Origin of the sequence: Paeniglutamicibacter antarcticus, assembly GCF_039544305.1 — a bacterium.
GTDB classification, from domain to species: domain Bacteria; phylum Actinomycetota; class Actinomycetes; order Actinomycetales; family Micrococcaceae; genus Paeniglutamicibacter; species Paeniglutamicibacter antarcticus_C.
In genome coordinates this window covers 1-57,111 of record NZ_BAABLK010000025.1, presented here as the reverse complement: position 1 = coordinate 57,111, position 57,111 = coordinate 1, and the positions used below count along the sequence as shown (strand labels likewise).

The 57,111-nt window shown below is 57.6% G+C and carries 57 protein-coding genes; 29 read left to right on the top strand and 28 right to left on the bottom strand.

Features of this window, described 5'->3' with window-relative positions; all coding sequences use genetic code 11:
• Positions 1–104 precede the first annotated feature (104 nt).
• The 4 genes from ABEA12_RS07745 (at position 105) to ABEA12_RS07730 (ending at position 6,434) form a co-directional block, all read left to right on the top strand.
• Positions 105–1,349, top strand: a complete 1,245-nt coding sequence (locus ABEA12_RS07745) for a hypothetical protein (RefSeq protein WP_345467460.1) — start codon at positions 105–107, stop codon at positions 1,347–1,349.
• Positions 1,350–1,719: 370 nt separating this feature from the next.
• Entirely contained in the window at positions 1,720–2,100 is a 381-nt protein-coding gene (locus tag ABEA12_RS07740; RefSeq protein WP_345467457.1) for a hypothetical protein, read from the top strand.
• A complete protein-coding gene (locus tag ABEA12_RS07735) occupies positions 2,097–2,867 on the top strand; it encodes an RES domain-containing protein (protein WP_345467455.1) in 771 nt (256 codons plus the stop codon). The genes ABEA12_RS07740 and ABEA12_RS07735 overlap by 4 nt, the downstream gene beginning before the upstream one ends.
• Before the next feature lie 903 nt (positions 2,868–3,770).
• Positions 3,771–6,434, top strand: a complete 2,664-nt coding sequence (locus ABEA12_RS07730; protein WP_345467452.1) for a M14 family zinc carboxypeptidase — start codon at positions 3,771–3,773, stop codon at positions 6,432–6,434.
• A 440-nt stretch (positions 6,435–6,874) separates the two neighbouring features.
• Here the strand turns inward: ABEA12_RS07730 and ABEA12_RS07725 are convergent, their stop codons facing one another.
• Positions 6,875–7,138: a hypothetical protein gene (locus ABEA12_RS07725; protein ID WP_345467449.1), complete on the bottom strand. Its 264-nt coding sequence runs from the start codon at positions 7,136–7,138 to the stop codon at positions 6,875–6,877.
• A gap of 1,276 nt (positions 7,139–8,414) precedes the next feature.
• On the opposite strand from ABEA12_RS07725, the gene ABEA12_RS07720 reads away from it, so the two are divergent.
• Complete coding sequence (locus ABEA12_RS07720; RefSeq protein WP_345467446.1) at positions 8,415–8,591, top strand: hypothetical protein; 177 nt, start codon at positions 8,415–8,417, stop codon at positions 8,589–8,591.
• 142 nt (positions 8,592–8,733) lie between these two features.
• Here the strand turns inward: ABEA12_RS07720 and ABEA12_RS07715 are convergent, their stop codons facing one another.
• On the bottom strand, positions 8,734–9,357 hold the full coding sequence (locus ABEA12_RS07715) for an RES family NAD+ phosphorylase (RefSeq protein WP_345467443.1): 624 nt from the start codon (positions 9,355–9,357) through the stop codon (positions 8,734–8,736).
• Positions 9,354–9,917 carry a hypothetical protein gene (locus tag ABEA12_RS07710; protein ID WP_345467441.1) on the bottom strand — a complete coding sequence of 188 codons (564 nt, stop codon included), beginning with the start codon at positions 9,915–9,917 and terminating at the stop codon, positions 9,354–9,356. Before ABEA12_RS07710 ends, ABEA12_RS07715 begins: the two co-directional genes overlap by 4 nt.
• Positions 9,918–10,296: 379 nt before the next feature.
• Here ABEA12_RS07710 and ABEA12_RS07705 point away from each other — a divergent pair, with 379 nt between their 5' ends.
• Both ABEA12_RS07705 and ABEA12_RS07700 read left to right on the top strand, forming a co-directional pair.
• Entirely contained in the window at positions 10,297–10,938 is a 642-nt protein-coding gene (locus ABEA12_RS07705) for a hypothetical protein (protein WP_345467438.1), read from the top strand.
• 1,188 nt (positions 10,939–12,126) lie between these two features.
• Complete coding sequence (locus tag ABEA12_RS07700; protein WP_345467435.1) at positions 12,127–12,483, top strand: hypothetical protein; 357 nt, start codon at positions 12,127–12,129, stop codon at positions 12,481–12,483.
• Positions 12,484–12,495: 12 nt separating this feature from the next.
• Here the strand turns inward: ABEA12_RS07700 and ABEA12_RS07695 are convergent, their stop codons facing one another.
• From ABEA12_RS07695 to ABEA12_RS18645, 6 genes are all read right to left on the bottom strand, one after another.
• Entirely contained in the window at positions 12,496–12,711 is a 216-nt protein-coding gene (locus tag ABEA12_RS07695) for a hypothetical protein (protein ID WP_345467432.1), read from the bottom strand.
• 424 nt (positions 12,712–13,135) lie between these two features.
• On the bottom strand, positions 13,136–13,909 hold the full coding sequence (locus ABEA12_RS07690; RefSeq protein ID WP_345467430.1) for a ParA family protein: 774 nt from the start codon (positions 13,907–13,909) through the stop codon (positions 13,136–13,138).
• 1,451 nt (positions 13,910–15,360) lie between these two features.
• On the bottom strand, positions 15,361–16,011 hold the full coding sequence (locus ABEA12_RS07685; protein WP_345467427.1) for a hypothetical protein: 651 nt from the start codon (positions 16,009–16,011) through the stop codon (positions 15,361–15,363).
• 273 nt (positions 16,012–16,284) lie between these two features.
• The gene (locus tag ABEA12_RS07680) at positions 16,285–18,168 is read right to left on the bottom strand and encodes a hypothetical protein (protein WP_345467424.1); all 1,884 of its coding nucleotides are present in this window, start codon (positions 18,166–18,168) and stop codon (positions 16,285–16,287) included.
• Between the two features lie 182 nt (positions 18,169–18,350).
• A complete protein-coding gene (locus tag ABEA12_RS07675) occupies positions 18,351–18,536 on the bottom strand; it encodes a hypothetical protein (RefSeq protein WP_345467422.1) in 186 nt (61 codons plus the stop codon).
• A gap of 96 nt (positions 18,537–18,632) precedes the next feature.
• Positions 18,633–18,887 carry a helix-turn-helix domain-containing protein gene (locus ABEA12_RS18645; RefSeq protein ID WP_425571754.1) on the bottom strand — a complete coding sequence of 85 codons (255 nt, stop codon included), beginning with the start codon at positions 18,885–18,887 and terminating at the stop codon, positions 18,633–18,635.
• 279 nt (positions 18,888–19,166) lie between these two features.
• Here ABEA12_RS18645 and ABEA12_RS07670 point away from each other — a divergent pair, with 279 nt between their 5' ends.
• From ABEA12_RS07670 to ABEA12_RS07615, 12 genes are all read left to right on the top strand, one after another.
• Positions 19,167–20,306: a M23 family metallopeptidase gene (locus tag ABEA12_RS07670; protein ID WP_345467420.1), complete on the top strand. Its 1,140-nt coding sequence runs from the start codon at positions 19,167–19,169 to the stop codon at positions 20,304–20,306.
• Positions 20,303–20,809, top strand: a complete 507-nt coding sequence (locus ABEA12_RS07665) for a hypothetical protein (protein ID WP_345467418.1) — start codon at positions 20,303–20,305, stop codon at positions 20,807–20,809. Before ABEA12_RS07670 ends, ABEA12_RS07665 begins: the two co-directional genes overlap by 4 nt.
• Positions 20,810–20,840: 31 nt before the next feature.
• On the top strand, positions 20,841–21,446 hold the full coding sequence (locus ABEA12_RS07660; RefSeq protein WP_345467416.1) for a hypothetical protein: 606 nt from the start codon (positions 20,841–20,843) through the stop codon (positions 21,444–21,446).
• Complete coding sequence (locus ABEA12_RS07655; RefSeq protein WP_345467414.1) at positions 21,391–22,224, top strand: AAA family ATPase; 834 nt, start codon at positions 21,391–21,393, stop codon at positions 22,222–22,224. The genes ABEA12_RS07660 and ABEA12_RS07655 overlap by 56 nt, the downstream gene beginning before the upstream one ends.
• A gap of 5 nt (positions 22,225–22,229) precedes the next feature.
• On the top strand, positions 22,230–22,841 hold the full coding sequence (locus tag ABEA12_RS07650; RefSeq protein WP_345467412.1) for a hypothetical protein: 612 nt from the start codon (positions 22,230–22,232) through the stop codon (positions 22,839–22,841).
• Positions 22,838–23,122 carry a TrbC/VirB2 family protein gene (locus tag ABEA12_RS07645; RefSeq protein WP_345467409.1) on the top strand — a complete coding sequence of 95 codons (285 nt, stop codon included), beginning with the start codon at positions 22,838–22,840 and terminating at the stop codon, positions 23,120–23,122. Before ABEA12_RS07650 ends, ABEA12_RS07645 begins: the two co-directional genes overlap by 4 nt.
• A gap of 18 nt (positions 23,123–23,140) precedes the next feature.
• Positions 23,141–23,863 carry a DUF8175 domain-containg protein gene (locus ABEA12_RS07640; RefSeq protein ID WP_345467406.1) on the top strand — a complete coding sequence of 241 codons (723 nt, stop codon included), beginning with the start codon at positions 23,141–23,143 and terminating at the stop codon, positions 23,861–23,863.
• Positions 23,860–25,506, top strand: a complete 1,647-nt coding sequence (locus ABEA12_RS07635; protein WP_345467403.1) for a TrbL/VirB6 family protein — start codon at positions 23,860–23,862, stop codon at positions 25,504–25,506. The genes ABEA12_RS07640 and ABEA12_RS07635 overlap by 4 nt, the downstream gene beginning before the upstream one ends.
• Positions 25,503–27,011: an SCO6880 family protein gene (locus ABEA12_RS07630; protein ID WP_345467400.1), complete on the top strand. Its 1,509-nt coding sequence runs from the start codon at positions 25,503–25,505 to the stop codon at positions 27,009–27,011. The genes ABEA12_RS07635 and ABEA12_RS07630 overlap by 4 nt, the downstream gene beginning before the upstream one ends.
• Positions 27,012–27,184: 173 nt before the next feature.
• Entirely contained in the window at positions 27,185–28,486 is a 1,302-nt protein-coding gene (locus tag ABEA12_RS07625) for an ATP-binding protein (protein WP_345467475.1), read from the top strand.
• Positions 28,487–30,286: a type IV secretory system conjugative DNA transfer family protein gene (locus tag ABEA12_RS07620; RefSeq protein ID WP_345467397.1), complete on the top strand. Its 1,800-nt coding sequence runs from the start codon at positions 28,487–28,489 to the stop codon at positions 30,284–30,286.
• Positions 30,279–30,977 (top strand): DUF4913 domain-containing protein, encoded by a 699-nt coding sequence (locus ABEA12_RS07615; RefSeq protein WP_345467394.1) that lies wholly within the window; start codon positions 30,279–30,281, stop codon positions 30,975–30,977. Before ABEA12_RS07620 ends, ABEA12_RS07615 begins: the two co-directional genes overlap by 8 nt.
• A 752-nt stretch (positions 30,978–31,729) precedes the next feature.
• Here ABEA12_RS07615 and ABEA12_RS07610 read toward each other — a convergent pair.
• From ABEA12_RS07610 to ABEA12_RS07600, 3 genes are read right to left on the bottom strand one after another with little or no spacing between them, the layout of a single operon-like run.
• A complete protein-coding gene (locus tag ABEA12_RS07610) occupies positions 31,730–32,200 on the bottom strand; it encodes a hypothetical protein (RefSeq protein WP_345467392.1) in 471 nt (156 codons plus the stop codon).
• Between the two features lie 10 nt (positions 32,201–32,210).
• On the bottom strand, positions 32,211–32,903 hold the full coding sequence (locus ABEA12_RS07605) for a hypothetical protein (protein WP_345467390.1): 693 nt from the start codon (positions 32,901–32,903) through the stop codon (positions 32,211–32,213).
• A 55-nt stretch (positions 32,904–32,958) separates the two neighbouring features.
• Positions 32,959–33,453: a hypothetical protein gene (locus ABEA12_RS07600; protein ID WP_345467387.1), complete on the bottom strand. Its 495-nt coding sequence runs from the start codon at positions 33,451–33,453 to the stop codon at positions 32,959–32,961.
• 646 nt (positions 33,454–34,099) lie between these two features.
• On the opposite strand from ABEA12_RS07600, the gene ABEA12_RS07590 reads away from it, so the two are divergent.
• The 3 genes from ABEA12_RS07590 to ABEA12_RS07585 all read left to right on the top strand — a co-directional run bounded on the left by ABEA12_RS07590 (position 34,100) and on the right by ABEA12_RS07585 (position 35,270).
• Positions 34,100–34,384 (top strand): recombinase family protein, encoded by a 285-nt coding sequence (locus ABEA12_RS07590; protein WP_486348718.1) that lies wholly within the window; start codon positions 34,100–34,102, stop codon positions 34,382–34,384.
• Positions 34,287–34,529, top strand: a complete 243-nt coding sequence (locus ABEA12_RS18780; protein WP_486348719.1) for a hypothetical protein — start codon at positions 34,287–34,289, stop codon at positions 34,527–34,529. Before ABEA12_RS07590 ends, ABEA12_RS18780 begins: the two co-directional genes overlap by 98 nt.
• Positions 34,530–34,793: 264 nt before the next feature.
• Positions 34,794–35,270, top strand: a complete 477-nt coding sequence (locus tag ABEA12_RS07585; RefSeq protein ID WP_345467382.1) for a DUF2690 domain-containing protein — start codon at positions 34,794–34,796, stop codon at positions 35,268–35,270.
• A 216-nt stretch (positions 35,271–35,486) separates the two neighbouring features.
• Here ABEA12_RS07585 and ABEA12_RS07580 read toward each other — a convergent pair whose 3' ends face one another.
• Both ABEA12_RS07580 and ABEA12_RS07575 read right to left on the bottom strand, forming a co-directional pair.
• The gene (locus ABEA12_RS07580; RefSeq protein WP_345467379.1) at positions 35,487–35,960 is read right to left on the bottom strand and encodes a GNAT family N-acetyltransferase; all 474 of its coding nucleotides are present in this window, start codon (positions 35,958–35,960) and stop codon (positions 35,487–35,489) included.
• Between the two features lie 160 nt (positions 35,961–36,120).
• Positions 36,121–36,492 (bottom strand): DUF6176 family protein, encoded by a 372-nt coding sequence (locus ABEA12_RS07575; protein WP_345467376.1) that lies wholly within the window; start codon positions 36,490–36,492, stop codon positions 36,121–36,123.
• A 231-nt stretch (positions 36,493–36,723) separates the two neighbouring features.
• Here ABEA12_RS07575 and ABEA12_RS07570 point away from each other — a divergent pair, with 231 nt between their 5' ends.
• Positions 36,724–37,194, top strand: a complete 471-nt coding sequence (locus tag ABEA12_RS07570; RefSeq protein WP_345467373.1) for a hypothetical protein — start codon at positions 36,724–36,726, stop codon at positions 37,192–37,194.
• 66 nt (positions 37,195–37,260) lie between these two features.
• On the opposite strand, the gene ABEA12_RS07565 is transcribed toward ABEA12_RS07570, so the two are convergent.
• The 7 genes from ABEA12_RS07565 to ABEA12_RS07535 all read right to left on the bottom strand — a co-directional run bounded on the left by ABEA12_RS07565 (position 37,261) and on the right by ABEA12_RS07535 (position 42,155).
• Positions 37,261–37,596 (bottom strand): hypothetical protein, encoded by a 336-nt coding sequence (locus tag ABEA12_RS07565; RefSeq protein ID WP_345467371.1) that lies wholly within the window; start codon positions 37,594–37,596, stop codon positions 37,261–37,263.
• Positions 37,597–38,323: 727 nt separating this feature from the next.
• Positions 38,324–39,082 carry an ABC transporter permease gene (locus tag ABEA12_RS07560; protein ID WP_345467368.1) on the bottom strand — a complete coding sequence of 253 codons (759 nt, stop codon included), beginning with the start codon at positions 39,080–39,082 and terminating at the stop codon, positions 38,324–38,326.
• The gene (locus ABEA12_RS07555; protein WP_345467472.1) at positions 39,082–39,846 is read right to left on the bottom strand and encodes an ABC transporter permease; all 765 of its coding nucleotides are present in this window, start codon (positions 39,844–39,846) and stop codon (positions 39,082–39,084) included. Before ABEA12_RS07555 ends, ABEA12_RS07560 begins: the two co-directional genes overlap by 1 nt.
• 5 nt (positions 39,847–39,851) lie before the next feature.
• Entirely contained in the window at positions 39,852–40,775 is a 924-nt protein-coding gene (locus ABEA12_RS07550; protein WP_345467365.1) for an ABC transporter ATP-binding protein, read from the bottom strand.
• A 196-nt stretch (positions 40,776–40,971) separates the two neighbouring features.
• On the bottom strand, positions 40,972–41,271 hold the full coding sequence (locus ABEA12_RS07545; protein WP_345467362.1) for a hypothetical protein: 300 nt from the start codon (positions 41,269–41,271) through the stop codon (positions 40,972–40,974).
• Positions 41,272–41,445: 174 nt separating this feature from the next.
• The gene (locus ABEA12_RS07540) at positions 41,446–41,667 is read right to left on the bottom strand and encodes a hypothetical protein (RefSeq protein ID WP_345467359.1); all 222 of its coding nucleotides are present in this window, start codon (positions 41,665–41,667) and stop codon (positions 41,446–41,448) included.
• Positions 41,668–41,762: 95 nt separating this feature from the next.
• Positions 41,763–42,155, bottom strand: coding sequence for a hypothetical protein (locus ABEA12_RS07535; RefSeq protein WP_345467356.1), 393 nt, complete (start codon positions 42,153–42,155; stop codon positions 41,763–41,765).
• Between the two features lie 487 nt (positions 42,156–42,642).
• Between ABEA12_RS07535 and ABEA12_RS07530 the strand changes: the two genes are divergently transcribed.
• Both ABEA12_RS07530 and ABEA12_RS07525 read left to right on the top strand, forming a co-directional pair.
• On the top strand, positions 42,643–42,933 hold the full coding sequence (locus ABEA12_RS07530; protein ID WP_283457452.1) for a hypothetical protein: 291 nt from the start codon (positions 42,643–42,645) through the stop codon (positions 42,931–42,933).
• Positions 42,930–43,271: a hypothetical protein gene (locus tag ABEA12_RS07525; protein ID WP_345467348.1), complete on the top strand. Its 342-nt coding sequence runs from the start codon at positions 42,930–42,932 to the stop codon at positions 43,269–43,271. Before ABEA12_RS07530 ends, ABEA12_RS07525 begins: the two co-directional genes overlap by 4 nt.
• Positions 43,272–43,383: 112 nt before the next feature.
• Here ABEA12_RS07525 and ABEA12_RS07520 read toward each other — a convergent pair whose 3' ends face one another.
• Positions 43,384–43,884: a GNAT family N-acetyltransferase gene (locus ABEA12_RS07520; RefSeq protein WP_345467345.1), complete on the bottom strand. Its 501-nt coding sequence runs from the start codon at positions 43,882–43,884 to the stop codon at positions 43,384–43,386.
• A gap of 529 nt (positions 43,885–44,413) precedes the next feature.
• Between ABEA12_RS07520 and ABEA12_RS07515 the strand changes: the two genes are divergently transcribed.
• Positions 44,414–44,845, top strand: coding sequence for a hypothetical protein (locus ABEA12_RS07515; protein WP_345467342.1), 432 nt, complete (start codon positions 44,414–44,416; stop codon positions 44,843–44,845).
• A gap of 522 nt (positions 44,846–45,367) precedes the next feature.
• Positions 45,368–45,967 carry a class I SAM-dependent methyltransferase gene (locus ABEA12_RS07510; protein WP_345467339.1) on the top strand — a complete coding sequence of 200 codons (600 nt, stop codon included), beginning with the start codon at positions 45,368–45,370 and terminating at the stop codon, positions 45,965–45,967.
• A gap of 173 nt (positions 45,968–46,140) precedes the next feature.
• Here the strand turns inward: ABEA12_RS07510 and ABEA12_RS07505 are convergent, their stop codons facing one another.
• The 3 genes from ABEA12_RS07505 to ABEA12_RS07495 are packed head-to-tail and all read right to left on the bottom strand — an operon-like array spanning position 46,141 to position 49,434.
• Complete coding sequence (locus tag ABEA12_RS07505; protein ID WP_345467336.1) at positions 46,141–47,454, bottom strand: hypothetical protein; 1,314 nt, start codon at positions 47,452–47,454, stop codon at positions 46,141–46,143.
• Positions 47,378–49,042, bottom strand: coding sequence for a relaxase/mobilization nuclease domain-containing protein (locus tag ABEA12_RS07500; RefSeq protein WP_345467333.1), 1,665 nt, complete (start codon positions 49,040–49,042; stop codon positions 47,378–47,380). The genes ABEA12_RS07505 and ABEA12_RS07500 overlap by 77 nt, the downstream gene beginning before the upstream one ends.
• Complete coding sequence (locus ABEA12_RS07495) at positions 49,039–49,434, bottom strand: plasmid mobilization protein (RefSeq protein WP_345467331.1); 396 nt, start codon at positions 49,432–49,434, stop codon at positions 49,039–49,041. The genes ABEA12_RS07500 and ABEA12_RS07495 overlap by 4 nt, the downstream gene beginning before the upstream one ends.
• Positions 49,435–49,626: 192 nt before the next feature.
• Here ABEA12_RS07495 and ABEA12_RS07490 point away from each other — a divergent pair, with 192 nt between their 5' ends.
• Positions 49,627–49,911, top strand: coding sequence for a hypothetical protein (locus tag ABEA12_RS07490; protein WP_345467328.1), 285 nt, complete (start codon positions 49,627–49,629; stop codon positions 49,909–49,911).
• 241 nt (positions 49,912–50,152) lie between these two features.
• Here ABEA12_RS07490 and ABEA12_RS07485 read toward each other — a convergent pair whose 3' ends face one another.
• From ABEA12_RS07485 to ABEA12_RS07475, 3 genes are all read right to left on the bottom strand, one after another.
• Complete coding sequence (locus ABEA12_RS07485; protein ID WP_345467325.1) at positions 50,153–55,264, bottom strand: helicase-related protein; 5,112 nt, start codon at positions 55,262–55,264, stop codon at positions 50,153–50,155.
• Complete coding sequence (locus tag ABEA12_RS07480) at positions 55,213–55,605, bottom strand: TnpV protein (RefSeq protein ID WP_345467322.1); 393 nt, start codon at positions 55,603–55,605, stop codon at positions 55,213–55,215. Before ABEA12_RS07480 ends, ABEA12_RS07485 begins: the two co-directional genes overlap by 52 nt.
• A 65-nt stretch (positions 55,606–55,670) precedes the next feature.
• Entirely contained in the window at positions 55,671–56,348 is a 678-nt protein-coding gene (locus ABEA12_RS07475; protein ID WP_345467320.1) for a recombinase family protein, read from the bottom strand.
• A gap of 501 nt (positions 56,349–56,849) precedes the next feature.
• Here ABEA12_RS07475 and ABEA12_RS07470 point away from each other — a divergent pair.
• A partial coding sequence (locus ABEA12_RS07470; protein WP_345467317.1) for a hypothetical protein occupies positions 56,850–57,111 on the top strand: 262 nt, incomplete at its 3' end.

The window sequence follows — 57,111 nt, the reverse complement described above, 5'->3', positions numbered from 1 at the left end:
CCAACGGCCCAGTCACCGCTCGATCTCAGAACTTGTTTTCGAGATAAAATCCGCACGCGGTTGGTCCTCAATCACACTGAACAGTTAGCACGGAGACAGCACCCATGGATGAACCACGATCAATCCGGGATCAAATTCGTCAGGCGATTGATCCTCGCGGAGAACACGAACTGCTCGCCAACCTTGTAAGCATCTCGGCAGAATCAGTTGACTGGCTCTCCATATTGAGCACTAGGGTTGGAGAGGAACACGCGCAGCTCCTCGGCATGAGCACTGAGTACCACCGGCTCATGGACTCTATGGAAGAGGCGCTGGAGCTTCTGGTTCCCCGCGGCTGGGCCCCATTCAGCATGGACACGAAAGCAGTTGAAGAGGCCATCTCTTTGCTGCGCAACGGGAACGAAGAGGAAGCCGATACACTGCTGGCTGGACAGTGGGACGGCGAAGGCTCCTGGAGAACGAAGCGTGTACATACCCGCGTCTCCGTCCTGGGCGCCGGTGAAGGACAGAACGATTACCACGGCATCTTCAAAGAGAGAGCGCGGCTCCTTTGGAAGGCACGGGAACATCACGAGGCCGGCAGCTATGAAGCCTCGATCCCTCTGATCCACGCTCAGATGGAAGGGATCGTCATGGATGTCGCCGGTGGAAAGAAGTTCTACACCAAGGGAACCCATAAGGCCGATCTGGTCGATCCCAGTCAGCTAGTCAGCATCGAGGCGTGCTTGGCAGCACTTCAAGCCACTTATGGCCAGAATGTCCCAGCGACCCAGACTGCAGGCAGCCTGTCACGTCATGGGATCGCCCACGGGCGCGAGCTTGCCTACGACACCCGAGTGAATTCTGCCAAAAATTGGTCCGTACTCGACGCCCTCGTTGCGTGGGCGCGGCCGATGGCCGCATTGGAAGCCCAGCGGCTCCGGGAAGAGAAAGAATCGGCCAATGCGGGCCGCACCGGCGCCGACGAGCTGGGACGCCGGATTGATGACCGCGAATTCCGCCAAACCAAGAATATGCTCCGAAAACTCCAGACCTCGGCAGCAGGCTGGCATAGACAAAAAGGCAAGTTCCGGAACGATCTGGTGGGAGGCGTCTACGCTGCCAAGGACTTCGTCAAAGTCGGGCTCCCCGAGAACCACGGAACGCGCATGGAAATATCTTCCGACGGCCAATACGCCTGGTTTTGGCGCGAGACTATTTCCGGTTGGTTCCTGGCTGCAGCCGTGGGTGTCCAGGAACGCGGGTTTGGCGAATGGCTCTATTCGGGCCCATGTCCACCACACGGATCACCCATGCAGGATAAAGAAGCTTGGGGCGATGTTTTCGATACTCCAGCTGACTGGAGATAGGCATTGTGGCCAAGTTCCGCTGCATTGAGCGAAAACACGTACAAGTATTCTCCTACTAGGCTGGGGCCGCCTTGCATGCTGGCAAAACCACGATAGATCAGATCTACCGCCGATAATGGCACGTACGACACCGGGAAATTATGATATTCAGTCTTAGCGCCAACCCCTGTATCGCTGGCCCTGGATACTGGCCGCTTTCGAGTTCCTTGTCGCTTCCAAGAAGAAGCCATATCATTGTGGTTTCACGGCGTTTTTGATGTGACTGTGTTGCCAGATTGTTGCCCAAACGCTTCCGTATGGATAGAGTGGATAGTACAAGGGAACCACCCCTCAAGGGTGATCCAACAGGTCCCACGGGAGGGATTAGGTCATGTCAGTCATTACAATGAGTACCGCCTCGTCGAGCACCGCGAAGATGGATTTCCATGAAATGGCCAACGAGCTGAACAAGGCTTTGGGTGCCACTTTGGTGACCTCTCTAGCTGGCTATACCGACCGGTCCAATGCCTATAAATGGGCCAAAGCAGGGAGCGCGGAGCCGAAGCCACAGGCTGTGACTCGCTTGCGTTTCGCACATTCGATGCTGACCTACCTGTGCGAGAACGAATCGATCCATGTGGCTCGTGCTTGGTTCATGGGAGCTAACCCGTGGCTGAACTACGACACCCCAATCGATGCGATCCGTGAGGACAACCGCAAACAGGTGGCTACTGCTGCCGAAGCTTTGGTCTTGGATTCCCACGCCGCATGAATCAAACCGTTTGCCCGGTCACCGGCTTCGCTCTCGTAGAGGGGCTGATGACCGGGTTTCGCGTTGCCAAGAAAGAATACGGCCCGGTGAGCCCACTACCCCGCGACGCCGCAGCAACCCCAAGAACCAGAGCTGCCTGGGGGCGCTTTGATGTGCCCGGGAAGACGATCTACGCCGCAGCAGACACCGCCACCGCGATCATTGAATCTCTGGCTTGGACCGCGCAGGATTACAGGCAAAGCCATGCAATGCAAAAGACCGCCTACCAGCTTGGCCTGAGCCTTGATGATTTGCTGGAACGAATCGCCAAGGAACTCGATGAGAATGGCGCCATGAAGCAGGGCGCCATTCCGGCAGGCTGGCGCCTTGACCGCCAGGTCTTCAAACTTCAGATCAGCCCACACTGGCTCGTAAATCTTTCTTCAGCTGACACTATCGCCGTAATCAACGAACGCTACCTCGAGACCCTGACGGCCCAGAATCTCACCACCGAACGGATAACCCTCTCAGACCTCACAGGCGGAACCCGAGGGCTGACCCAGTTCATCGCTGAAAAGATCGCCGACACGAAGCTCTATGATGGGTCGGTTCCAGACGGACTTCTGTACCCATCGAAACTTGGTTCCGCTGGCACAGGACAAGGTCACTGCTATGCCCTATGGCCTTCTGGCACCATCAAAATTTCCGAAGTCGACTCCACACCGATCACTATTGATACCTCAGGCATCAAACAGGCGGAGAAACTCCACGGGATCCGTATTCACTAGCACTGAGTAATTTGGAAGCCGGGGGCTGGTGAAGAATCATCCTGCTGCGTGTGAATACCGCGCGACAGCGTCTTGCGGCCAGAGTCGAGTTCATCCTCTCCTACTGACGTATCCCGGTGATCATGCCATCGTTTTGAGCGAGGCGTGATCACCTGGGATACGTCAGATCTGGTCGCCTTTATCAGCACATACGTTCCCAGTTGAAATTATCCTACGGCGCATTGGTGGCAAATTCTTATCAGTCATCTCGCACAGGGTTGCACGGTACTCCTATCTTGATAACTGCGCTATGTCAGGCATTCCTTCACACGCAGATTCAATCCAGCTAGAACCACGATTTCGTACGCCATGATCTGTGGCAGGGCTGTAATTCTTGCTCGGCTCCTCTACCTCAACATCTCAAGCCGGTGCATGGGTGTATTCAAAGAACTTGGACTTCACAGCAGGATCTTCTGACAAGACCCAGCCCTTCACACTCAACATAGATCGGTGTTGCCGAAACCAAACCCGAAGTCCATACCCGCGAGATAACGTCCATAATCATTCCTAGTCATACCTTTTATTCGGAACGTATGACTGAGGCAAATCACTCTCCTGCTCATTGTGCACAACCTAGCACCAGGGTTCATGAAGTTCGCGTGAACACCAGCAATTTACCGTGACCTCCAACTGTGAAGCATCAAAATCACCAAAGACATTTCGTCCTGTTCTCCCACAAAAGGGTGGACACATATTCCTTGTTTACCCCAAGAACTGACACTAGGTTAGGTTCAATCCCACAAGGACCAGATACATCGTTTCACGGGGTCTCACCCCAAAACCCTGGCATGGTTCTGCAGGCCTATGCCTTCCCCGATTCTGTCAAAGACGACAGACCGCTATCCGAGGTTTAGTGAGAAAATCATGAAAGTCCCTAGAAAAGTTCTGGGCGCGTTTTCTTTCGTCGCCCTCGCTGGCTTAGTTGCCAGCCCCGCCGTCGGAACCGTCACACCCTGGGCAAACCTGGTTGTGGCCTCCGAAGAACCAAGCAAGTCCCCCGACATACCAGCACCCGGAAAATTCTTTGGCTTCGAGATTGGCGATGAGGGCAAACTCGCCTCGTTCTCGAAGATCAAGGAGTATTTCCAGCTCATTGCTTCATCCTCAAATGAAGTTGACTACGAAGTCGCCGGAAAGACCACCGACGGCGACGACTACCCCATCTTGCGCTTGAGCAGTACCGAAAACCTGAAGCGGCTCGATGAAATCCTCGCGATCAACGATCGTTTGGCAGACACCAAAGCCTTGGAAAAAGAGGCCAAGAAGGCTGGTGTGAGCGTCGATGATTACGCACGGAACCTAGCGAAAACCACGGTCCCGGTCTACTACGTCGAGGCCAGCATCCACTCCACCGAGGTCGGCACCACCCAGGCACTGGTCAACGTCGTACACCGTTTGGCCACGGAGAACTCCGATGAAACCAAGAAGATCCTGTCCAACATGGTCGTTCTGGTGGTCCCCTCGGCGAATCCCGACGGCCAAAAAATGGTGGTTGATTACTTCAACGAAACCGCGGGCACCGATTACAACCGTGTCTACCCGGATTTGTACCATCGGTATGCCGGTCACGATAACAACCGCGACTGGTTCATGTTCACGCAGGAAGAATCCAGAACCCGGCTCTCCCTGGAACAAAAATACCGGCCTGTCGCCCAGCACTACATGCACCAGGCCGGACAAACCGGGCCACGGATCTGGACCCCACCATGGGATGAGCCCTTGTCTTCGGCCGTTGACCCGATTTCGGTCACCGGAAGTAATTCCATTGGTATGGAAGCCCAAAAGGATCTCACCGCCAAAGGGCTGAAGGGCGCCCAGAGCGATGATGCCTACGGCATCATGTGGAACGCGGACGTGGCTGGCTACGGCACCTTCCAAGGAGCTTCGGTGTGGCTCAGCGAAGTCGCTTCAAACCTTGATCTGGCCTATACCTATACCTCGGACAAGCTCGATGATGCTCCCCGGACCATGCGCAATCCCATGCCGTATGACTCCACCTCTTGGACGTTCAAGCAAAACGTCCAGTACCACCAGAATGCCGCCTTCAGCGGCATGAACTCCGTCGCCGAGGATGCGCAGGACTTCCTGTACAACAACATCTACCAGGTAACGCGCGAGAGCTACGACTGGGAAGCCGAAGCTTACGCCTACGTGATCCCGGCCAAGCAGCGCGATGCGTACGCGGTCTATGACATGCTCACGACCCTGGATCGGGGCAAGGTCGAAATCGATCAGGCCACGAAGAATTTCCGGGCCGGTGGGAAGAAGTATGACAAGGGTTCATACATCATCAAGACCCAGCAGCCCATCGGACGGTGGGTTGACCAGCTGCTGCGCATCGATAAGTATCCAGATAGCGCACGCAAGTGCACCGACGGATGCCCGCTGATCATGCCCTACAGCGAAACCACGGACAATCTAGGGTTGTTCTTCGGTGTCGATGTTAAGCCGATCAAGGATGAATTCGCGGTATCGGCCCAGCGGGTCCAGACGATCAGCCAAGAGTCCATCAAGATGCCACGAGCCCCGAAGAAGGGTGGGGCCTATGTGGTGGATCCCTCTTCCTACGGTCTGGGGATGGTCATTGATTCACTGCAGGATGCCGGTGTCACGACTTATCGCGCGAAATCACCGGTGAAGGTCCTGGGCAAGACATTGCCCGAAGGTGCCTTGATCGTCCCGGCTGACCGCACCTCCCGCAAGACCTTGGATAAAGCGCTCAAGGACGCAGCACTGCCCATTTACGCGCTGCAGCGCATGCCAAAGACCGATGCGATCAAGCTCAAGGACAAGACACGTATCGGTTTGATCAGGGGTGCGAACAACATGCCCGGTGGGTGGATGACGTGGATGATGGATCAGTTCGGAACCAATTACGACGTGGTTGAGGCCAAGGACTATGCCAACCTCAAGAAGAAGTTCGACACCATCGTTATGGCCCCGGGGATCTCTGCTGATCGAATCACCAAGGGCCTGGATGCTTCGAAGTATCCGGAAGAATTCGCTTGGGCCGCCGGAGTTCCCGATGGCTTGGATAAGCTCGATGAATTCGTGACCAAGGGCGGCAACCTGGTGGCGCTTGGCTCGGCTTCGGAAACGGCGGCAGGTGCCTTGGATCTCCCGGTGAAGAACATCAAGCCTTCGGACCGTGAAGCATTCAACGCACCGGGTGCACTCTTGGCCCAGCGCTACGATGTGGCTAAACCCGCAGCGTGGGGGATGCCCAAGAACTGGCCCACTTGGTACAACAACGACCCGGTGTTCAAGCTAGAGAACAACAAGGCCAGCGCCTCGAAGTATCCGGCGAAGGGTGATCTTTTGGTCAGTGGTTATGCCCGGGGAACCGAAGCAATCGCTGGCGGGACAAATATTGCCTCCTTCACCCATGGCAAGGGAAACGTCACCATCGCTGGTGGCCACATCACCTTCCGCACCTGGCCACGAGCCAGTTGGACGGTGGTGACCAACGCTCTCTATAACGGTGCAGGAACCGAGGTGAAGCGCTCGGACATGGTGAGCGGTAAATAATAGCCACGCACCACGAATAGGAATCACCTACTGAGGGTGGAGCAGATAAATAAACTATCCGCTCCACCCTCGTTTTTGCTCCCTGTGGTTGCAGAGCAACGTTGCATTTTCCCATCGATTCAAACAGTAACCACGGCTCACCCCTTATACAGAACACTATGGATGCAGTGGCGGAACCGCGGCGTTGTTCCTCGAGGCATATAGACCAAGCCAAGACTGCCAACCACCTATAGCCGCACATACATCCATCGGGACGTGCAAGCGCTAATAATGGATCTGCGCAACTGGGTCAAGGAATGAAAGGAGAGTCCCAAGCATTTGATCTGGACAAAGACCGCCGAGGAGATCCTTGAATCGTGGGGGTTACTATTGACGCGAATTAGCAGCGCGGCACATGGGGTCCGGCCAAGTGTGCCTTATTCCCTGAAGATCCGGGTGCTTTACATCGGCTCGTTATTGGTTCCACCCTGGGGATTATCCAGGGCACCGGGTCCCGCAAGCGCCCGATAAACCCCGAAACCCGTCATGATCAGTCCCAACGCCACACCCAACCACACCGGAGTAGCCAGACCCTCACCGGGTGACTTGCCCACGATGATGTAGATCCCAAAAAGTATCATGACCAAGATCCCGGTGACCACCAGGCCGACACCGCGTCTTTTGAGTATGGGCTTCTTGGGATTTCCCCCGGGTTGCTGAGTCATGACAGGCTCCATTCATCATTCATCGTTCATCGTTCATCGAGGTTCCAAGCAAAGCGCACATCGGATCCGTAAGTCGATACTACGTGTTGCCCTGATGCTGCGAAATAGCCCGTGCATCGGGCCGCTGTTCCCTCACCAGTCGTCCAAACCCCGGATGTGGGACGAACCGTCGGGGCGCAAGGCCGGACTGCACCGAGCGGGCGACGAATGAGGACACGATGGCCTTTGATCGTCAGGCTTGACTACGGCCCGGATTCACCTTGCATTTAGTCGCGTGTGGCCCGCCCTGGACTCTGCAGCACGGTGAAACCTGATCCCCTCGCTGCAATAGTGCGACTTCGCGGGAAGGGGTACCGACGGCGGCTGGGGGTGAGTCAACTTTTGAAGGGTGACTCCCACCGCCGGTCCCGTCCGTGGGGACGAAGGAATGCTAAGCGCCCTGTGGAACGCTACAGGGATCATCAAACCCGCCTCACCACAGTGCATCATCGCTAGGACATGCCGATCTTGCAGCGCGCAACTTGAAAGAACCACTCCCCCGTCACCCACCATCCTATGAAGCAAGATCAAGACCAGCACGGGTAGTTACTACCTGATTAAGACGACAGAACACGTGCTCGTCACCACGTATGTAACCGCCAATAACCACCCCAGCCGCTGCCTACCTGAAAAGCTCTACCTACTCCTTGGGGCTGGCTTCCGTTCTGGTACCGGTCAGCGGAACGTTTTTGAACGATGCCCTAGATGTTAGGCATCAAGACCTGCTCATCCCACTCGATCCAACTGATCTGGTCCAGGGGCCATCCGGCGTTTTCCTGATCGGGATTCCCCCACACCCGTGGGTGGCCTTCCTCTTGGAAAGTCCGCGGTGTCCCTCAGGATATCGCCCCTGATCCATGGCTCAGCGTTGTGTACCTTTTCGTGCGGAAAGCATTTGAGCAGATGCGCGAGGACTGGGCCATTCAAGGGCACGTGGTGCGCTAGCGAGTGTTCGATGGCGTCTGAAGTCTTGATGTAGTGATGCCTCCTGAGGTGGTGTTGCTTGTCGCTGTTCTTTGAGGTGCGGGGGCTCGGCGGCAGCGGGTCGGCTTGATGCGCGCCGCGATGTCGAGGGTGCTCCGGAAATAGGTGTGCCGTGGCAATAATTGCGCCGCATCATTGTCGGCGTCGAGAGCCTCGAGCTGCCGGATCAGCTCGCGATGTTGATCGGTGCCCGGGTGCATTTCGTGTATCCGGCCTTTGAGCTGGTTCCTGAGCTCATGGATGTGCTGTTGCCGTGCCCGAGATTCCTTCTCAGAACTCACTACTCGCACTCTCCCCCGCCCCGCTGCCGGCGATATCTACCACGGGCGTAGCTCCGGCTGCTGTACCGATGGTCCTCAACGCCGGGACGGTGTCCGTGACCGAATCCGATGCCTGGCACACTGCACCGCTTGAAGCTGCCCGGGTGTGAACTGTCCATGAAATCATGCCGTCATTTTGCGAGAGACCTGATTTTATGGACGGTTCGGGCGATTTACCGATATTGGCACATACGAAGCCTTCGTGCCGAGGTAAATCCGTCCCATGCCCCAGAACCGCCTTCTTGGAAGCTTTTAGGGGTCAACGACGAGCACGTCGGAGGTCGGGATGCTGTCGATCGTATAGCCCGGCATCGTCTCGATCACTGAACGCATGCTCACCCTTGCGTTGGTGCTGCCGATCTCCTTCTCCCCTGCAGTACCAAAAATGTAAAGGCAGGTGGGGTTCGTTCCGGCACCGAAGCGGGAGCGGGATTGGATCCCGTCGAAGCCGGCGGTGTCCATGGCCGCGGCCCAGGCGCGTGTCATCACGTAGTCATCGTTCATGGGCGCGGTGATATCTCCGGGAACAATCCCGAACGCTGATGCGGCTCCGGCGGTGAAATCCGCGGCCTTGATTCCTGGGATCTCTAGGTGGGAGATCCACCGGTCGATGATCATTGCTGCCGGGATGGTGGGCTCCCCCACGAAGGCCACACCGAGGAACTCCCGCACGGCGACTTCCTCCGAAGAAGCGGTGTTCAACGTCCCCTTCGGTGTCTGAAGGTTGAACCGCCCCACAGCGCTGGAGAAATACCACGGGCTGTGTGCGCCGTGGGCCCGGTAACGACACACGCGCGCACGGTGGTGATAGGCGGGAAATGTTGTGTAGTCCTTGGCCGGGTCAGGAAGCCGCAGCGTAGTCGAGGCCCGGCTCATGCAGCAGCATGCCAGCTGGCTGCATCATCGGTGGCGAGCCTCTGAAGATCGGCGATCCGATCACTATCACCCGAAGCCAAGACATCCAGAGCCGTGCTCTCCCCCAGCTGGGCCAGGCGGGCGGTCAACCAATAGGCGACGGTCCAGCCATCGGCGCCGGCGCCCAGCAGGATTTTCAGCAGCTTCTGGAGGCCCGGGAGCACCGCACCGTTGGCAAATTGGAATCTCGGGAACAAGATGACCCCATCTGCCGTGGTGACTCGTAGGAGGCGGTCGTTCTTGACCCGTTCGCTCACGGCCTGGCGGGAAATACCACCCAGGACTTTCCGCACGCGGTCCGTGGTGTAAAAGGCGCCGAGACGGTCGTTGATCCTGTTGGCCGCCAGAACGGCATCGGCCATCGCGTTGATGGTGGCGCGCTCGGATTCACCGGAAAAATCGGTGACTTCATTGGAGGCAACCATTTGCTCCAGTCGGCGCCCCACCCCATCAAGGACTCGCTCACGCCAGTTCTCCGCACTCGAGAGATCATCCTGCCGGTGATCAATCACATTACTCATGGTGGCCACCCCTTGTTCTCTTCTCATATCCTGTCTCTTATCTTCCTACCCAGCGTCAAGGCATGTCAAGGCACAGGGAAAGGCGTCGAAGCACTCCACCTCCACCCTGTCTGGACTCGATGGGCTGAAGACCCCCATGTCTTTCGCGGACCAAGGCCCCGGCAGGTTCTTCTCCTTGGTTCAGGCCATTCTTGATGCGGTGGACTATGAGCTGTCGAGGTCGGGCCCCGTGGAGGCCCTGAACTCGGCGCCCGGGCACTGGCCTGGTACGGGGCGTGATGCCGGGGGTGGGATGGACATGGGTGCGCCGTGGCGATGGACAAAACCGTCAAAAGTAATAATATTGATAGTAATATTATTATTACTAGGAGTGATGACGATGGCTGATTCACCAATGGACCGCGCGACGGCAGCGATCGGCGCCATGGAGTCCGTGAACGAAAAGATCACGGTCGCTGCGGTACGTTCACGTTCGGGTGTGTCGATGGAAGCGGCCCGTTTAGCCGTCGAATCCTGGCGTGCACAGCGCACCCAGCCTGTCGTGGCGGTCACGGATGCTGCGCAGCAGTCTTTCACCCGGTTGTGGGCGGTGGCGGTCTCTGAGGCCGACGCACGGCATGCCGACGCGTTGGAAGCTTCCCGGATCTCGTTGGAAGCCGCACGGGCAGAAGCGGTGGAAGCTGGCGCCCTGGTGGACGAAGAAGGTAAGCGCGTGAAAGTAGAAGCAGACCGGGCACAGAAGGCCGAAGCACGCGTGGCGGAACTCGAAGATGAGATCCGTTCTGCGCGTGAGGCCGAGGCCGTGCAGCGCACCGCTGCCGATCGGGCGCTGGAGACTGCAAGGGCCCAGACGAGCCTGGCACGCGAAGAAGTCGCGGAGTTGCGTGGACGCCTCGCGGTACTCACGGAGCAAGCTACCCGGTATTGGGACACCACACTCCCCCAGGGCCCCTCCTCGCCATCAACGAGCCCCGATGATGCTGTGGCGCAGAATCCCGGGGATTCTCCCCCGGCTTCATAGCGCCAGTCATGCTTGTTTCGGCGGTGGCAATTGATAGAGAACGCTCGGACGCACCGTCACAGCAGGAGGATAAGTCTGAACCCGCACTCAGGAGAGTATTCTTTCGCCACTGAATGACCAGTGCCACCCCTCAGTACCGGCCTGGTCCAGTACCGGCCTGTGGCCCAGGTCCTGCTATCGCCACGTGTTCTACGCTGATCCTCAAGATGGTGGGAGGCCAGGGTCGTGTGGGACCACAAGAATTCGTTGTCAGCTCGTCCACGGTGCCATCCATGGGCTCATCCACGCGCGGTAGCGGGTGTGTTGAGTGTGTGGGTGGGCGCGGTGGTCGAAGTGCAGTGTTGTGGGTGGGTGGACACGCTTGCGATCAATGTCAGGCCATCCACAACCCAACGCGCTGCTCCGTGGAGGATACCTTTGAACTCGCGGGCTACTCCCCCACCATAGGCATCACGGTGTGCAGAGCCAGGATCACAGAGCCTGCCTTCACGCAACGAGGTGGCCCTATCCACCGGGTGCGAGTACACCTGCAAGGTCTGTTAAAGAAGTACAGGACCGGTCATGACGGCTAAGGATTAACAAATCCGCCGCAACCGGTCCTGCTGATCACTCGCACCTTGAAGAGGTATCTTCAACACTAGGGCGTGAAACCTCACGTCACCTGCGTAATACCTGCTATTTCACTGAGTGCATGTGAGAGGTTCGACTCGACGCCTGATCACCAACGAACGCGACGCTCAACACCCGGTGCTGCATGCAACTCCGGGGCAGTGTTTTCGGGAGCGTTCTTTCCGGACGCTGAATCCTTGGCGTCGGAAATTTTTCGAATTCACAAACCACCCATGAGTAGCGGTCCCTATCAGTAGTCAGGGTCTGAACTGCAGGGGAACAGTGGTTGGCGCTAAGGAATCCGTTCGAGCAGCCTGGTTCAGGCGTTGCTCGTGGGTAGGTGGCGGTAAATAGGGGTTCGAGGACCAAAGCTCGCATTAGTCACGCTAAGCATCTTGTCGAGAGACGATCGTCTGCCAATACACGGCAGCAAGGAACGAAACCCTGTGCAATCCCCGTCGACAAGCCGTGACGGTAAACAACGAAGGAAAACCCCGGTCACAACAGAATCGACATACTCAAGAACAAAATTGCCGCCAGATAAAGGAAGATCAGTCACTAACGTGACTTTCCTGAGCATTGTTCCTCAACCCCCGCACCCTGGTCGACGAAGAAGCCCAACGGGTTAAAGCCGAAGCGGTCCGAGCGGACAAGGCCGAAGCCCGCGTAGTCGAGCTGGAAACAGAGATCCATTCCCTGCGTGAGGACGACGCCGCACAGCGTGCCACTGTGCAGGAGACGGTGGATGCCTCTCGGGCCGAGACGGGACGGGCACGTGAGGAAGTCGCGGAGCTTCGTGGACGCCTCGCGGTACTCACGGAGCAAGCGACCAGATATTGGGATGCTGCACTCCCCCAGGCACCAGCAGTGCCATCAACTACATCCTCCGGTGATGCTCTGCCTGAGACCCCCGAAGATCCCACACCGGCCTCGTAAGCTCATTCACGGCTACTCTGGCGTCGGCGGTAGCGGGTGCGTGGCGGTGAGGTCGTCAAACCATTGCATTTGCGCTGCATCGTTGTCGGCGTCGAGAGCAGCGAGCTGCCGGATCAGCTTACGATGTTGATCGGTGCCCAGTTCCGCTTCGTGGATCCGGCCTTTGAGCTGGTTCCTGAGCTCATGAATGTGCTGTTGCCGTGCCCGAGATTCCTTCTCAGAACTCACTACTCGCACTCTCCCCCGCCCCGTTACCGAAGACATCAATCACGGGCGTAGCGCCGGCTGCTGTACCGATGGTCCTCAGCGGATAGCTCACAAGCACGACATATTCGACCAGCTATCTTTCTAGCTAGAAAGATAGCTGTCTAGTTCGTTGATAGATTTTTCCTGGCATAATCACTAATTGCAGCTTCTATAACAGCTCTCTGGGTCACACCTTGCTCATCTGCCAGATCCACGATCGTATCCAACAAGGCAGGTGAAATCCTGGTTGAAAACTGAACGGTTACTTCCCTACGCCGTCGGGTTCGTTCCGCCTTTTCAGGAGGGCTAGTCTGCGACGGGGGCGTGGGATCGACTGGATCCCTGGACTCGTCGGCTGCTGCTCGCGGCGCCCTCTTGATCGTTTCGGGACGCTCGGGCTTATTTGTCATCGGAGAACCTTCTTTACAATCTCTTCGTATGCCGCAAGGACTGGAGAGCCCTTCCTATAATTTCCATACCATTCCCCGGTTAGACGGACCTCCGGAACAATAGCTCGATCGGGAATGAGAGGTGTGAGTAGCGCGCCTGTTTCACGAAGTTCATCAATCGCGGCCTTGGCAGGTCGACTCATGATGGTTTCCTTAACGGCTCCAACCACAATTCCGGCTTCAACAAGATCAGCTGGCACCCCCAAGCGTTTACGGTTCAAGCGGAACTTTTCGACCGTAATTCGAGCCCCTTCGTAACCATCGATACCATCACCACTCGCGGTAGCTGCGTAAATTACTGTGTCCGACGCGTTGAGAGCCGACTGAGTCAATGGCCCTCCTTGTCGATTAGGACAATCGATTACAACCAACTCAGCATTAAGACCAATGAGGGAAGCCTTGAGTCGGGTTTCCAAGTGGTCAGAGTTGTCTGCCTCTCTATTGGAAACATTTCGTGACGACGGGATGATTCTCAAAGTATCGAACCAGCCACTGGGTACAGCCAGCTCTTCGGCCCACCCCTCCGGATCGGAATCGGCAAGAATCGCACCGACGTGTAACCCTTCTTCTTTTGGTGAGACATTCAGCCATTTTGTTGCCGCCGCACGGGGATCTAGGTCGACTAGAACTACTTTGCGGCCTTGTGAGGCGGCGATGGCTGCAATTGACACCGCCGTGGTTGTCTTACTAACCCCACCGGATTCGCTATAAACCATGATTGTTTGCATCATGCACCGACCTTACTATCTATCTTTCTAGAAAGATAGCCTGCTTTCTATTTAGCTAGAGTGTAAGCTATCTATCTTTCTAGAAAGATAGATAGCTTACACTCTAGAAATCATTCTAGTGACACGGATCTTTCTCTGGCCAAGAACACGCGTCTCCTAGGTTGATTTCAAAAGCATGCTGACCTATCTCGTTAGCGCAGACGGTCAGCTGGGTCCCGGCATCCACCATGTGTGCGGGAAAAGACCGCAGGAAATATCTTTTACCGTGCCCATGTGGTCGCGGGGATAGCTCGCTGCGCCGATCATCTTGGACTGTAGTCAATCTGATGAGGCAAACTTTCCACTCTTGCACCGAAACATCAGACGGGAAGATCGCCATTTAGGAACGATTCTTCGATTATTAGTTCTAACCCGTCGGTCTATTATCGTAGTTTTATTCACATGGAAACAGTCGAGGTGCAATTCACAACCGCGGGGCAGCCTCTAAGGGTGCGGCGCCATGGGCGTGTATGGACGGTGATTGCAGAGCCAGTGCGATGGTTCGAGAGAGTGAATTGGTGGGAATCGGAACTTCGGGCACCCAGGGGTGCTTCATTCCGGATTGATATGTTGGTGTGGCAGGTCCAGGTATCCCTGGGATCAAGGAATTCAGACATGCTCACCTGGGAACTCATACACCATTCGCCCACAGGGGGATGGCGCATTCGGGAAGATGCCCATGCTGTTGCTGCCTAGGGAGAAACGGCAGACAATCTTCTGCTCGTATGGTCTTCTACGGTCACTGATCTGCTGTGGTTTGATGATCATCCGTCAAAGACTTCCCCCATTCAGATAGCTGACAATCGCCAACAGTGGATTTTCAATACTTCGCTGGCTCTTCCCGGGGTTCCGGCGGCCCTTGGGAAGCCAGCAAGGGCACCGTGGGGAGTGGCTCGAACCGGCTGTTGGACAGAACTCGTGGATACCAGCCAACTGAGGCTTGGTTAGTCAGTGGTTTGGCGCGGGGCAGTGTCCTCTTGGTGTATGTCCGTGGTGATCTCGGGTTCCCTCTCTTGGCCGTCCCCAGCTGAAGTGTCGTCGGTGACCTCCACTACGTCCTCCCAAAGGCACCCCAAATTAGTAGGGTCGGTGCCTTATCCATATAAAAGAATGGGTAAGGCACCGACCCGGCCCAAAGATACGGTGAAGCTAGGGCACAACAACCTGGGCAGGATCACCATGAAGCACAGGAGAGAGCCAAGATCCCTGTAGTCCGATGATCTGTATGGCAATGATGACCGTGGCCACCACAAGCAAAGCCACCCATGAGGGCCGCCTTCCCTCGAATCGAGGTAAACGAGAGACTAGGAGGACCGCGAAGCCACCAAACGGAATCAGAACTCCGATAATGATCGTGGCCAGCATCCACGTGGTCAGCCCACGAGAGGCACCCACTCGGTTTGTTTCGGAAATTGTCATGAAAGCCCTCCAGTTTTAGTCATCGTCGCATGCATGTTGTGCGACACATAGAGTGGGATGCCTTTCCATACGACATGAACGCGGAAGTAGTCCCATTCCTGGATCTTCGCGCTGCTGATGACATCGGTCATGCAATTGGTAACTTTGACATCATAAAGCACGCCGTAACCCTGGTCACAGATATGTTTGCCTTTGTACCCCAGAGTGCTGGTGGTGGACCAGACTCGTGAGCCGTTGTAATAGAAACGGCCGCTGTGCTGTTCTTTCCAGTTGACGTAGTACAGACCACGCTTCACTTGGGACCAGGTCTTGTAGTAGATGGTTCCCCTTGCGGCAGCCTGGGCGAGCGTCGTCCCATCTGCCGATTTCAAGGCCAACTCTGTCGGAGAGACCTTGGAAATGTCCACGACGGTTGCTTTAGAGGTCTCAAGGACTGTTTGTGTTCCGCAGGTTCCCTCGGAATCGTCCATCTCGCGAGCCTGCTCGCACAACTCGTCATCGTGTGCGATGGAAGTCTTCTTCGTGGCTTCGAGCGTCAGGGCTCCGACGTTCTTATCGACCCCTTCAAGCGTAGCTGCCTGAGCTAATCCAGTGCTGAAAAACATCAGTCCCGCCGCCAGCACTACTGTCCCTATTGCGCGCTTCATGTTTCCTCGCGTTTTTCTAATAGGGGCAGTAATCGGATCGGCTACTTATCCCCGTTAGATCGATATATTCCCACACGGCGACACTTACCACAATAGATTTTTGTGACTCATGTCACTAAGCGTTCGAGGGTCTGGAACTGGATGCAGATCCGCGCCCTTCTTCTCCAGATGTTGTTCATTATTAACGGCATACCTGGGGTGGCTTGTGAAATCGTCAAATATCCGACGATAGTAACCCCAAGATCCGGTAACCCTCATTCCACCGATACGTGGTTACGCTGCTTGGAGATGCGAAAGTGCCCCCGCACGTACAGCCGCAACGGCAGCGTGGTGATCCCCACGACGGATAGTGCGGGGATATGCCGGGTACAGGTCCCAGGATGTACCAAAGGCCAGGGTCGGCTGCGCGACGGTGGGGCGCTTGCGCCGACCCTGGCGACCAGCCGATTTCATCCACTCTTGTTCGGTCCTCCACCACCCCCAGACTTCACGCTCCAAGGTATAACGGGCTTCACGATCTGCCAGGTTCCCCGCCACACCCAAACTCACTGCAGCACGATCCAAGGCCTCATTGGTGGTGGGGATCCATCCATGGCCGGTAGCGCGGATCAATCCATGTTCTTCCAGGCGTCGTATGGTCCGAGCATCGTGCCGAGGGAGGGCCAGGACGCTTTGTTCATGAAAATATTGCTCAGTGATTCGTGCATAGATATTCCCAGCATGCAGACCTAACCCGTGTGCGGGGGAGTAGACGTCACGCTGGGCTGAGGTCGATCGCGTGGTGAGCGCAGCAAGCAGGTTAGTTCTCTTTGCGGTCCCGGCCCCTGGGGGGCGCGGGACCGCTTGTGACCGGGCAGAGTCCACTTCCCTGTGGAGAACGTCCTGGGGGTCAATCGTCCAGCGGGATCCATGGGGGCCATCTGCTGCTTGGGTGTGCTTGATCCACCCATCTGCTGCCAGGCGTAGCAGGGCGGTACGGGCTGTCTCACGTCCAATGCCAGCCAAGAGTGCCAGGCGCCTGATGTCAGCTTCCAGCTCAACGTTGAGGGCTTGGAGTGCGAGCATGCACAACACATCCAGCACACGCCTATCAGCCGGCCCACCTCCTTGGATCCAGCGTCCGACGTTGGAGTCGGCTCGGGCTTGGACCAGGCTCACGTAGTCGGCCAAGGTTTCGGCGCGCATATCGAAGGTTGGGTCTTCACCTATTTGGCGTGGGGTGACCGCGACGTGGCGTACGGCGCGTAGCCATTGCGCGCGCAAGACAGCGGTCGGGTTCCCTGGGCCCCTGGCGGGGCGTGGACGCCTGAGCTGGGAGCCGTGGGCTACTCGGATCGTGCGAGCGTGCTCCAACCCCGGGGAAGCGCCCAAGTGTGTCGCGATGTCACTGAACTGCCAGCGCGCTGCAGCGGCACCGATCAGCACACGCCAGAGCGTTGCCGAGGCATCCCCACCCGAGGGTGCACCTTCTGCCAGGGCTGCGGCGCTTACCGCCGGAAGGGCACGCTTGGCACCGGGGAGGTACACATTCCCGGTCTCATCCACCGGCAAGGTGGTCGTGGTCCGCTCTACGGTCTGTGTGGTGGTGGGGTTCGCTTGGTTGATCTTCGTGGCCACAGCGGTGAGCTGCTCAGCCGTGACCGTGGGGTGGGTGAGGCACGTGGTGTCGCCTCGAAGAACGTGTGAGGTTCCGCCGAGACGGTGGGGTGCCCCAGGGGGGCGTACACAACCGGTGGCAGGGTTCGCCAACGGGGAGGGATCAAGGGTGGGGCTGATGAGCTTCACCGATTCGGTGAAATCCGCGGCGAGCTGTTGGCTCACAGGCTCAGCCAGGGCTATCCAGAGGTGCCGGCCACCCGTGGGCCCAGATGCGCACACCACATGGGCGATGCCCTCGGCATCCAGCAGGCGGGAAAGGGCATCGGCATCTTTGGCTGCCTGGGCTTGGCTGGAGGCGTCCTTGGCATCGAAGTCGAACGCAAGCAGCCGGTACAGACCTTGGGAATCGGTGAGGTTCACGGCCCACGGTTCAGTGGGTGCGTCCTGGGTGATCGGGTGTGTACGGCTGTACAGGTTCAGTACCTCGCCACTGGCGTCGGTGACGGCCATGCGCACGCTTGGACGCGGACTGATCGCTTGGGTGAGCGCCCACGACACGAGAGAGCTCTCTGTGCGACTGGGACTGTATTCAGGTATAGTCAAGACACGAACCTCCCTTCAAGGGGTACGCAAAAGGACCGGCCCTCGCGGGCTGGCTACATATTGATCTGGTTCGGTCGCCAAACTTTCGCCAGATCATCATGAGTCTCAGGCCCACACTTCGGTGTGGGCCTCTCTTGTTAAGCCGTCTTAATAGGCAGCTCCGCTTGATTCTTGATGGCGTCTATATCGATAGTGGCCAGGTGATCGTGTAGAAGATCAGCAACGTATTGGCTGACGCTCACGCCTAAAGTGTCTGTGATCTCATCTAGCTTCACAGCATCATGGATTGGTAAACGGGCGCCAACAAGATGGCGTTCGCCCATGCTTTTTCGTTGCCGTACCGGCTTCCCTGGAAGTGCCATGCTTTCAGTCTCACTTAACTGTTACAGGTAACTCGGGAATGACTTGGTGTGTCGTCATCATTTCCCATCCAAATATTTGGCGTAGTTTGAAAGCGCTCTATCTCGCTCTTGCTTATCGAGCCTGTATATGACCCGTTGCCCATGCCGGTTTGAGGTTCCGTCTGATTCGACAATGCCTTGACCCTCAAGGTCTTGAAGGTGGCGAAAAATCGTTTGATACGTGGCTTCGAGATCCCTAGCAATCTGTCCAGATGTTGCACCCGCAGATTCTGTCGCCAGGTATCTAATGATTTCGGCCCGAACTCGATTCATCCCGAAGGCTTTCATCGCGTCGTCCGCCCACGAGGCAGGGATGGCGGATGTTTTTGCATTACGGGGCATCCTTTCATTTTGCCTCATGTGGTCATGTTGAAATGTTACACTAACATTTAATGTTAGTGTAAGTCGACTGAGTAGTGCGTATGTCCACAAACGCGAACGACGCTGAATCTCCGTAAAAACGCAGCCAAATTTTCAGTCACAATGGGCAATTCCGTCGAATTGAATATTCCCGGAGGACCACCTGCCCACTTATTTAGGAGCGAGAAGAGCGTGAGTAACTCCAAAACAACTGGCCTGCTGCTCGCTGCCGGTGCGCTCTTTATGGTTCCTGTAGTGGTCATCCTGCTCATGCTCGTAGGTGGTGGCAGTGCTGCCTCTGCCGATACTGGAAGCTGCGGGGAAGAAGCCGAAGCACCCGTCGCCGAAGCCGCAGGAAACAAGTCCATTGCTGGCTTCTCCGGGGTCCAACTGAAGAACGCGGCACAGATCATGACTGCCGCGTCCAACCTGAAAATGCCGCTCGCAGCCCAAATCCTGGGCGTGCAGACCGCTATCGGCGAATCCACCCTCAAGGTCATCGACTTCGGCGACGGAGCTGGCCCGGATTCACGCGGACTCTTCCAACAGCGCGACAACGGCGCATGGGGATCGTATGAGGACCGCATGAATCCACACACCAGCGCCACCAACTTCTTCAAAGTCCTCAAAACAGTCGAAGGGTGGGAAAAGTTGGAGCCGAGCCAAGCCATTCACCAGGTTCAACGCAATGCTGACCCGAACCACTACACCCCGTTCCGCTCCCCGGCAGTGCAGATCGTCAAGGCACTCTCGGTCGGCAACCTCGGAGAAGACCTGGATGAAAAATTCGAGGACCTCTCACCTAATGGTGATTGCCCGGATACTTCACCGGATGCCGAACAGATCGGGGACTTGGGATCAGGTGAATGGTCCAGTCCGCTTCCTGGCTTCCGCGCGATGACCAGCCCGTTCGGGCCGCGTAAGTGTCCTGCTGGTTCCTCCTGCAATTCGAACGTTTTGGACCACAAGGGCATTGATATTTCCAAGAAGGGCGGTGCCCAGGTTTTAGCTCCTGCGGACATGTTGATCACCGTGGCCGAGCAGGGCCAGGGCTGGAAGTCGGCCTACGGCACGTACATCATCGCCAAGCAGGTCGAAAAGCCTGGGCTGATCTTCGAGTTCCACCACATGGTCCACGGCTCATTGAAGGTCAAGGCCGGGGACACCGTGGCCGCTGGCACCCCACTGGGCATTGAGGGCACCACGGGTAACTCCACCGGTGTGCACCTGCATTTCCAGGTCGCCCCACCGGGCACTCCGGCCAATGCGCCGACCTACCGAACCGTTGTTGATCCGGTCCCGATCCTGAAATCCAAGGGAGTCTTCTCATGAACACCACCAACACCCCAGAAGGGTTGAAACCAGGCAGGCTCACGATGTGGCAGGTGGCCACCCTGGGCGTGTGTGCCTTGTCGCTGACGGGCTGTGGGTTGTTCTCAGCCCCTGCCGATGATGCCGCACCACCAAGTGAGTCTGTGTCTGCATCGGGCACGGCGGCTGTGGTGGAAGCACCGAAGGACGTGGCGATCAAGGTCATGAACCTTTTCGCACGGCCCAATACCCCGGAACGGCGCTGGTTCATCGACCTGCTGCCCTACCTGACCGAAGAATACGCAGATCAAGCCCAATACACCGACCCGGCACGCGTGCCCTTCAACCGGGTCTTAGCGAATCCCACCACCAGCCAAGACGAGCACAACCCTCAGATGGTCATCGTGCGCTTCGGCACCAATGACGGTCCTTGGCAGGTCGTCATGGTCCAAGACCACGACGGTGAACCGTGGCTGGTTCAAGCCATTGAACCCGATCAGCCAGTCCCCGCCTTCACCCCCTAACGATCCCTGACGACAAAAAGAGGTATTTCATATGGCTATAGACCAGTCCCTGATCCAGTCCACTCCGGTCATCAGCGCGATCATCAACGCCGATAACACCGGTGTCCTGAGTGTTGACGGAACCGAAGAACAATTCACCGCCGAGGACTCAAACGGTTTGCGCTCCCTATTGATGTCCAGGGTCTTCGAGGTCGCCATCGATCATGACCGGCCAGTGCGTGTGAGCACGATGGATGAAAGCGGATTGACCGGCCTGCGGGTCTCCCCGGACCGTCAGGTCGAAGCGGAAGACACCAACGAAGCCGAAGCACCCCGTACCCCGGAAAAAGAAACACCGGCACCGGTTGAACCCGCCCCCAAGCTAAGCGAAACTTCCGCAGCTGCACCTGTTTCTGCGCCTACCGAAGAGGCACCGCTGCCGCGCAAAGAAGCCACAGTGGAACCGGCAGTCGCAGAAGCTGTGCAGGTGCAGCCTGCCGCTGCTGTCACGCGGCGCACGCTACGGGAAGCAGAATCTTTCCTTTCCCCCCCACGGGGCCACACAACCGGCGACCCAAGGTATGCGTGGCTGGCTCTCACAGTTGGGCATCAACATCCCTCCCTCGGAGAAGGAACTGGCCGAACGAGTCGATATTGAACATGTTTCCAAGCATTGGGCCGGAACCCGCACGATCATGGTCGCCAACCGCAAGGGCGGGGCGAACAAGACTCCCACGGTGAAGAACCTGGCCGCGATCTTCGCCCTGCACGGCGGGGGAGGAGTGCTGGCATATGACGGAAACCCCGAGGTCGGAACCTTGGGGTGGCGCACCGAAAAAGGCAACCACGACTCCACCGTGCTGGACGTACTGGGAAACAGTGAACGCTTACTCTGCGCCTCAGCAGTATCCGGCGACATGGCCGGATATGTTCACCACCAAACCGAAGACCGCTTCGATGTGCTGCGCTCCGATGACAGCCTGGTCGGTACGCACGTGATGACCGGGGAAGACGTCGATACCATTCACGCGGTCGCGGCCAAGTACTACCGGCTGTTGGTGATGGATTCGGGGAACGTGGACCGTGGATCGGATTGGGCGCGGATGATCGCCCACACCAACCAGCTCGTGGTTCCCACCACAACGATGGAGGACCGCGCCGAAGCCGCCCTGCTGACTCTCAAGGCACTGCACGAACGTGATGAGCACGCAGCCAAGCTAGCCGAGGATGCGGTGGTCATCATCTCCCAGTGGCAGCCAGGGGAAAAAGCTATTGCCGAACGCATTGCTGAGGGCTTCCGGCCTTTCGTGCGCGAGGTCGTCACCGTCCCGTTTGATCCGGCATTGAAGTCCGGACGCATCGTCCACTCCGCCTTGTCCTCGGCCTCGCGTCGAGCATGGCTGCGTGCGACCGCTGCGGTGGCGCAAGGGCTGTGAACCTCATGGACCAAAGACTCAACTCTGACACCGAAGAGCACCGGGAAACCAGCCAAGAAACCAACCCTTGGCTGGAAGCGGCACGCTCCGTTCCAGCCCCGCAGGGCACTGAGGCCAAGCACCCGGTCCCCGAAACCCCGTTGGAAGAAGAACGTCGCGTGGAAGCGGAGCCAGAACCGCACCGCGCTGTATTGGTCGCAGCCCACGGTGGAGCCGGGACCACCACGTGGTCCCACATCCTCGGTGCCGTGGACGGCGGCAACATCGAGCACTGGGTATCGACACGTGAACCCGAGGATATACCGGCGGTGCTCGTCCTGCGCGCCAGCGTCGAGGGAATCAGCACCGCCAAGAGCCTCTTGGCCCTTCACGGGGTAGATGCTTTTGCCGCTGCGCTGGTTGTTCCTGCGGCACCGGGGAAACTTCCCCGACGCATCACCTCCGAACTACGAATCCTCGGTGGGGCCATCAACCTCATTCATGCCCCCTGGGTACCGGACCTGCTGCTCAAACGAGCATCCAACGCAACACCATCTGATCTTTCCCCCAAAGAACTCACCAAACTCACCACGATGCTCACCAACCAGGGCATCCACACCCAAGGAGAAACACCATGAACAACCTCAACCTCCTCACCGGACGTGCCATCAACATCTTGGCTGCCCCCAAGCCACTGCCCGGTGAAGTCACCGATGCAATCGACACCGTGAAGCTCTGGGTCCAGGGCATCGGCGGCGGCGTAGCCGTCATCGGCCTGCTGATCCTGGCAATCAGCTTGTTCTTCGCCAATAGGCACGGACAGGGCCAGGAATTCATGGGCAAGGTCGGCTGGTGGATCGCCGGAGCCGTGCTATTCGGTCTCGCTGGCGTGATTGCCCCCATCTTCCTCGGATTCTAGAAAGGTACGGTTCCCGACATGTCGGATATGAAGAACGAGCGGGTGGCTAACTCGCAATGGAAAAAAGCTACGTTGTGGGCCTCTGCTGTGGTGTTGGTTCTCGTCCTCGGCATGGCACTACTGGTCATTTTCACCGGTCCCAAGAAAGAGCCTGTCCCTGTAGCCGGCTCCCCAGCACCTTCCACCGCAGCGGCCACCACACCCCCGGCAGAAGAAGGTTGCAATGTGCCGGTGGGGGATACTTCCTCAACTCCGAAGATGCCCGAGGACCTGCGCTGGGAAGCAAAGGATGGGTGGACGTGGCCGGTTTCTGACACCTATGGACCGACACAACGTGAAGGCGAATTCGGGGTCTGCTTCGCACGCTCACCCTTGGGAGCGGCACTGATGGCCGTAACGCTCAATACTGCGTTTAGCACCTCCGACTACAAGCAGACATTGGAGATGTATGTACCTGATTCACCGGGTAGGGATTTTGCCCTAACCCAATCAGGAGGTGGGGATTCAGAGCCAATTTCGTATTCGGGTTTCATCGTTGATTCCTTCACCCCGGATAACGCCCAAGTGACAGTGATCTTCTCTACCCCCGACACGTCCACCGGGTACACCGGTCTTCCCTTGTCGTTCCGCTGGATAGATGGGGACTGGAAGCAAGAGGTCTTGGACGACGGGTCCATGTTCCGTGGCCAGCCCATTGAACCGCAACGCGGAGAATTCGTGGAATGGAAGAGCACGCCATGAGTGAGTGCTCGGTAGGAAAAGGTTTTGTACAGTGCAAGCTCGGTGAAGCTGCCGAAAATGCCTTGATCAAAATGGCCGAGGCAATGGTCGGCGGCTGGGACTCGATGATGAAGGAATTCCTGACCTCCTGGCTGAACGTCGGCCTACTGGTCGATCTGGAAGCAGGGTCCATTCAATGGCTCACCGCCCAACTGCAAGTGATCAGTATTTTCCTCACCGTGCTGGGCATCATGTTCGCCGCAATCTGGACCATGATCCACTACCGGGGAGACAAAGCGATCAAGCTGGCCCAAACCATGGCCAAGGTCGTCGTCGTCACCACACTCGGTGCCGCTGCGGTACAGGTCATCATCGTCGGTGGCGATGCCTTCTCCACCTGGATTTTGGACAGTGCCGGGATCACTACCGACGCCCGACAAATTCCCCTGACGATTGCTGCTGCTAATCCGGCCATAGCTATCTTGGGAGGCATTTTCGGAGTCATCGCCACCATCATCCAGTGGGGCATCATGCTCGTGCGCTCCGCAATACTGCCCTTGCTAATCGGGGTTTGGCCGGTCGCGGCCGCAGCGTCGATGATCGGTGGCGCTGACCAAGCGTTCTCGAAGATCACCAACTGGATCATCGCCTTTGCCCTGTATAAGCCGGTGGCGGCGATTATCTATGCCTATGCGTGGAAAACGAAGTCAGGTGATGACGGTATCGGCGGTGTCATCAACGGCCTGGTGCTCATTGCTTTGGCCGTGGTTGCCTTGCCAGCGATGATGCGGCTGATCGCTCCTGGTACTTCTGCCTTGGGTGGTGCCAGTGGCGGTGGCATGGCCATGGCCGGTGGTGCCGCGCTTCTCGGTGCCGGTGTCGCGGCTGGTGCTGCCGTGCTGTCCGGTGGCGGCACTGCCGCTGCCAGTGCGGCCGGTGGTGCGGCAAAGATGGCCGGTGGTGCCGGTGCGGCTAGCTCCGCTGGTTCCTCTGCCGGTGCTGCCGGTACTGCTGCTGGTTCCTCGGGAACCGCTGGCGGCGCAGGAGCTGCAGGCGGAATGGATGGAGGCTCTGACCCTACTGGTGGAGGTAGTGGTGGGGGAGGAACTGGCGGTTCAGGCTCAGGCGGCGGTTCTGGTGCTGCTGGAGGTTCTTCCGATGGAGCATCCTCAACGATCGGCGGGGATACAGAAGGCGGAGATAGTACTTCTGGTGGGACTGCTGGTGAAGCCATGGGAACCGAAGGTGCAGACCAAGGTACAGAATCAGCGTCTGCCCAAGGTTCTGCCCAAGGTGCTGGTGCAGCGTCCGGCGCTGTCGGCGGGGATACCGCTGGCGGACCGACTGCACCGGCCGGTTCTTCTGGCGGTGCCGCAGCCGGTGCCACGGGCAACACAGGGAGTCCTGCCAGCGCTGACACCTCGGCCACGGGGACCAGCGAACCCACAAGCTCGGACAGTGGAACTACTGATACCTCGGCTGCCGGTTCAGCTGCCGGGACTAGCTCTCCCACGGGGGCACCGGAACCGGCAGCAACCGGTGCCGGTTCCAAGAACACTTCACCCAAGGCCGCGCAGGCAAAGAACGCCGCAGCTCAGTCGATGACACAAGCCGTGGCCGATGGGGCCAAGGACGCTGATGGAAAGGACGTGATCGGCGAATGAGTAACAACGTCGCACAAGACAAGTTCGGTAACTGGCTCAAGCCCACCGCACCAGGACTCTTTGGGTTGAGTCTCGGTGCGCTGGCCGTATCAGGCACCGGAGTCGTCCTGGTCCTTCTGGCCTTGGTTCAGGAGGCATGGTTGCTGGCGCTCTCAGTCCTGCTTATCACGTTCGTGGTGGTGGTCTTCGGGATGATCCGTTTCGGGGGTACCACGATCCTGACCAAGGTCACTGACCGGTTGTCGCTGGCTAGCCGGAACCAGCGCGGGGAATCTTTCTACGTCACCGGGCCACTGTCCACGTTGCCTCGGGAAGCTGCGCAGCGGTTGCCCGGTGCACTTCTCAATGTTGACACCCTTTCCGGGGTGGATGGTTTGAATCGGGACTATTCGTTGCTGCACCACAAGACGGTCGGGAAGCTCGCTGCCGTCTTTGGTTGCACCCCCGATGGTGCCGCGATGCAGGAACAGTCCGTGGTGAACAACCAGGTGGCTCACTTTGGTTCCTGGATTTCCTCACTCAGTGTCGATGCTGGTCTTTCCGGGGCAACCATTGTGGTGGATTCGGCGTCCGAATCCTCGGCTGGTACCTGCCAAGCAGTGCGCGAGGATGTGGCACCTAACGCCCCGGCGTTCGCCAAGCAGGTCTTGGACGAAGCTGTAGGCACGCTGCCTGCTCGTTCCTCGGTGTTGAACGTGTATTCCACGCTCGTCTGGGATGCCAAGGAGCTTGGGGCCACCGATAAGGACATTTCCCCGGCGGTGGCCGAAGTTGCCTCCCGGCTTCCTCAGCAATCCCAGATGCTCACCCGTGCCGGGGCCGGGGCACCACGTCCCTTGGTCGAGGCCGAACTGGCCGAGATCGCGCACCTGGCCTACCAGCCTGCACGGGATCAGGAACTGGCCCTTGATGCGCTGACCGGGTTGCGTGCCAATCGTTCTTGGGACCAAGCCGGACCGGAGTTCTTCGATGACTCCCGAGGCCGAGTTGTCTTCCACGACGGGGTGGCTTCGATGACGTTGATGATGACGGTTCCCCCGGAATCACAAATCACCGCACGGTCCTTTGACCAGCTATTCGGACCTAACGCGAAGTTCCTGCGCAAGCGGGTCGCGATCATGTATCGCCCGGTGGACCCCGGCACAGCAGCCAAGACGGTGAACCGGTTGGTGCGCAACGCCGACTGGAAGATCAACACCCGTAAGGGCAGGTCCACCTCGTTTGATTCCAAGAACAAAGCCGTGGCCGAGAAGACCGAATTGGAATTGGCCCAAGGTGCACGCTTGTCGATGTTCTCCCTGATGGTCACGGTGACGTTTGAGGCGAACCAGGATGCCTACCGGGACGCGCTGAACCAGATCAAGTCCCTGATGGGTCAGCTGTTGATGCCCTACCGGTTTGTGGAGCACGCCGGATCGGCTGCTTTCCACACCACGCTCCCGTTCGGGGTTTTGCCGTGGACGTACAGCACCACCCCGTTGTGGCTTGAAGGAGTCCTCTCGTGAAGCCTGTGAAGCACATACGCACACCCCGTGGTTTGGCCGGGTTTGGTGGTGGACGGTGGGGCAAAATTCCCCAGCCTCCGCAGTATTATTCAACTTCGGCACAACTTCCCGGCGTCTACCCGTTCGCGGCAGGTACCTCGAGGCCGAACATCGGCGCACCCCTTGGTCGGGATATGCATGTGGGAACCGCCGTGTGTGGCGATCCGCAGACGTGGTACAGCTCGGGCCTGATTTCCTCAGCCTCCATGATGATGTTCGGCCTGAACGGCAACGGCAAGTCCTCCCTGGGCGGGAGGTTCATGTATTCGATGGCCGCACGCGGTATCGCCCCGGCAGTCTTTGACCCCATCAAGAACGAACACGGTGAAGCGGTCGCTGCCATGGGCGGCAACGTGATCCGTGTGGGACCGGACAGCACGGATAAGATCAACCTCCTTGACCTTGGTGCCCTCGGGGATGCTGCCAAGAAGATCGGCGGCATACTCGGCGATGAGATGCACCGCCAAGCCATCGGCAAGGCCGTCGATGCCGTCTCACTCGTCGTACAAATCAGCCGTGGCATTCCACTATCCGACAGCGAAGATGCTGCACTGGCAGAACTGATCCGCTCGGTCATCGCACGCAATGATCACCCGTGGATGGGGGACTTGCTCACCGCATTCATGGACCCACCCCCCGAAGTCCTCTCGGCCACCGTCTGCAAAGACGCGAACCAGTTCACCGACGAATACCGCCAACTACACCTCTCGTTGCGTGCGGTGATGTCGGGTCAGATGGGTTCGTTGGTGGGTGGGCGTGAAAGCGTGCGCCTGGAAGTGGGCAACCCTGGCGGGTTCTGCTTCGATACCTCCTCAATCCCCGAGTCCAACACCAAGCTGCTCTCGGCGGCAATGTTGGCGACCTGGAGCATCGGCTTTTCTTCCATCGATGCCCACTATGAACTCTCCCTCCACGATCCCTCGATCCATTGGGGTGGGTACTTCGCGATGCAGGATGAGTTCTGGTATCCGATGCGCGCGTGCGAGGGGATCATCGACCGCGTGGACCGCATTGGTCGTACCAACCGAGGCAAGGGCGTCTCGGAACTGAAAATCACTCACTCGCCCAAGGACTTCCTTTCCCTTCCCAATGCGAAGGATCGGGCCACGGCCAAGGGCTTCACCGAACGCTCCGGAGTGCTGGGAATCATGGCACTGAGCCGTGAAGACCTCCACGATCTGAGCGAGGTCCAGCCGTTGAATGAACGGGAAATAGATACCGTGGCTGGTTTCAATGCTCCACCGTCGTGGAAGCAGGAACGCTCCGCCGATGGCCGTCCGGTGCCACCTCCGGGGGCGGGAAAGTTCATGTTGAAGATTCCGGGGAGGATCGGCATTGCCGTGCAGATGACACTGACGGAAACAGAACGCCAGAAGCACATCACCGACGAACGCAGCGTGAGTACCAACCAGTTGATGAAAGGCCGGGTGGGCTAAATGAGTGCACCAAATCGCAAGGGAACCTCCGGGATGATGGGACAGACTGTTCTGCCGTTCGTCCTGGTGGGCATCGTCGTCCTCGTCCTCGGTGGTGGTTGGGCATCCATCCAGCTCGGTTCACGCCTCGCCGGGAACCCAGCACCACCAACCGGACTATCTGCCTTGTTGGAAGGCTTGCTGCGGGGCACCGTGAGCTGGCCGGTACAAGCCACCGTGATGGCCATCGTCCTAGTCGTCGTGTTGATTGCCCTCGGCATCGTCATTGGCCTGCTGCTCGGACGGCGCGGACTCGGTGGCAAGAAACCACGAGTGGATAAAGCTGCTCAGCATATGGGCAAGGACAAGGACATTGCCGCCTACACCCACAAAGGAGCCACCAAGACAGCACAGCGTCTCGGAGTCCACGGCTCCCCGGGTGTGTTTGTGGGCAACGTGGTGGCCACCAGCCAGCCGTTCTACCAGTCCTGGGAAGACCTGTCCCTGGATATCTGGGGGCCTCGCGTGGGTAAGTCAGCCTCCCGAGTGATCCCGGCGATCCTCGATGCACCCGGGGTCGTGGTGTCTACCTCGAATAAGCGTGACGTGGTGGATGCGACCCGTGGTGTGCGCTCGGCCAAGGGCCCGGTGTGGATCTTCGACCCACAGAAGATCGCCCAGGAAGAACCCACCTGGTGGTGGAACCCACTCTCCTACGTCACGGATGAAGAGAAAGCCGCGAAACTCACCCACCATTTTGCGGTGGCTTCACGCACCACGGGGGCTAAGTCCGATGCGTACTTCGACCCGAAGGCCGAAGACCTCATTGCTTCCCTGTTCCTAGCAGCTGCGCTGGGCAAGCTGCCGATCACCCAGGCGTATTTGTGGATCACCAGCCAGTCGTGCAAGAAGGCCATCGACCTGCTCAACGACCATGACTACGAGTTGCAAGCTGCTGGCCTGCAATCAACCATGAACCTGGCTGACAAGCAGAAGGACGGTATTTTCGGCACCGCCGAGAAGATGGTCCAATGCCTCAAATCCAAGAACACCCTGCGGTGGATTGCCCCTTCGCGTGGTGGGTCGGTCCTGGGTGACCGGCGCCCACAGTTCGACCCCGTAGCCTTCGCCGCATCCACACAAACCCTCTACGTGCTCTCCATGGAGGGCGTGGGAACAGCCGCACCTCTGACTACCGCGCTGACGGTAGCGGTGGCCGAGGCGCTGGAAGAACGAGGCGCACGCATGGGGGGCCGGCTAGAGGTTCCCGCCGTTTTTGCCCTCGATGAACTAGCCAACGTGGTCCGCTGGGCAGCACTGCCTGATTTGTTCAGCCACTATGGTTCCCGCGGAATTATCGTCATGGCGATTCTGCAGTCCTGGTCCCAAGGCGTTGAACTATGGGGTGAGCCGGGAATGCGGAAAATCTGGTCTGCCGCCAACGTCGTGGTCTACGGGGGAGGCGTGAAGGAAGATTCCTTCCTACGCACCCTCTCGGACTTGATTGGAGATTACTCCTACAACAGTGTTTCCCAGTCCCATGGGCGCGGGGGTGGCAGCAGCTCGCACCAGGAGGGCAAGGAACGAATCTTGGACGTCTCGGATTTGACGGAGATGGAACGTGGCCGCGCTGTGGTCTTTGCCTCCGGTGCCCGTGCCACGTTGGTGAAGACTCGTCCGTGGTGGAATACCCCGCATAAGGATGGGGTCAATGAATCCATCGCCATGTATGCGCCCAAGGACGTGCCAGCGGTAGCAGCTTCATCGTCGGCAGCAGAGAATCCTTGGATTACCGCAGCGAGGGAGTCCAACAATGGATAACGAAATTTTTGAGGGAAATGCAGAGGCGTCCACAGAGCCAACATCGGCCCAGGAACGTTTGGATGCCGCACAACAAGCCTTGGCTGACGCTGAACAAGCAGTGACCCGGGCACGGGAGAAAGCCGGGGAGGACCTTTCGGATTGGTTGCGTGCCGCTGCCACCGAGTCCCTGGCCCAGGCTGATCGTGACAGGAGCCAGCGAGAGATTGAGTTACAGCTGGCAGCGGCAGAAGTGGCCGCGTCCGTTGAGAAGGCTTCACCGGTTGTGGCAGAACCTGCTTCCAAGGCCGGTGAGGGGGAAGGTGCCCCTGCATCCGATCCTGGCCAGGAGGGGCCAGCGCTGATGTTTGCTACTTCGGAGCAGTTTTTGCATCACCAGCTTTTACCGCTGTATATCCGCATCATTGATTCACGCAACAACACCTGGTGTCAGCAGTGGTTTCGTCATCCCGAAGCATTGAGCCGGGTCGATGCCCTATGGAGGGCATGGGAGCATTTGCGCTTGGATGGAAAGCTCGGCTCCAGTGTGTGGTGGAAAGACCATGCTGATCCACATATGGCGGTACTACTGAGCCAGAAGGGACCTTTTCATGAGTGCGACCTTGAGAGGCATAAGGACCCTACCCCTATCCCTTGCCAGACAGCACCCGAAGGATGGTTCGTGGAGGAAGGTGGCATTCCTTTTCCTTAAAACTAGGCATCGCAGTATGTGGTGGCTTACTGGTATCGACCCCCTGGGGCGGCCGCGAGTTTACCGGCTCCAGCTCTCGGGTCACTGTGCCGTATCTGGACCCTCATCCGGAATGTTCACCGGTCGGGGCAAACGGAACAATCGACCCTCAACCTCTGCAACGGGTCAGGTCATGCGCTGTGCTGTCCGGTGACCGACCCCCTAACGGAACGCTGCGGAACGCATAACCGGACAAACCCCTTGCGGGACGTTGCGACCCGCCGGAAGGCGCGGCCAGGGTCCCGCGGACCGGGGTGTTCCAGCCCGCGGCGCGGGGTTAGTGCGCCCGCGGGTAGGTAGTGACACTACCGGGGTTCGTGATGCACAACCCCGGCGTCGTTCACCGCCTCGACGGAGGCCAGGTCATCATCCATGGGCCTGATACTGCGCACGATGTTTATAGATATCATGCCCAAATTGACCACCCCGTCATCATTGAACCCGACGTGTACGGGCCTTCGAACTAACTACCACTTAAACGCGACATAACCAACGCCAGAGGGCTGGGAGAGCACACGCTCCCGGCCCTCTGGCGTTGGTTCTAGCTCTATGCCGTTAGAAATGGCTAGACGGTGCTACGAGGACTCGCGTAGTCAAGATTCGGGACTGAGCGAGCTATTCCTCCATGCGATCGCAAATAGCCCACACATGTTGTCCACGAATTTCATTCGGGATTCACCAGGGACCGAAACCCGACGAATTACCCAGGCACCCTAATCAAGTATTTTTTTGAAATCAAAAGCCAAGTCGACTGGTACACCAACTGGCATGCTATCTAGGGTGAACTCCCTTGAGATTCTTACCGAACCGCACTTGAGGGATATTTCTACAGTTTTCTCTAAACGCTTCACCTCTTCGTAACCGAGACCAGGACATATATCGTCCATGTCCTGCTCGTACGTTCCCAGGTCATTTAGAAATTCAATCCAGCTTTCATGTGGCCCGGGCACAAAATTCATGGGAGGGAGAGCGCCCTCGAACGAACTTCGGACCTCATAGCCACTCTCACGCAAGCTTTTCGCTATGGATTCTCGGTCGGCCGTGGAATCAATTTTCAGAACTCGCTCGGGAAATGAAACGAATACATCCTCACCACGAACGGCTACTCCTGAGCACAGAAAATCAGGTTGGGTACGCTCCAATGCTGACAACTCGATCAGCAAGGAACCGACATTCGACTTCAAAAACTACTCCTTAGACATTCAGGGCGTTCTTCACGAAGGAAGGACATAGGGTGTAGCCCAGACAGTAGGTGGTAACAACACCATAGGGACGTCCATCACTCGTGTTGGTCCGGTAGTCCACTGCGGCTCGGACTGTGACCGTTTGGGCAACTTTACACTTGCGAAAGATCCATACTCCTGAGCAAGTGACCCGGTATACCGGAGTTTCGAAGCGCCACGAAGTTCCAGATTGAAAAGATTTTCTTGCAGGATATTTGGTTGTGGTTCGAGCAACTTTCCACGTGAGGTTGTGCTTGTTGACGATCTTCGTGTTGACATTGCTGCGAAGGTTTACCGTCTTGCCCGCGTTGTCCTTCCACGTGTATTGAACCGGCGCGTGCGCTGCCGCTTCGGCAACCAGGAGCGCGGTTGGATCCCCAGCATAGGGTGCATCTGCAACTGCTACTTGGTTGACTGCCGCTACAGCGCTTGGCGTCGAATTGAATTGCGTAATGCTAGTTTCCGAGACGCCGATGGTGGCAAGTTGGTCTCCGTTCACTTCATCGCCAACGCTGTAACCTAAATCGCCTACGACGGAAAACGCGTCAGGTAGTGATCCGGTCTCCAGAATTAGCATTCCATTGTCAGCGACTGGAAGATTCCCAAAAATGGATGTTGCGGCCAAGGAAATCACGGCAAGCTTCGAGAATAAGTTTGTTAACATGACCGGATCCTACAGAGAGGATTGCCTGGCTCGGCATGAACTACGCCACGGTGCTTTAATTGTTATAAATGATTTTCTTTTTAGATCTGCCAGTGGTGCTCGTTCTGACATCCCAGTTTTCTACAAGCGCTTCACGCTGGTCGTGCTTGACGGCGTGATTCTCCAAGCGCACCTCGAGATCGACGATCCGGCCTAGCATCCACACGACTTGCTCGAATCCCTTGACAGCACCCTGTAGAGGTTCCTTTCCGAACACGAACGGGCCGGACTGCGGAACTATGTAATGAGACCGTTCTGGAACTACATCGGTCGAGTAACCCGGCCGACCTAGCGGTTTTGGTCTATGGACGGGCGATCCCAGATGACGACAAGTGCGGTAGCAATCGGTCCGAGAAATAGGCCAAGGAGAAACCACGTCCAGCGGCGACGCCCCTTGGTCTCGGCCAGCCCAGCTGTCACAAGCGCCAATGCTATCCACCAGCCCGCATTGTCGGTTACGTTCGAAGAGTCCACCATGTTCCATTTTCTTTTCGGGGTATTCAAATTCCATGCCATCCAGGACATCACGTCCAAGAATCATAGTGGCTCTACATTCGAGCCAAAGTATTAGCTACTTTGGCTCGAACAACAACGTGGATATGGCTTCTACTTGTCTTTACCGATCTGTGCGCAATTGTCTTCCCGCAGAGCGTTCCCCAATTGGTGAGGCCAAAAGTCCGGGATGCACTATTGCACGGTTTCTGGCGTTGCTGACGAGAAGACCTGGACTTGAAGTTTGATCTGTGGGCGATCTACGGGCGGTCCAATGCATTGTTGGTCTTCTGCTTTTGTCGGCGTTCGGACAACTTAGTCAGTGCGTGGGTGACGACCAGCCCAAGGCCAACCGATAGAGTCCAGCGAATCAGCATGGGAATATCTGTGTATTTGTCCAATGCGATGTTTACGGCAAGGACGAAAACGATACTCGCGATGACGATCAGGTTGGGACGCATGTCATTGAGGATGTCAGTTAGATCGCGTTGGGGTCAACAAGGACCGCTCCGCAGTGGGTTCCCCCGTGGAACAGTGAACATCGCGAGTTCCGGTGTGACCGTTAGTTCAGCGTTGAAATCCACAAACACGCCGCGAAATCCATGGCGAAAACCCGCGCCGGAAATCAACGTCGGCAACCCCTGCCTTAACGGTGTTCCCGACACATGTTGATCGGATGCGCGCGGGTTTCCACCGCGGACCAAAACCCCGACCACCAAACGGAAGCCCTCGCCCGCGCCGGCGTTGATCCGGCCAACATATACCTCGACCACGCCAGCGGCGCCAAAAGCCAGCAGGCCCGAGCTCGACAAGACCCTCGCCTCGGCCAACCGGGCCGGCGACCAGCCCGTCATCACCCGCCTGGACCGGCTAGGCCGGTCGGTCCTGCACCTCGTCTCCCTCGGTGCAGACCTCCGAACGGTATCGCTTCTCCTCATGCTGCGAGATAGGCCCATTGGGGTTGCTTCGATGCCTGCTCCACTCGGCGATCACGGATGTGTCTACGCCTGCAGGCTCGTCCAGGCTGAAATTCTCCTCGTTCATCATGACGAAGCAGCGTGCCGCCGAGTTCAAGTTTCAATTCCTGGGCGTTAACCCGCTCTAGACATGGTCCGATTTGTAAATGTATTAGAATATTTACATGCCACTGGTGGATGTTCGGCAAGCTTGGAAGTTGCGGGTTTGAACGTGCTCCTTCGTGCCATCAAGCAGTTTCCGCGTCTGGCTCTTTCCGCCACGTGGAGTTCTCAGTGCGGGAAGTCGCGGCTCGCGCCGCAACGGGCAACGGTCTGGGTTGTGCCCAAACCTTATGCCCTTCAGCGTTTCACCCTAACCAGAACACAGAGAAGTGAGAAGAACATGACCAGTTTCCGCCGCCGGATCGGCGCAATCCTCGCGACCACCCTCATTGCTGTTGGGGTGACCCTCGGTGCTTCAATGCCGGCCCAAGCGAACCCGATTTATCGAGGAGGGGACCCGCTGAGCACAGGCTGCAGCAACGGGGCCTACACGCTTACCTCATGGGGACTCTACAACTCGAAGTACGGTCAGTACCAGGGAAGCGTCGAGCTGCGGTACTCACCCAAGTGCGGCACCAACTGGATCCGCGTGACGAGCAACACCCCAGGCAACCAGGTCTCCGGACAGATTCTCACGAACTACGGAGCCTACGGAAGCTACCGACAGGGATCTGGGGCAACCTTTAACAATCCCGGTACCCTCTGGTCGGCCATGGTTGAAGCGCCGGGCAACGCGTGTGTCTACGTCTCCGCCACCATCAAGGACATCCGCACCGGCCAGGTGGAAGGTCGCCTGTCCACCCAGACTGTCTGCTGAAGTCGCACCCGAATTCGGCCAAAAGGCGCGTAAGAACGGCGGGGAGAGCCCATCGAGCAGATGGGAGCTCCCCGCTGTTTCAGGCTTGGGTTTACGACAATATGGATTCCGCCTAACGGGAGCCCTGGGTGACTCAGGACAGGGAACGATCAGCAGCCAACCGGGGGCTGTTGCACGCGGCCTCTGCTGGCCGGCCGGGTGAGTTGCCCGGGTTCGCTACGAATGCCGAACGAACCAGAGTGGGTAGTATTCGTTCGATGATTTGAAAGCGGCCCCGTTACCCAGCGGCATGTACAAAATCTCCCCCTCCGCTAGGGCGTCGAATCCTGCTCGCTGGCAGAACGCTGCCGCTGCCATTTCACAGCCACCGTAGACGAGTCGCGCTGGCACAACTTGCGGAATCATCCCGAGGAGCACACTTCCAACACCTCGGCGTTCCCAATCAGGCGCGACAGCTACGGCGGTGACTCGCGCTGCTATGCCGTCGCCAGGCACTTCGATTCCTTCAATCAACATGACGCCAATGGTTTGTCCGTTCAATTCAACGCGAATACCTCCCGCGTTCGGATCCTTTGTGTACGGATGATCGAATTTGACTCGCTCATTCACAATCTTCTCGACTATCGCCGTGGAGTTTAGCCGCATGTCTGGCCCGTTCTGGCAGAAAACAGGATTCACGTCAGCAGACACGAAGGATCTTGCGGCTGCCCTTGCCTCAACGCACCAAGTTCAACTGTTCACTGAAACTGGGCAGGTCAAACGTGAAGCCGCTTGGAGCCGAAAGCTTTGACGCACTTTTAGCGGAGCGTCCCAGTCGACGTTCCCCTTTGAATAACGGCTTAAGGACTCGTTATCTCGTCTCGGCACTCGTCGTCAGGGGCTTCATGGATGCTTCAACGCGTTCCGGAATCATGGTGACTCGAGGCGTGAGATCTTCCGCAGGAAAGGAGTCGTCGATGCAAGCGCGCCAGAACTGCACGTGCTTTTCATCCAACCAATGCTTTGATTGCTCGACACCGGAACCGTCTTCACCCTGGACGCTGTACCAATACAAGAAATCGATTCCATCGATCGTCTCTGAAAAGATCGTCTCGACATACATCTGTTCTGGCTCGAGAGTTTCGCGAACTGCGTCCACGTTCGCGTTCAGAAATTGCATCCATTCATCCACGTTGCTTCGTGCTCCCTCACGGACACGGAAACGGGTCAATTCAATTCTCATTCGTCCATGATGCCGGGTTCGTCGCCATGAACTCAAAATACGTCCTAGTCAGCGTTCCTCTCCGGAACATGAGCTCCACAAAGTTCCAAACCATGATCTCGAGCCTAACAACCCCGGCTGTCGAGCCTCTTTCGGGACATTCTTGGATAATCGCGCAATGAGTATAATCTGGTTATCTTTCGGGCCTAGTCGCGGTTAGTGTCCGTCTCCAGACTGACCTATGCTCACCATATGAAAGCTCTGAGAACAGTGCCTTTGGATTACCTATTTTTCCGTATGCTTCGCGCTGGAATAGCGGTAGGTGCGTTGCTAGGCGTACTGGCTTGCCTCATACTCATTCGTTCTGAGGCGACCGCTTCATCAGTTTGGCTTTTCGTTGGAATAGCAGCCTTTATTGGTGGTATCTGCGCAGTTCCTCCAGTGATTGGCGCCACGGTTGCCATGTCAATCGATAATCGAAGACGCGCCTCCGCGTCAGGTGTTAGACAGACGTTTATTGCGGGCTTTGGTGCGCTCGTTGGTGCATTGGTACCAGCTCTGACATACCTATCGCTGGGTTTCATCGACCCAGAAACCATTATGAAAACTCTAGGGATGAGTACAGTCCTTCTTGCTGCCAGCTTCATAGCGGCACTATCCACTTTCGCCGGAATACTCTGGTTTCTGAACCGTCAGGATCAAAAAATCAAGCTCCGAGGGTAGGGAGCCAGGAAGGTTGCGCATACGGACTATCCGAATTCATGAATGCGCGAATTGGGAATCGCGGGTCTATTTCTGGACTCCGATAAGATCGACCGCGACCAGAAGCTGAATAAATAGAAACGCCGAGAATGCCAGTGCCACAAACTGGATCAGCGTGGCGTAGGCCATCGTCAGATAGTTGGTTCGAGTGCGCTTGACCTCGTAGTAGCTGCGGAACTTCATGGTTCCCCAACCAACCACGACAGCTGACGGCAACAAGCCCAAAGCAGCAATGGCCAGATTCATCGCTGGATGCAACGTGGAGAACGTGGAAACGGAGATCCCGAGTAATGCTAGCCCAGCTAATCCCCCAGGAATCAGCCATAACAAAGCTTGCACAGGCGTCATCGCCATTACTTTCATCAGCTCCGGGCCTCCCCTAAATGAATAGCTTGATTATCCACTACTCCTGAAATAGTCCCAGTGAAGGTTTCGCCTACGATGAACCTATGCGACATACATCGGGACAAAAGCTGGGAACACTATTCATTCCGCTGTTCTTGTTCGGAATACTCGCTGGCGTTGTGCTCGGAGCAATCGCCGGAGGCGCCATGAGCGTGCATTCGATCATCGAAGCCGCCAATGATCCAGAATTATGGGCGGGTTGGGGTCCATGGGGCTACGGTCTGATCCCGGTGATATACGGTATGGCCGTTGGAGGCGTGGTTGCCAGCGCCCCGGCGACGGGGGCGGTCCTAGGGCTATACATTCATTCCGGGCACGTTCCTTTGCCTTCAGTGAATCAACAAGCCATGGCTGCCTGTTGGGGAACAACAATAGCGTCCGTTATTCCTGCCGCTATCTTGGTGCTCTCAACCGACGAGGGGTACACAACAACCATCGCAATTGGGGCAGGGTTTATTCTCGTCTCATCCTGTATTACTTTCTTGATAGCTCGGAAGTACTTGCACTACTTAGCCACCCGCGATGAAACAACCCTCCGCGTGACTCGAGAATGCTCAGCGTCCCACTGAAGGTTCCTCATATGGGTCGGCGTTCGTGGTGTGGGCGGCTTTGGGGGAGCCGGCGTTGGACGTACCAGAAACAAGATCGCCGGTGGGTGGGAGAGATCGATGGCCGTGTTGGTGGGTCAGATGCGCACGTCCCGGTGTCGGAGAAGCCAGGTGGAAACAAGTAGTCCGGCGACGATCAGGGCGATACCTGTTCCCAGGATGACGCCGACTTGGCCAAGGTTCAGTCCGGCTGCGTCGGAGACCGCGACACTACCGGTAGCCAGGGTGCGTCCAACCAGGGAATAGGGCAGGACGTAGGCGAGCTTCGTATAGCCGGCCATCGGCACGACGACTCCCACGATGATTCCAACCAAGCCCAGTGCCAGCGGTGTGGCGAAGGACCGGATCAACATGGAAAGCAATGACTGCCAGGCCGCCACGGCCCCACCGGCGACCACGGCCAGGGCCGCTACCGGCACCACCAAGGCGGGCATCGCCCCTTGTAGCCCGGCAATGGTGACCCCGGCGATCCAGGTCCCGGCAACGAGCACGAACTGCATGACGATGATGAGCAGGATCAGTACGGTGGTCTTCGCAGTGACAATCCGAAACGGCGGGACGGTGGTGGTCATCAGAGCGTTCCAGTTGCTGCCCTGGTGCTCCATGCGCCATACCGCAGCCGCGAGCACCGCGATGCCCATGGACATGAAGAACAGGCTGTAGAAGACAACGACCTGGGACCATAGGCTTTCCCAGCCGGAGCCGATGCCGGATCCGGCGTTGAGTTGATAATTGAAAGTGCCGGTGAGCACGGCCACCAGGGGCACGGCGATGGCGACCAACAGGATGCGGGAGTGGTGCAATTTGAGTAGTTCGGCTTGGATCACGGCCAGCATCAGGAGTCCTTCCGGTTCAGTGCTTCGGTTGCCGCCCAGAATCCCAGGGCGAAGACGGCCAGAAATATTGCCAATCCGACCAGATCCGGGGCAGTGGCGGTCAGGGTTTGTCCGGGACCGGTCATCGCCGCCGGGGTGCTCACGGCGTAGTAGCCCCAGGGCAGCAGGTGGGCCAACGACGGGGGCATGAACAAGGAAAACAACCCGATGAACGATCCGATGACACCCAGGCCCAAGCTGATCAGTTGGTTCTCCAGCCAGGCAGAGAGACAGATGTGCAAGCCGAGCAGAGCCAAGCCCACGAGCAGCACGCAGCCGGCGTAGCCGGCCCACAAGCCGACGTCCAGCGGTTGGGTGAGTCCGGCGGCGCGGGCGATGAAGATCTGCAGGATGAACTGGAGCCCAACCAGGCCCACGAGTAGTGGGGTCAGGGCCAGGAACTTGATTCGGCACAATTCGCCGCGGCGCCGGCCGGCCATGCGGGCCAGGACCCACCCGTTTCCCTGGTGCTCGATTTCTACGACGCGGGATCCCAGGATGGCCACCAGCAACGGGGAGGTCAATGCCGTGGTCAGGGCGAGGTTGAGCATCAGCTGAAGCCACGGGGCGGCTTCGGGGTCGGTGAAGGAGGCCTGTGCGGTGGCCGTGAACAGGCTCGCGGAGGAAAACAACAATCCCGCGCCGATGACGACGAAACCTATCAGTGGAAGACGCCGACGACGTAGTTTGGCGTATTCGATCCGCACGGCGGCGGCCGGCGTCATGGTGCTCACAGCAGACCCTCTCTGCCGGTGAGTTTGATGAACACGGTCTCCAGGGATTGTTCCTCCCGCCGTACCCCTTCGATGCGGGCTCCGGCGGTGACGAGCTCGCGCACCACTTCCGGAGTCTGCGCAACGGGCACCTCGGGAATCCGTACCCTGTTGGTGCCGACCGAGGGGAGGGATCGGGTGAAGGTGTGGGCAACGATGTCGGGGTCGGCGGTATCCACGAGCAGATCCGGCAGGCTGCGATCGACCAGATCCTCTTTACTGCCTTGGAAGATGAGCCGGCCCTGCTGCAGGATGCCCAGCACCGTGGCCATGCGTTCAATCTCGGCCAGCAGATGGCTGGAGACCATGACGGTGATCCCTTCTTCGGCGGCCAGGCGGATCATTAGGTCCCGGATCTCCTCGATCCCGGCCGGGTCCAGGCCGTTGGTGGGCTCATCGAGCACCAACAGTTTCGGATCCCGTGCCAGGGCCATGGCAATTCCCAGGCGCTGTTTCATGCCCAGCGAATAATTCTGGACCTTCTTCCCCATCTGCCCTTCCATGCGCACCGAGGCCACGGCACGATCGATTTGGGCCGGTCGCAGGTCCAGCATGTGCTGGACGATGCGCATGTTCTCCCGTCCTGTCAGATGCCCGTAGGCCGCAGGAGACTCAATCAACGCCCCGATCCCTTCCAACATGTGGCGCCTGGAAGACCGGTCCATCCGACGGCCGAAGATCTCGACTTCCCCGCTGGTGGGTTCGACCAGGGACAGCAGCAGCTTCATCGTGGTGGATTTTCCGGACCCGTTGGGTCCCAGGAACCCGTAGACGCAGGCTTCGGGGATATGCAGGTCGAGGGAGTCGACAACTGTCTGGTTCTTGTATTTCTTCGTCAGTCCGGTGGTGGTGACAACCGCGGGCATCGGAGTTCCTTTCATGCCAGATTTCGTGGTGGGTTGCTTCTTCCATGACATCACGGCCGGACAGGGCCTGTAATCATGCCTAGGGATGAAGTAGGGGTAGTCCCTGGGGCGCATGGTCGGACCGTTGCCAGGGGAACGATGCACGTGGGATCTGGCTAACGGACAACACTTTCAACAGCGCGAAAGCCAGAAGCTGTAACCGTGAAGCGCTTCACCTCAAGACTGTTGCTATCCCGGTAGACCGCACGCGGCGATTTTCCAGTGTTTTGCGGATGATGAGGAAGGATGCCCCACCGAGCAAGAGGTGCACGGGGACCAGCACGATGGCAACCGGTTCGACGAAGTCAGCGCGCACGCCGGAGTCGAGCCGCCCTCGCCCGCCAATCAGGATCAGGGTCATGCAGAGCTGGACTATATGGAAGGCCATGGCGATGGCCAGCGCGCAGGGTATGGGAACGCGCCGTGCCGTCCACAGCGCGAGACCGAACAGCAGACGCTGCAGGAAATACACAACGGGGTCGTTCTCTGGCGGAACGAGTGCGATCCCACCCGGCCATCAGCGCCGGGGTCCACGTACGGCACGCGGCTCCCAGGCCAACGGCGACCCCGCAGGATCCCGGGCGCAGTGGACGTTTCGCTTACGGGCAAGCAAATCGATTTCGCGGCGCCTTTCGACGCCACCAGACTACGATGCCGTGGAGCAGCACTCCGAGCGGTCTGATGCCTCGTGGGTACTTCGTTTTTGCCGGCGTTGGGCCAACTTGATCAGGGCGAAGGTGACGAGCAGCCCGAAGCCAATCACAACAGCCCAACGAATCAACATCGGCATGTCTGTGTAAACTTCCAACGCGATATTCACGAAAAAGACGGCAAGCCCGATGAGGATTCCGGGCAGGTAACTACGCATGTAACTCAGGGTGCCAGCCCAACCGCGGCGGCACCGAATTGGCGTGCCCAGTGAGGGTTCCATTGTGGAACGCTAGGCACCAAGAGTCCTGGCGATTACCGTTCCTCGCAATAGAGCTCCACCGCTAGAACCTCCACTGGTGATTTGACGAGGAAAACACCCCTCGTACCCTCGACGTACTCAACAATCTTCCTGCTGACTTCTTCATCATTGAAGCCGTCGATTTCCACCCTCCACCTACCTCTGAACCGATTGTCTGAATCCACGAAGTTGGGGGAACAAACCCTGACGTAGAAGATGTTCCCTATCTCTTCCGAGAAGGCTCCGAGGCTTGTCTCCCTGACGGTGAGCTCGTAAACGGTGGCCCAGGTGCTTCCCTCCGCACCAAACGCGTCATTCGAAAAGATCCTCTCGCAAAGGTACTCGTCATCATCGGGATCCTCGCTCCACGATTCGTACAAAATCATCGGAGAAAGCGTTTTACGCATTGAAGTCATCCACCTACTATCGATGCAGGGTACGCAACGTGCCAGTTCCACGCGTTGTGTGTCAGGTTCCTTGTGGGCGAGCTTGATGAGCGGATTTCAGGAGCGGCAAGTACAGCGAAGGAGGCTCAACTGGGAATAAAGGGGTGAACGTTGCAAGCGATACTCGATTCCAATGTCCCACTGCCCCTTCCCGTTACGGGCATGGATATTTTCAAACCAAGGACGATCTGACCTTGAAACAACCTCTTAGCGTGAATTTCCGTACGGATCATCCTCATCAGACCCCAGTCCCTCACGCTGGGGTGCGAAGGGCCCCAGGTAAGCTCAGTAGGCATTGACTGCATTGGTTGACGTTTTCATTAACCGAAAGGCATGCTTCGCTTATTGAAACCGAGCTTGTTCGCGCCCGCCGCACCCCCGGCGCAAAAGATGTAAACATGACAACAAGATGTACATCTTTATGACCATCTAGTTGTACACTTAGGGCATGAGCACCTTCCTTGAAGTCCAGCCAACAGCCGAATTCCGCACCAGCGTCCCGGCAATTCTTCGTCGGTTCCGGACGGACCACGCGGCAGCCACACCGGTCGTATTCGGCGCCAACCGCCGCCCCGAAGCTGTGGTCATCCCCTTCGAGCTGTACTCCGAGCTCCTTCCTATCATGGAGGACCTGGAGATCGCGCGCCTCGTTCGTGAACGCCAAGAAGCCGGCCCAGCCGTACCGCTTGCTGATGTTGCCGCAAAGTTCGGCATCACCATTGATGAACCGAAAGCGTGAGCTCTCAGCTTGGTCTTGATGCCCTACCCGGCTTTGAGGACGATATGGCAGCACTCCCCACCCAAGAACTCCGAATAATGGCCGTAGGCCTGCTGGTCGAAGTTGCCAAAGGCACCCTCACTGGTCAGGGCCTGGACGACAGGGTTTCCACCGGCGATCTTAGCGACTGCTTCAAGCTCTACTTCGACACCGACACGAAACAGAAGCCTCGCTTCCGGCTCGTCTACCGAATCGAGGACGGCAAAGTCAAAGCCGTGCAAGCAGTATCAGTCGGAGAACGTAAGGGCTTAGCCGCTTATGTAGCTGCAGTCAAAAGGCTCGGACGAACCAGTAAATAGCTGACCAGATCGTGAGCACCGGGACACGAAGAAACCTCGGACCGGTAATGGTTCGAGGCTTCTTCGTCAGTGAATCGGGCACAATCTGCCTTAAGTCTTACCTACCCAGCGATCAGGGATTGAACAGGTTGGTCAACCAGGATGAGCTTCTGCGCTTCAGGCCTTTGGAGAACCACTGCGCATCACCTGAAATGGAAAATGCCACCTCAGACTCTCCCCAATAAGTCCTGAACATCTCATCCGGCTTCTGCACTTGGTAGCCCCTGGCCTTGTAGAACGCCGCCGAGTCCGCACTCGTCACACCGTAAACAGTTTTGGAACCAGCCTTCAGGGCCACGTCCTCCATCTTGCCCAACAGTTGCGCCCCCACCCGGCCGCGCCGCTTTCCCTCGGTTACCGCAACACTGTAGAGCATCACATAGTCCTTCATAGCAATGTCTCCGGAACTGGCGGGCACACCCCGTCCTAACATCTCGCTCACGTCATAAAACGGTGGTGCCGCATGAAGGGCAGCCACCAATTGGCCACCCTCCCAGACCCCCCAGAATGATCGAACCCAGGCTCGGGTGAGGGTCAATTCTCGACGGGAGAAGTGGAAATCTTGAAGGATCATCAATCTGGGCCTTAAAGAAGGCCTCCACCTCGGACCGTTCAGAATCGGATGTAACTTCCACAATTTTTGTCGTCACGACCAGAGCATACCGGGAACCCTGCCCCGTGGATTGCTGCCATATGATCTAAGCGGCTTCCCGCCGTCCGTTAGAGGTTTCTCTTCGGAACGCCAACGCCAACGCCACAAAGTATCGCAACCTCGATTGCGAGCCCAACGACCGCGGTTGTCGTCCCCCTATGTGACAGATCACCGAAGAGCGTGACAGAGCCAATGACGGATGAGCGGGTTCGGTTGCAGTGTTTTGGCATGGGTGTGCTGCGGGCATGCAGGACGCCCATGCCAACGGGCAGTCTCCTCTCAGATCAGATGTCCGGACTACCAGTTCAGGCTCCGTGGGGTATGTACTGATCCTCTGATCAGGTGAGAACCTGTTCCAAGAACCTTGGTACACCCCACTCCAGCGACACGCGGTTCAGTGCTGGGACTCATTTCCGGTCTCCTGTGATCCAGGTCATGTAGCGTCGGCGACATGAACCCTTCTCCTCGGCCAGTCCCCACCTTCCTTACCTGGGCGGCGACATTCGTTGCGGTGGCCATCTCAGTCGCGGCAGGTTGGATAGCCCTCGGTACCGCAACCGGTGAGATCGGCCCCTTGGACGCCGATGGAGCACCCACCGATGTCGAGTTCTGGACGCCGATCGGCTGGACAGCTATGGCGGCCGTGCTGCCGATCACGGTCGCAGCCTGGAAATCAGCACGGTGGGGAGCGATCGCCCTTGCCGGTGCGACTGGTGTGCAGGTCATCGTGGCCACGGTGGTGATCGGACAGTACGCAGCTTCGGACTTCAACAGTGGCGGACTTGAGGGGCTGATCTTTCTGGTCCCCATCGCTTTGGGGGTCATTGGGGCAACCAGCTCACTGATCGCTGTAATGGTACACCGACACCACGCTAAAAGTTGAGGAGCCGGCATGACTTCCAAAAAAATGGAAACAAATTTTATATTATATTTTTGTAGCATGCTTTGTAGTGTCGGTATCCACCTTAATGCTGGTACTTCTAGTCATAGGTGAGGATTCGTTCCCGGAACAAGTTGTGACTTTCCTGTATGCGTCCAGCGCGACCGGATTCATTTTGACCGCCGGGTGGTGGTGGCTCAAGGATTTCGAAATAACACTTTTGCCATTGGACGAAGACGATACTGACCAAAAATAGCTACCGATCTGCGGATAGTGACTGCCCAAAGACAGAACTTGGCGCCGAACGGTGTTCTGGCGACTCGTTCGGTCGCAGGCAAGGCAGCCCATTGTCCGCAGAGCGTTCCCCTGCGAAACAGTGTGTACCGAGAGTCATTGCTTTTGGGGTTGCGACATTTAGCGTTGAAAGCCACAACACCGGGCCGTCTTCATGGGAATACCTCTTTCAGATCGGCGAATCAGGAAGCCGCGCGATAGGTCGTACTTGCACGTCCCTAGACTTGTTGAATGACTGACTCACGCGTTCAACAGGCCTACGCTGCGAGGGCATCCGAGTACACGGCCACTCTTGGGGCAATCGATGACACGCATGAGCTTGATCGGAGCCGCATAGAACGGTGGGCTGAAAAGATTAGCGGCCGTATCATTGACGCCGGATGCGGACCCGGGCATTGGACGGACTTTCTTCACAAACGGGGTGCCGACATCTCAGGCATTGACCTCGTCCCCGAATTCATTGAAAGCGCCCGATTTCGCTTCCCCGATGTATCGTTCCAGGTCTCCACGCTCCGCTCCCTCGACGCAGCCGATGGAAGTCTGAATGGAGTGCTTGCCTGGTATTCACTGATTCATCTGCCACCGGCAGAACTACCGCCAGTTCTGACCGAGCTCGCGCGAGTTCTCTCGCCAGAAGGGGATCTGCTCGTTGGCTTTTTCGAGGGAGAACCCGCGGAACCGCTTGACCACGCGATTACCACGGCCTACTACTGGTCTGTTGAACAGATGAGTAGCCTGCTGCATGACGCCGGGTTCGAGGTGATTGAAGTTGAAAAGCGCCATGATCCCGGCATCCGGCCCCACGCAGCAATTTGCGCAATTATTCGGTAGACGTTCCCAAGCGGACACGCATATGTTGGCCTCAACGCAGCAACTGCAAGTCATTGATAACCGATCTAGTGACAGACGCTAACGTTAGATTTTCACTTTTTCACAAGCCACCCAGTAAGGGGTGGTCTACCGGATATCCGGTAGACCACCCCTTTTCGTTTCGCCGGGTCTTTCTATCGTGTGGGGCCGTCTTGGCTTCGCTCCCGACCTGCACCTGCCCCCGCGCGGGCTTTACGAGCTTTGGGGGTCTTGGTGGGAGCTTGGACAGCTGCCCGTGGCGGTGTGGCTTGGCCTCGGGCAGCAGCAACCCGGCCCTTAATCTGGGCATCGGTTCCCGTGCCTTGCAAGGACGCTTCAAACGCTGCGTAATGCTCTGCGGAGCCGTATGCCGGGACAGTTGCCTGTTCAGCCTCCGAGGTCTTTACCGACGCACTGGGGGTCTGGGTGTTGGGGTCTTTGAGAACCTTGTCTTCGATGTCTTGACCCATGGGTCCGATCCGGGCGAAAAGTTCCTTCTCCGCCTTTTCATAACGTGCTTCAAGACCGGTATTTCCCTTCTCCACAAACCCGCCTTCGGCCAAGGTTTTGGACTCGTGCCAATCCCGGGCCGCTGACAGAAACTCGGCATCGGCAAAATGTGAATCCCGGGTGCCGGTGTAGTTGGCTCCGATTTCCTTTTTGAGTTCTTCGATGCTGGGTCCGTTAATTCCGTTGTGCTCAATCAGGTGCAGGCGCTCGGCCACGGCCCGATCTGCCTGCGGCTCGGCTTCTGTACCCAACGAGGCTTGGGAGTGCTGTAGTGCGCTCACCAGATCATCGTTGGCCAAGTATTCGCGGGGCACCTGGTGTCGAGCCATTTCCTGGTGCAGATCAACGGCTCTACGGTTGATTTCCTCTGCTTGGGCGGCGGCGACAAGGGCCATTGCTTCGGCATGTTCCTTGGCGGCTTTTGCGGCTGCTTCCAGACGTTGCTGAACGGCAATATGATCTTGCAGATATTCACCATCACCTTGCAGATCAGAAGTGTCGATCCCGTACCTGTTCTTCACTTCTACTTTGATTTTCTCGGACGCGGCTTGTGCTGCCGGGTCATAGTCCTTCCATGCCTCTGCCAAAGTGTGCGCCCGGGTGATCTGTTCGGGTTGCGCACCTTCCCACCATTCATCCCGTGTTGCGGGAACAAGGACAGAATGCATGAGTGCCCGGTCAGCGGCGATGCTGCGCTGCGCTTCAACGGCTGCCTGTTCACTACGCTGCTCAGCATTGCGCAACAGTTGCTGGCGAACACGAGCCAGTTGCTCGGCCAACTGTGAACCAGCAACCAGGGATTGGCGCATCATTCCTTCTAGAACGTCTTCGACTTCTTCACTCATGACACTCACTTGCTCCTTCATCGGTGGTGCTGGATTGTTAGCGTCCGTAGTCTTGCTCTGGCCCGGTTTTGGTCGGCTGGTAAGTTCGTGCCGGTTCGGCAATGGACGGGGCAACACTGCCTTGTCTTACGACACCTACCGGCATCGGGGAACCACGGCGCGCTATGCGTACCGCTTCGGGCAGATCCTTTTCATCAATACGCCCTGGTGCAGGTGCAATCGGAGCCTTGATGTTCGTGTTGAACGGCTCGGGCATTGCAGCAATAAACGGTCCCAAGTCATTGACCAGTACGTTTTTGAGGTTCCTGGCGTTACGTAAACGCTGCGAGTCTTGGTGCATGTCGTAGATTGCACGCGAGGTACGCATCAACTGGACCAGCAACGCCGATTGTGCGGCGGTCTTGCTGTTGGAACCAGCGGCCAACATGAGCATGGTGGACCCGGACAAAGAAGGTAAGGGAACCGGCTTAGAGTGCTGACGGAAATCACGTAGCTGGGCTGTTTGAGCCAGGGCGGCGGCGGTCTCTGCCAACGGTCCACCATTAGGTTCAAGCTGTAGTGACCATGCGGCGAACACTCCGGAAGTTTCCCGGGCAACCTTCGCCCAGGAAGCATGATCATCAACCGGCAAGGTGCTGAGGCGAGTTGCTATTTCCTTGGCATCGGCAGTGTGGACTAGCCACTGATGCTCGGGTGGATATTGAGACTTCACTGAACTTTGGTGTGGCTTGGCTTGGCGTTTGTTTCTGGCCGCTGCATTCCATTCCGCGACCGCATCCAACGAACCTTGGGCCGTGTCCGGCCACTTGGTACGCATCTGTCCCAAGCCAAGATCGCGAGCAAGTTTCCCGCCTCCAAACCACACCGGACGCGCACCTTGTGCGGGGCGCTGGGCCACCGAATAACCGATCACAACATCGGTCGTATCTTTGGCATATCGAGGACGCATCAGCAGTCCCATATCGCGACCTTGGCGAACAAACTCTGCTTCTGTGGGAGCGGCAGTTGAGGCGGCGCGAACCTTGCGTTCCAACACGGTTCGGTTCATTTCACGACCCTCACGCACCGCAACTTCTTTCTCACCCCGACTGTATCCACGGGAGGCATGAACACTGGAAAGTTCCTCAAGTCCATACTTCTTTTCCAGACCACGGCAATACTTTTGCGCGTTCTTGCGATCATCATGAACGGAAGCTTTTGTGCCGTCCTCACGGACCAAGGACACCGCCAGGTGAATGTGGTGGTTGCCCTTAACGCTGGTGCCATGATCAATGGCGATCCATCGACACGGGGCCTTGCCGTTTACTTCGGAGAAGCCCATCTGATCAATGAAATCATTGGCGATGTCACCCCACTCTTGGTCGGTGACATGACGTTCCCCGGCACTCAAAGACAACGAGCAATGCCACACATCTCCCTTGAGCAATTGGGCTTTGCCGTCCGGACCTTTGGGAGCATCTTTGCGCTGGTCACGATACATAATATCGACCCCTAATTTGCGGTGTGGTTCATCCAAAAAAGCGGCAATTCTATCGGCATCATTTTGGTCCAAGATACCGTCATCAAACCACGCCATGATTGACGCGCTCCCCGCCACCAAATGGGGGTCAACGTGAACGTTGGCGGTCTTATCCGCATCCACTGATACGAGGTAGGAAACAAGACCTTGCATCCGGCCACCACGGGTAACGTTAGGGATCACCAGTTGATCCTGTTCACGGTGTCGCTAATGCGAAAAGAGAGTGCCTTGACGTAGGCCAATGTTGCTGCCGCTTCGGCAGGAAAATCATCACCCGAGTTGGCGTGCTTAGCCATCTGGTTAACGTTGTTCGCGACATTGGCTAATAGGCGAGTGATGGTGAACAGTTCCACCAAACCTTGCTTGCGTTCAGTGGGGGTCTGCGGTGCATCAAGACTCAGCGCTGACTCAACCAACAAACGCGGAATCGTCACGCCCTGCTTCTCGGCCAACTGCAACAGCAGGGCCTCTTCTTCCGGCGACACTTTCACCTTGTGTTCGTGTTGCCGTCCACCCTCAACGTTGGCACGCCGACGACGAGAAAACAGCCGACCAGCGGGAGTCTGCTCACTCATCGTTTCGTCCTGTCCTTAGCCCAGCGCAGCGACCCCGAAACCTCGGGGACCACACCACCAGTGTGCCGGACAAAAAGCGCAGCGTCTAGTCCGACAAGCCAGTTAGGGGACCTAACTGTATAGCTTGCTGCGCTTCACCTACGTTTTCGCTGTTTCTGGCGGTTTGGCACGGGGCTGGGTTAAGCTGGTGCCATGGACACCATTCAGAGCACCCAGCAGCAGGCACGCGAACTACTGAACTCGCGCATCGAGTCAGTCACCGATCTGGTCAAGGCACGACAGCTCGTCACCGAGCTGGAAACCAAACTGGTCGAGGCAAAGAAGGAAGACAAGAAGGCTTACGCGCGCGCTACTAAAGACGGATGGAGCGCTGACGAACTTAAGAAGCTCGGGCTTGAACAGGGCACAGTCTCGCGTCGTAAACCGGCAGCAAAAAAGCCGACTGATAGCCAGTCGGCTTCCGCTTCCGACGCATAGCGTCATTGGCAGGTAAATAAGTTCTTTGGACTGTGTCGGTGGTGCTTCCCCGCGACCACATGGGCACGGCAAAAGATATTTCCTTCGGTCTTTTCCCGCACACATATGGACGCCGGGACCCAACTGACCGCCTGCACACAACGCCCAGGTCACCACTGCCCCGAAAGGTCACCACGGGTGACCGGGCGATGTGCACAGCCTCGGTTATAAAGCTGGTCAGGGAAAGATCAAAGCTGCGTACTTAGCGATCCATTCCGTCACGTTCCGCACTGGTGGTTGTGGTGTAAGTATGACTCGGTGAAGCCTGCGTCGCAGGTGTCGTGAGGTCCGCGCCAATGGGCACCGGATTGTTCGCACGTTGGAGCTTTCGCGCTGCTGCCATGTCGGTATCAAAGCTGGGTTGTGGGTTTTCTTCGCCGAGCATCACTCGGTTGATCCTCTCCACATCCCACTGCGCACTTTGTAAGGCATCAGCGTGCTTGAACGGGGTCTTCAAAGCGGTTTCAGCATCACGGTATTCTTGCCGGGTATTTTCAATATCCCGCTCCAATTTCTCTGCCGTCTGCGGCAACCTTGTAACCAGATTTTCCAGCCTCGTAATCAGTCCCGGGTTCGGGTTCAGCGCAGTCTGTCGAGACACCTCCGTGTATACGCCGGGGGCACCGTCAAGGTGGAAGCGTACCGGCGATGATGCACTGTCACCCATGATCCCCATTCCCTCCACCACGCGCACTTGGTGCCCTGCAAGGGTGCCGACAATTCCTGCATCCCTCTCCGCATGTTGTGGGGGCATGAAGGACGTATTTTCTTTCACCCATGCACCGATGGCTTCGGCTGCTTCGGTTCGCTTATCGTGCCGCTGATTCTTGACGGTCATGGCGAAGGATTCACCACCGACTTCACCGCTCGTGCGTTCAACCGCTTGCTTCAATTTGGGCAAGTTGTTGACCTGCACTCGACCCTTAATTTGTGCACTGTCCTTGCGGTGCACCAAGGACACTTGGTTGCGGCTCCACGCTCGACTCAGGCGCTCCAGGCGCGAGAGTTCTTGCTCTGCCTTGGATTTCTCCAAGATCAACGGGTTGCCACTGGAGATAGCCTTGACCTCGGCAAAGGACAGGGTGTTTTCTCCGACGTCTTCAATCTCTCGCACGTCTAATTTGCCGCGCATGATCTGGTCAATGAACTTGGACTTGCGCTCCAAGGTTTGCCACATGAACGTGTCGAACGATCCCTTGGTGACCACCTGGGAAATGTCGACCTCCGGGTTCTGGTTTCCCTGTCGGATGATGCGCCCGTGGCGTTGGGAAACATCTGCCGGTCGCCACGGTGCATCCATATCCACCAGGTGCACGGCACGGTCCTGGATGTTTGTGCCCACCCCCATTTTTTGAGTGGACCCAATTAGTACGGCCACGTCACCGCTGCGGCAGGCAGCAAAGAGCCGGCCCTTTTCGGCATCGTTCTTTGCCTCGTGCATGAAGCGCACTTTCTCCGCTGGCACACCTCGTTCGGTGAGGTCGATTTTGAGTTGGTCATACACGTTCCAGTCCTTCGACGGTGTACCCAAATCACAGAACACAATCTGCAACGCACCCCGGGTTGGGTGCTCTTCCTTGGTGGCCGGGTCGGTATAGATTCGGTCCTTGTTTTTCTCATAGACCCCCGCGATCAAATCCGCTGCGGCACTGGACTTTGTGGACCCTTCCAACATCTCCAACTCCGGGTCCACCAAGCGCATATCCAGTGCAGCCTTGCGGCCGTCACTGGAAATTTTCAGCATGTTGTCCTCGCGTGGGTCCACCATGCGCGCTTGCACTTGTCCGGCACGTTCCCCAATGTCCGCAATGTAGTCCGATAGCTCTGCACTGGGTTCCACGGTCACCATGCGCGGGAGTCGCTTTCCGTCCTCCCGCGCCGCCATATCTGGCACGGGAAGTTTCAGGTCTTCGGCGGTCTTCACATCCGCGAAGGTGTGGAACATCTTCAACAGTTCCGGGACGTTCTGGAACTTTGAGAAGCGTTCCTTGAGGGTGAACTTATCTCCCCCGGCCACCGACATTTCCATGTCCGAGACCACTTCGCCAAAGGTAGCGGCCCAGGTATCAAAATCGTTGATCCCGGCCTTCTCCAAGAGGTCCGGGCGCAGGTAACGCTGCATCACATACATCTCGGTAACACTGTTGGCGATCGGTGTCGCCGTCGCCCCGGTAATCACCCGGTGCCCATACGTATCGCGCAGGTATTCGACCTTCGAGTGCAGATCGGAGGCACGCTTGGAACCATCAATGGCCGCATCGCGAATGTTAGATGGAGTGTCCAGGTTCTTGAAGTCATGCAGCTCATCAATGATGAGATAGTCAATGCCGGTCTGCTCAAAGGTAATCCCCGCATCGACAGGACGTTCAAGCTTGGCTTTCATCTTTTCTTCCCGGGCTTGGAGACGGGTCTCCATCTTCTTAACCGTCAGGGAAGTTTCCCCCCGTGCTGCGGCACGGGCACCGGCTGCTGCCATTTCCTGACGCATCCGGTCATTCTCCCGATTCATGTAGTCCCGTTCTGTTTCAGGGGACAACTCGATACGTTCAAAGGCTGTGCGCGTCATGATGACCGCATCCCAGTCATTGGCCGCTGCCCGGGCAATGAACTCCCGTCGCTTATCGCCTTGCAGGTCGGCCGAGGACGCGGCAAGAATCTGGGCTTGCGGGTAAATCTGCAACCATTCCCGCGAGAACTGATCCAACATGTGATTCGGCACCACCACGGCTGGTTTGTTCGTCATCCCCAGGCGGCGTAGTTCCATCGCTCCCATGGCCATCTCAGCGGTCTTACCTGCCCCGACTTCGTGGAAGAGTCCCACGGAAGGTTCAGAAATCATGCGCGCCACTGCTGCACGCTGGTGTGGGCGCGGCACCCAGTCCTTAACCAGTCCAGGGAAGCTCAGCCGTTGGCCCTCCAGGTCATAGTCGCGCAGCACCAAAGAGTTGAACCGGCGATTATATTCGTCGGTCAACGCAATCGTGCGTGCAGGGTCTTCCCACACCCATTCACTGAACCGTTCTTGGATCATCTGCGCTTTTTCCTGTGCGGCAGTGGTCTCGGTGGGATTCACAATGCGCCGGTTACCGCGCTCGTCCTCCGGGTCCGGATCGGTGACCTGTACGCGGCGCTGCTCCAGTAGGTTCTTGAAGATGTCCCCGGCAGGCATCCGGTTGGTGCCCCAATCGTTACGGGCTTGGAAAGTGCCCTTGCTGGCCTTGACCTCCCAATTGGCACCACTGATCCGGTCAACGTGTGCATTGCGGTCTTTGATCAGCGTGCGCAGGAACTGCGCATGAATATCAGGGGCAATCCACACCGCTCCAACTTTGGCTTCAATCTCATCCGCTCCGAGCGGTTTAGGTAAGACCCGGTGCAGGTCGGTGAGGTTTCGCTGATACTTCGGGTCATCGTTGAGAGCTTCGGTGGCCGTGTCGATTTTTTCGCGGATGTTCCCACTGAGGTATTCCGCTCTGGTCTCCATCACCCCTGCTTCTCCGGGAATGTCGTAGACCAAATCACCCAGGGCTTCGCGTGCCTTTCCTGGTTCGGTACCCAACAGGGAAGCGATGGTTTCCAGATCGACTTCACCCACGGTGTCCAGGGTGACAGCCAAGGCTTCGGCAGGGGTGTCCACTCCCAGGATCGGTTTGCGGGGCTGGACTTGGCGTTCTTTGAGCAATGCAGCCGGAAAAGCTTTTTGGGTTCCCTCGTTGAAGTTTTCCAAGGCTGGCACCAAGGGCCCAAAGGGGTCTTTGCGCAGGATTGCCATCACCGGTGGTTGACGGCGGGACACGATGTCGTTCCCGTTATCATCCGTGCGTCCGGTGCGGGTTTCATTGAATCGGTTGATTGGACCATATTCTGCGGCGTATTTTTCGTACTTGTCGGCCAATCCGGCACGCGCGGTGACCAACTCGTCAGTGTCCTGCACATTGGAGGCTTCCAGGCTCAGCACGGAGCGTGCGTCATCACGTAGTCCCAAGAGAATACGTAGCTCATCGCGTTGTGTTCTGGGCACCACCAAGGGCACCGCTGCTCGGTCTAGGTTGACCTGGGTGAAGGTTCCATCCTCTAGTACGGCGATGTGCCCCACCTGTTCGGTGGAGGGTGTTTGCGGTATTTGCGCCGCTGCGACGACTTCCTCGGAGCGTTGATCCTCACCGATGCCTCGGCCTGCTGCCACGGCTGTGGCAGCAACCTCTTGTAGCTGCTCGTGCAATAGTGCCGGAACAGCTTGCAGGTCAGTGGCGCGCACATTGACCGTGGCATTGCCATACATGCCGTTGCCCACTTCAATACTTCCCAGTACCCGCTCTGGGTGCTGGGCGAAGTACTCATTGATGCGGGCTTGGTCTCCGGCCTCGGTGGTCATCGGGCTGGTTCCCAACCAAGAAGCGTCCCCGCGTTCTTCTCCGGGGAGGCGGCGACGGAAGACCAGTACATCGGTGAGGGCTTCGGTTCCGGCTGCGCGGCGGTGGGCACCATTGGGCAGGCGAACCGCGCCGAGTAAATCTGCGCTCTCGAATATTTCGCGCCGTGCGGCCGGGTTCTGCGCGTCGAGGGTGAAGGCCGAGGAAATCACGCCGACCACACCACCGGGGCGGGTGAGGTCCAGGGATTTGATGATGAAGTGGTTGTGCATCGAGTGTCGGCCCTGGTTGTGGGACGGGTCGTGCAAGATGTTCCGGCCAAAGGGCACGTTGCCCACGGTGGCATCAAAGCGTGCGGAGCCGAACTGTGAATCGGCGAAGGACTCGGCGCGGATATTGGCTTCGGGGTACAGGGCTTGGGAGATGCCAGCAGTGACCGGATCTAGCTCGACTCCGGTCATGGTGGTGCCCTCGGGTGCCAGTCCAATGAACGTGCCGGCCCCTGAACCTGGCTCTAATACTTGGCCGCCTTCAAAGCCAAGACTTTGCAGGGTTTGCCAGATTTCAGTGGCTAGGGCTGGGTCGGTGTAGTGCGCATTGATGACTGTTCGGTTCGCTGCCCGGTATTCATCTTCGGTGAGCAGGGTACGCAATTCTGCGCGATCATCTGCAAATTCGGCACGGTTCTCGTCAAAAACCTCAGCTACTCCCGCGGCTCCCCAGCTACCCCACCTCGCCAGCGTTTCACGCTCCGGGGTGGTTGCTGCGCGGTCTGTATCTTGTAGCTCTCGCAGGGTGCGTAGGGCTTCGAGGTTGGCACGGAATCGTGCCCTGGCACCTGTTGGTGCCAGGGCATCCTGCGTGGCGGGAATGAACCGCTCGGGTGTGGTTATAGACCGTCCTCCATCTCCAACCGGTTCAGTTCCTCGTCCGCCTCCCACTGCAATTCCCGCATCTCCTTCACGAATGCTAGATGAAGGCTCATCGAACTTGGTTCCTCTTCCTCCGGCTCGTCCTCCTGGTCCTCCGGTGGTGGGGTCAGTATCTCGGCTCGAACGATTTCCTCGGCTTGCATCTTCGCGTTGTTCAGCCTGCCCACCTTCTGAAGGTAGGTCTCCCCCGGCGTATCGTGTCCAGCGATCTGCACCTGCAGACTGTCCACGCTGTTCTCCGCTTCCTTCCCGAGGCTCGTGAACCACGCCTCCGGGTCCACGATCAATTCGTACTTGCTCGGGGACAGGGTCTTCCACGCGTTCTGTGCGAACTTGCCGTAACTGTTCATTGCGAACCTCCTGGGGTTCCGAAAAGAGAAATTCATCGAAGGAAACTTGACCTTGAATCTGTTTTTTACGTGCTCGTACCATCGGTAGGCTCCCGGGGTGAGGCTGCTGGTTTTACACCAGCGTAGCCAGCCCCGGCCAGCCCATCTTGGCGAAGTGCCCTAATAATGGTGGATCGGCTCACTTTGAACTTTTCCGCGATCCGGTCAAGGGACCACTTCTCGTTCTCCCTGAGTCTGCGCGCTTCGCTCACATCGTGAGGTTGCAAGCTTGGGGGTCGCCCACCCTTGCCGGTGGCTACTGCCAGTCCGGCCATGGTGCGTTCACGGATCAGCTCTCGTTCCATTTCGGCCACTGAGGCGATGACACCGAACATCATCCTGCCTTGCATGGTGGTGGTGTCGATACCCTCGGTCAGGGATCGGAAAGCCACCTTGTTTTCTTTGAGGGTGTCGAGTAGTTCAACGAGGCCGCGCATGGTGCGGCCCAGACGGTCCAGCTGGGTGACCACCAGGGTGTTCCCTGGCTGCAAAGCACGTAGACAGGCATCCAGTTCCGGACGCGTCATGGTCGCACCTGACTTGCCTTGGTCCGCGTACACGTCATAGCATCCTGCGGCCATAAGTGCCTGGCGTTGACTCTCCAGGTTCTGATCCTTGGTGCTCACACGGGCGTAGCCCAGTGATACGCCTTCGGGGATCATGCGTGGTTCTTCTACGCCGTCCAGTTTTTCTGGCCTCTCCATGCTGCTCCCCGTTCATTGGGTCTAAATCCGTGCCACCTCTTGAAACCAGCATAGCTGTTTCGTACTTGGTTTGTGAATAGTCTCCACGGTTCTTTTGGCGTGTCATAAAGAACCGTCGAAAAACGGTCGATATCGATCAACGCTGCTCCGAAACTCATATACTGACGCTGTCAGGCGCTGATGATATTCACGATGCTACGTATGCTTTGCCCGACTCCTAGAGGCTGGGCCCTTCCCTGAAGACACAAGTAGGCCTCCGGTGAACAATGGATTCCTAGAGAGTTTCCACTGTTCACCGGAGGCCTTTTGCCTGTCAGTGCTTTCCTATATTCCTGAAGGACTTAACTAGACTGTCGCCGAGGGTCCCAATGACGGCTTCGACGAGTAAGGCTATACCAAGCATGGGAATGAACAACGTGGACAATCTTTGCTCAGGAACAGGTGCCTTGAGCAAAGCCAATGCTTTGGTTTCGGGATCCGCTTCAGCAGATTCCAGCGATCATGTTCGTCTACTATCTACATAAAAGACAAATCATCGCTCTTGGGAGAATCATCAAAACAATTTTCACTAGTTTCATCGCGCTGTTAACGGCGCTTTTGGTCAGCACTATGTCAGTTTCCACCGCATTAGCAGCTGCGGATGTTTCTCCGCCCATCCTGAACTCTGTTGCCATGGTCTCGCCCCAGACGGTATACCCAGGAGACACGGTCTCCTTCAAGTGGACAGCAACTGATCCTTCACCAATGAGCCATGTCGAGTTCT

Coding starts and splice junctions, on each gene's coding strand:
- ABEA12_RS07620 (WP_345467397.1), top strand. CDS start 28,487: ATGAGTGCACCAAATCGCAAGGGAACCTCCGGGATGATGGGACAGACT.
- ABEA12_RS07570 (WP_345467373.1), top strand. CDS start 36,724: ATGAAAGCTCTGAGAACAGTGCCTTTGGATTACCTATTTTTCCGTATG.
- ABEA12_RS07585 (WP_345467382.1), top strand. CDS start 34,794: ATGACCAGTTTCCGCCGCCGGATCGGCGCAATCCTCGCGACCACCCTC.
- ABEA12_RS07600 (WP_345467387.1), bottom strand. CDS start 33,453: ATGGAATTTGAATACCCCGAAAAGAAAATGGAACATGGTGGACTCTTC.
- ABEA12_RS07685 (WP_345467427.1), bottom strand. CDS start 16,011: ATGAAGCGCGCAATAGGGACAGTAGTGCTGGCGGCGGGACTGATGTTT.
- ABEA12_RS07490 (WP_345467328.1), top strand. CDS start 49,627: ATGGACACCATTCAGAGCACCCAGCAGCAGGCACGCGAACTACTGAAC.
- ABEA12_RS07615 (WP_345467394.1), top strand. CDS start 30,279: ATGGATAACGAAATTTTTGAGGGAAATGCAGAGGCGTCCACAGAGCCA.
- ABEA12_RS07560 (WP_345467368.1), bottom strand. CDS start 39,082: ATGCTGGCCGTGATCCAAGCCGAACTACTCAAATTGCACCACTCCCGC.
- ABEA12_RS07630 (WP_345467400.1), top strand. CDS start 25,503: ATGAGTAACAACGTCGCACAAGACAAGTTCGGTAACTGGCTCAAGCCC.
- ABEA12_RS07735 (WP_345467455.1), top strand. CDS start 2,097: ATGAATCAAACCGTTTGCCCGGTCACCGGCTTCGCTCTCGTAGAGGGG.
- ABEA12_RS07715 (WP_345467443.1), bottom strand. CDS start 9,357: ATGAGCCGGGCCTCGACTACGCTGCGGCTTCCTGACCCGGCCAAGGAC.
- ABEA12_RS07675 (WP_345467422.1), bottom strand. CDS start 18,536: ATGGGCGAACGCCATCTTGTTGGCGCCCGTTTACCAATCCATGATGCT.
- ABEA12_RS07705 (WP_345467438.1), top strand. CDS start 10,297: ATGGCTGATTCACCAATGGACCGCGCGACGGCAGCGATCGGCGCCATG.
- ABEA12_RS07605 (WP_345467390.1), bottom strand. CDS start 32,903: ATGTTAACAAACTTATTCTCGAAGCTTGCCGTGATTTCCTTGGCCGCA.
- ABEA12_RS07540 (WP_345467359.1), bottom strand. CDS start 41,667: ATGCGTAGTTACCTGCCCGGAATCCTCATCGGGCTTGCCGTCTTTTTC.
- ABEA12_RS07480 (WP_345467322.1), bottom strand. CDS start 55,605: ATGAACAGTTACGGCAAGTTCGCACAGAACGCGTGGAAGACCCTGTCC.
- ABEA12_RS07495 (WP_345467331.1), bottom strand. CDS start 49,434: ATGAGTGAGCAGACTCCCGCTGGTCGGCTGTTTTCTCGTCGTCGGCGT.
- ABEA12_RS07590 (WP_486348718.1), top strand. CDS start 34,100: ATGTTGATCGGATGCGCGCGGGTTTCCACCGCGGACCAAAACCCCGAC.
- ABEA12_RS07730 (WP_345467452.1), top strand. CDS start 3,771: ATGAAAGTCCCTAGAAAAGTTCTGGGCGCGTTTTCTTTCGTCGCCCTC.
- ABEA12_RS07690 (WP_345467430.1), bottom strand. CDS start 13,909: ATGATGCAAACAATCATGGTTTATAGCGAATCCGGTGGGGTTAGTAAG.
- ABEA12_RS07555 (WP_345467472.1), bottom strand. CDS start 39,846: ATGACGCCGGCCGCCGCCGTGCGGATCGAATACGCCAAACTACGTCGT.
- ABEA12_RS07510 (WP_345467339.1), top strand. CDS start 45,368: ATGACTGACTCACGCGTTCAACAGGCCTACGCTGCGAGGGCATCCGAG.
- ABEA12_RS07640 (WP_345467406.1), top strand. CDS start 23,141: ATGTCGGATATGAAGAACGAGCGGGTGGCTAACTCGCAATGGAAAAAA.
- ABEA12_RS07660 (WP_345467416.1), top strand. CDS start 20,841: ATGGCTATAGACCAGTCCCTGATCCAGTCCACTCCGGTCATCAGCGCG.
- ABEA12_RS07565 (WP_345467371.1), bottom strand. CDS start 37,596: ATGAAAGTAATGGCGATGACGCCTGTGCAAGCTTTGTTATGGCTGATT.
- ABEA12_RS07635 (WP_345467403.1), top strand. CDS start 23,860: ATGAGTGAGTGCTCGGTAGGAAAAGGTTTTGTACAGTGCAAGCTCGGT.
- ABEA12_RS07740 (WP_345467457.1), top strand. CDS start 1,720: ATGTCAGTCATTACAATGAGTACCGCCTCGTCGAGCACCGCGAAGATG.
- ABEA12_RS07645 (WP_345467409.1), top strand. CDS start 22,838: ATGAACAACCTCAACCTCCTCACCGGACGTGCCATCAACATCTTGGCT.
- ABEA12_RS07475 (WP_345467320.1), bottom strand. CDS start 56,348: ATGGAGAGGCCAGAAAAACTGGACGGCGTAGAAGAACCACGCATGATC.
- ABEA12_RS07530 (WP_283457452.1), top strand. CDS start 42,643: ATGAGCACCTTCCTTGAAGTCCAGCCAACAGCCGAATTCCGCACCAGC.
- ABEA12_RS07535 (WP_345467356.1), bottom strand. CDS start 42,155: ATGCGTAAAACGCTTTCTCCGATGATTTTGTACGAATCGTGGAGCGAG.
- ABEA12_RS07625 (WP_345467475.1), top strand. CDS start 27,185: ATGCATGTGGGAACCGCCGTGTGTGGCGATCCGCAGACGTGGTACAGC.
- ABEA12_RS07710 (WP_345467441.1), bottom strand. CDS start 9,917: ATGAGTAATGTGATTGATCACCGGCAGGATGATCTCTCGAGTGCGGAG.
- ABEA12_RS07665 (WP_345467418.1), top strand. CDS start 20,303: ATGAACACCACCAACACCCCAGAAGGGTTGAAACCAGGCAGGCTCACG.
- ABEA12_RS18645 (WP_425571754.1), bottom strand. CDS start 18,887: ATGAATCGAGTTCGGGCCGAAATCATTAGATACCTGGCGACAGAATCT.
- ABEA12_RS07745 (WP_345467460.1), top strand. CDS start 105: ATGGATGAACCACGATCAATCCGGGATCAAATTCGTCAGGCGATTGAT.
- ABEA12_RS07725 (WP_345467449.1), bottom strand. CDS start 7,138: ATGACTCAGCAACCCGGGGGAAATCCCAAGAAGCCCATACTCAAAAGA.
- ABEA12_RS07550 (WP_345467365.1), bottom strand. CDS start 40,775: ATGAAAGGAACTCCGATGCCCGCGGTTGTCACCACCACCGGACTGACG.
- ABEA12_RS07575 (WP_345467376.1), bottom strand. CDS start 36,492: ATGAGAATTGAATTGACCCGTTTCCGTGTCCGTGAGGGAGCACGAAGC.
- ABEA12_RS07515 (WP_345467342.1), top strand. CDS start 44,414: ATGAACCCTTCTCCTCGGCCAGTCCCCACCTTCCTTACCTGGGCGGCG.
- ABEA12_RS07650 (WP_345467412.1), top strand. CDS start 22,230: ATGGACCAAAGACTCAACTCTGACACCGAAGAGCACCGGGAAACCAGC.
- ABEA12_RS07520 (WP_345467345.1), bottom strand. CDS start 43,884: ATGATCCTTCAAGATTTCCACTTCTCCCGTCGAGAATTGACCCTCACC.